49 protein-coding genes and 2 tRNA genes (1 of these 51 running past the window's edge) are annotated in these 57671 nt (G+C 68.5%); 12 read left to right on the forward strand and 39 right to left on the reverse strand.

Annotation, left to right across the window (positions count from 1 at the left end):
* A partial coding sequence (locus AOK08_RS48895; RefSeq protein WP_422125743.1) for an SLBB domain-containing protein occupies positions 1 to 525 on the reverse strand: 525 nt, incomplete at its 3' end.
* 33 nt (positions 526 to 558) lie between these two features.
* Between AOK08_RS48895 and AOK08_RS48900 the strand changes: the two genes are divergently transcribed.
* Positions 559 to 912, forward strand: a complete 354-nt coding sequence (locus AOK08_RS48900; protein WP_107100964.1) for a hypothetical protein — start codon at positions 559 to 561, stop codon at positions 910 to 912.
* 136 nt (positions 913 to 1048) lie between these two features.
* Here AOK08_RS48900 and AOK08_RS16465 read toward each other — a convergent pair whose 3' ends face one another.
* The 3 genes from AOK08_RS16465 to leuS all read right to left on the reverse strand — a co-directional run bounded on the left by AOK08_RS16465 (position 1049) and on the right by leuS (position 5795).
* Positions 1049 to 1894 (reverse strand): DegV family protein, encoded by an 846-nt coding sequence (locus AOK08_RS16465; RefSeq protein ID WP_055526320.1) that lies wholly within the window; start codon positions 1892 to 1894, stop codon positions 1049 to 1051.
* A gap of 94 nt (positions 1895 to 1988) precedes the next feature.
* Entirely contained in the window at positions 1989 to 2747 is a 759-nt protein-coding gene (locus AOK08_RS16470) for a hypothetical protein (RefSeq protein WP_055526321.1), read from the reverse strand.
* A gap of 168 nt (positions 2748 to 2915) precedes the next feature.
* A complete protein-coding gene (gene leuS / locus AOK08_RS16475; protein ID WP_055526322.1) occupies positions 2916 to 5795 on the reverse strand; it encodes a leucine--tRNA ligase in 2880 nt (959 codons plus the stop codon).
* Between the two features lie 491 nt (positions 5796 to 6286).
* Between leuS and AOK08_RS16480 the strand changes: the two genes are divergently transcribed.
* Positions 6287 to 7573, forward strand: a complete 1287-nt coding sequence (locus AOK08_RS16480; RefSeq protein WP_198539286.1) for a ferric reductase-like transmembrane domain-containing protein — start codon at positions 6287 to 6289, stop codon at positions 7571 to 7573.
* On the forward strand, positions 7570 to 9192 hold the full coding sequence (locus AOK08_RS16485; RefSeq protein WP_055526323.1) for an NADH-quinone oxidoreductase subunit NuoF family protein: 1623 nt from the start codon (positions 7570 to 7572) through the stop codon (positions 9190 to 9192). Before AOK08_RS16480 ends, AOK08_RS16485 begins: the two co-directional genes overlap by 4 nt.
* A 178-nt stretch (positions 9193 to 9370) precedes the next feature.
* On the opposite strand, the gene AOK08_RS16490 is transcribed toward AOK08_RS16485, so the two are convergent.
* The 9 genes from AOK08_RS16490 to AOK08_RS46525 all read right to left on the reverse strand — a co-directional run bounded on the left by AOK08_RS16490 (position 9371) and on the right by AOK08_RS46525 (position 14635).
* Positions 9371 to 9443: transfer RNA gene (locus AOK08_RS16490), tRNA-Ala, on the reverse strand.
* A gap of 97 nt (positions 9444 to 9540) precedes the next feature.
* Positions 9541 to 9774, reverse strand: coding sequence for a hypothetical protein (locus AOK08_RS16495; protein WP_044472114.1), 234 nt, complete (start codon positions 9772 to 9774; stop codon positions 9541 to 9543).
* A 466-nt stretch (positions 9775 to 10240) separates the two neighbouring features.
* Positions 10241 to 10313, reverse strand: a tRNA-Ala gene (locus AOK08_RS16500).
* A 107-nt stretch (positions 10314 to 10420) separates the two neighbouring features.
* Positions 10421 to 11095: a histidine phosphatase family protein gene (locus AOK08_RS16505; protein WP_055526324.1), complete on the reverse strand. Its 675-nt coding sequence runs from the start codon at positions 11093 to 11095 to the stop codon at positions 10421 to 10423.
* Positions 11092 to 11535, reverse strand: a complete 444-nt coding sequence (gene rsfS / locus AOK08_RS16510) for a ribosome silencing factor (RefSeq protein WP_055526325.1) — start codon at positions 11533 to 11535, stop codon at positions 11092 to 11094. The genes AOK08_RS16505 and rsfS overlap by 4 nt, the downstream gene beginning before the upstream one ends.
* 88 nt (positions 11536 to 11623) lie before the next feature.
* Complete coding sequence (locus AOK08_RS16515) at positions 11624 to 13387, reverse strand: LCP family protein (protein ID WP_055526326.1); 1764 nt, start codon at positions 13385 to 13387, stop codon at positions 11624 to 11626.
* A gap of 16 nt (positions 13388 to 13403) precedes the next feature.
* Complete coding sequence (gene nadD / locus AOK08_RS16520; protein ID WP_055526327.1) at positions 13404 to 14111, reverse strand: nicotinate-nucleotide adenylyltransferase; 708 nt, start codon at positions 14109 to 14111, stop codon at positions 13404 to 13406.
* 66 nt (positions 14112 to 14177) lie between these two features.
* The gene (locus AOK08_RS46520) at positions 14178 to 14342 is read right to left on the reverse strand and encodes a hypothetical protein (RefSeq protein ID WP_198539287.1); all 165 of its coding nucleotides are present in this window, start codon (positions 14340 to 14342) and stop codon (positions 14178 to 14180) included.
* A gap of 131 nt (positions 14343 to 14473) precedes the next feature.
* Positions 14474 to 14635, reverse strand: coding sequence for a hypothetical protein (locus AOK08_RS46525; protein WP_198539288.1), 162 nt, complete (start codon positions 14633 to 14635; stop codon positions 14474 to 14476).
* A gap of 100 nt (positions 14636 to 14735) precedes the next feature.
* On the opposite strand from AOK08_RS46525, the gene AOK08_RS16525 reads away from it, so the two are divergent.
* Positions 14736 to 15857 carry a M48 family metallopeptidase gene (locus AOK08_RS16525; RefSeq protein WP_055526328.1) on the forward strand — a complete coding sequence of 374 codons (1122 nt, stop codon included), beginning with the start codon at positions 14736 to 14738 and terminating at the stop codon, positions 15855 to 15857.
* 315 nt (positions 15858 to 16172) lie between these two features.
* Here AOK08_RS16525 and AOK08_RS16530 read toward each other — a convergent pair whose 3' ends face one another.
* The 16 genes from AOK08_RS16530 to AOK08_RS47350 all read right to left on the reverse strand — a co-directional run bounded on the left by AOK08_RS16530 (position 16173) and on the right by AOK08_RS47350 (position 37305).
* Complete coding sequence (locus AOK08_RS16530) at positions 16173 to 17243, reverse strand: SCO2583 family membrane protein (RefSeq protein WP_055526329.1); 1071 nt, start codon at positions 17241 to 17243, stop codon at positions 16173 to 16175.
* Between the two features lie 101 nt (positions 17244 to 17344).
* Entirely contained in the window at positions 17345 to 18004 is a 660-nt protein-coding gene (locus AOK08_RS16535; RefSeq protein ID WP_055526330.1) for an SCO2584 family spore wall biosynthesis protein, read from the reverse strand.
* A 182-nt stretch (positions 18005 to 18186) separates the two neighbouring features.
* Entirely contained in the window at positions 18187 to 19473 is a 1287-nt protein-coding gene (locus AOK08_RS16540) for a glutamate-5-semialdehyde dehydrogenase (protein ID WP_055526331.1), read from the reverse strand.
* Between the two features lie 96 nt (positions 19474 to 19569).
* Positions 19570 to 20043 carry a hypothetical protein gene (locus AOK08_RS16545; protein ID WP_198539289.1) on the reverse strand — a complete coding sequence of 158 codons (474 nt, stop codon included), beginning with the start codon at positions 20041 to 20043 and terminating at the stop codon, positions 19570 to 19572.
* Between the two features lie 214 nt (positions 20044 to 20257).
* Positions 20258 to 21385, reverse strand: coding sequence for a glutamate 5-kinase (gene proB / locus AOK08_RS16550; protein ID WP_055526333.1), 1128 nt, complete (start codon positions 21383 to 21385; stop codon positions 20258 to 20260).
* 117 nt (positions 21386 to 21502) lie between these two features.
* Positions 21503 to 23539 (reverse strand): hypothetical protein, encoded by a 2037-nt coding sequence (locus AOK08_RS16555; protein WP_241826968.1) that lies wholly within the window; start codon positions 23537 to 23539, stop codon positions 21503 to 21505.
* Between the two features lie 176 nt (positions 23540 to 23715).
* The gene (locus AOK08_RS16560) at positions 23716 to 25218 is read right to left on the reverse strand and encodes a bifunctional cytidylyltransferase/SDR family oxidoreductase (RefSeq protein ID WP_055526335.1); all 1503 of its coding nucleotides are present in this window, start codon (positions 25216 to 25218) and stop codon (positions 23716 to 23718) included.
* A gap of 221 nt (positions 25219 to 25439) precedes the next feature.
* The gene (locus AOK08_RS16565) at positions 25440 to 26990 is read right to left on the reverse strand and encodes an alkaline phosphatase D family protein (RefSeq protein WP_055526336.1); all 1551 of its coding nucleotides are present in this window, start codon (positions 26988 to 26990) and stop codon (positions 25440 to 25442) included.
* 230 nt (positions 26991 to 27220) lie between these two features.
* Positions 27221 to 28657, reverse strand: coding sequence for a GTPase ObgE (gene obgE / locus AOK08_RS16570; protein WP_055526337.1), 1437 nt, complete (start codon positions 28655 to 28657; stop codon positions 27221 to 27223).
* A 182-nt stretch (positions 28658 to 28839) separates the two neighbouring features.
* Entirely contained in the window at positions 28840 to 29094 is a 255-nt protein-coding gene (gene rpmA, locus AOK08_RS16575; RefSeq protein ID WP_006374707.1) for a 50S ribosomal protein L27, read from the reverse strand.
* A 16-nt stretch (positions 29095 to 29110) separates the two neighbouring features.
* A complete protein-coding gene (gene rplU / locus AOK08_RS16580; RefSeq protein WP_006374708.1) occupies positions 29111 to 29431 on the reverse strand; it encodes a 50S ribosomal protein L21 in 321 nt (106 codons plus the stop codon).
* A gap of 325 nt (positions 29432 to 29756) precedes the next feature.
* Entirely contained in the window at positions 29757 to 33677 is a 3921-nt protein-coding gene (locus tag AOK08_RS16585) for an Rne/Rng family ribonuclease (RefSeq protein ID WP_055526338.1), read from the reverse strand.
* Positions 33678 to 33942: 265 nt separating this feature from the next.
* A complete protein-coding gene (locus tag AOK08_RS16590; RefSeq protein ID WP_055526339.1) occupies positions 33943 to 34770 on the reverse strand; it encodes a TIGR03936 family radical SAM-associated protein in 828 nt (275 codons plus the stop codon).
* Between the two features lie 47 nt (positions 34771 to 34817).
* Positions 34818 to 35966, reverse strand: coding sequence for a hypothetical protein (locus AOK08_RS16595; RefSeq protein WP_055526340.1), 1149 nt, complete (start codon positions 35964 to 35966; stop codon positions 34818 to 34820).
* Between the two features lie 116 nt (positions 35967 to 36082).
* Positions 36083 to 36325 (reverse strand): hypothetical protein, encoded by a 243-nt coding sequence (locus tag AOK08_RS47345; RefSeq protein ID WP_241826969.1) that lies wholly within the window; start codon positions 36323 to 36325, stop codon positions 36083 to 36085.
* A 362-nt stretch (positions 36326 to 36687) separates the two neighbouring features.
* The gene (locus tag AOK08_RS47350) at positions 36688 to 37305 is read right to left on the reverse strand and encodes a glycosyltransferase (RefSeq protein ID WP_338400139.1); all 618 of its coding nucleotides are present in this window, start codon (positions 37303 to 37305) and stop codon (positions 36688 to 36690) included.
* A 166-nt stretch (positions 37306 to 37471) separates the two neighbouring features.
* Between AOK08_RS47350 and AOK08_RS48430 the strand changes: the two genes are divergently transcribed.
* Entirely contained in the window at positions 37472 to 38353 is an 882-nt protein-coding gene (locus AOK08_RS48430; protein WP_055526341.1) for a collagen-like protein, read from the forward strand.
* A 244-nt stretch (positions 38354 to 38597) separates the two neighbouring features.
* Here AOK08_RS48430 and AOK08_RS16610 read toward each other — a convergent pair whose 3' ends face one another.
* Positions 38598 to 39233 (reverse strand): helix-turn-helix domain-containing protein, encoded by a 636-nt coding sequence (locus AOK08_RS16610; protein ID WP_055526342.1) that lies wholly within the window; start codon positions 39231 to 39233, stop codon positions 38598 to 38600.
* A gap of 171 nt (positions 39234 to 39404) precedes the next feature.
* On the opposite strand from AOK08_RS16610, the gene AOK08_RS16615 reads away from it, so the two are divergent.
* Both AOK08_RS16615 and AOK08_RS16620 read left to right on the forward strand, forming a co-directional pair.
* A complete protein-coding gene (locus AOK08_RS16615) occupies positions 39405 to 40760 on the forward strand; it encodes an MFS transporter (protein ID WP_241826970.1) in 1356 nt (451 codons plus the stop codon).
* Positions 40761 to 40939: 179 nt separating this feature from the next.
* A complete protein-coding gene (locus tag AOK08_RS16620; protein ID WP_055526344.1) occupies positions 40940 to 42553 on the forward strand; it encodes a recombinase family protein in 1614 nt (537 codons plus the stop codon).
* A gap of 220 nt (positions 42554 to 42773) precedes the next feature.
* Here the strand turns inward: AOK08_RS16620 and AOK08_RS16625 are convergent, their stop codons facing one another.
* The 4 genes from AOK08_RS16625 to AOK08_RS16640 form a co-directional block, all read right to left on the reverse strand.
* Entirely contained in the window at positions 42774 to 44135 is a 1362-nt protein-coding gene (locus tag AOK08_RS16625; RefSeq protein ID WP_079054064.1) for a replication initiator, read from the reverse strand.
* A 303-nt stretch (positions 44136 to 44438) separates the two neighbouring features.
* Positions 44439 to 44636 (reverse strand): hypothetical protein, encoded by a 198-nt coding sequence (locus tag AOK08_RS16630; RefSeq protein ID WP_006376424.1) that lies wholly within the window; start codon positions 44634 to 44636, stop codon positions 44439 to 44441.
* A complete protein-coding gene (locus AOK08_RS16635; protein ID WP_055526346.1) occupies positions 44633 to 45937 on the reverse strand; it encodes an FtsK/SpoIIIE domain-containing protein in 1305 nt (434 codons plus the stop codon). Before AOK08_RS16635 ends, AOK08_RS16630 begins: the two co-directional genes overlap by 4 nt.
* Positions 45937 to 46275: an SCO3933 family regulatory protein gene (locus tag AOK08_RS16640; protein WP_055526347.1), complete on the reverse strand. Its 339-nt coding sequence runs from the start codon at positions 46273 to 46275 to the stop codon at positions 45937 to 45939. The genes AOK08_RS16635 and AOK08_RS16640 overlap by 1 nt, the downstream gene beginning before the upstream one ends.
* A gap of 164 nt (positions 46276 to 46439) precedes the next feature.
* Between AOK08_RS16640 and AOK08_RS16645 the strand changes: the two genes are divergently transcribed.
* Entirely contained in the window at positions 46440 to 47219 is a 780-nt protein-coding gene (locus AOK08_RS16645) for a GntR family transcriptional regulator (protein ID WP_055526348.1), read from the forward strand.
* A 407-nt stretch (positions 47220 to 47626) separates the two neighbouring features.
* Here AOK08_RS16645 and AOK08_RS16650 read toward each other — a convergent pair whose 3' ends face one another.
* Together AOK08_RS16650 and AOK08_RS16655 are read right to left on the reverse strand one after the other, a co-directional pair.
* Positions 47627 to 47905, reverse strand: a complete 279-nt coding sequence (locus tag AOK08_RS16650) for a hypothetical protein (protein ID WP_055526349.1) — start codon at positions 47903 to 47905, stop codon at positions 47627 to 47629.
* 328 nt (positions 47906 to 48233) lie between these two features.
* Complete coding sequence (locus AOK08_RS16655; protein WP_055526350.1) at positions 48234 to 48788, reverse strand: ATP-binding protein; 555 nt, start codon at positions 48786 to 48788, stop codon at positions 48234 to 48236.
* Between the two features lie 207 nt (positions 48789 to 48995).
* Here AOK08_RS16655 and AOK08_RS16660 point away from each other — a divergent pair, with 207 nt between their 5' ends.
* The gene (locus AOK08_RS16660; protein ID WP_055526351.1) at positions 48996 to 50369 is read left to right on the forward strand and encodes an NsdA family TPR-like regulatory protein; all 1374 of its coding nucleotides are present in this window, start codon (positions 48996 to 48998) and stop codon (positions 50367 to 50369) included.
* Positions 50370 to 50375: 6 nt separating this feature from the next.
* On the opposite strand, the gene AOK08_RS16665 is transcribed toward AOK08_RS16660, so the two are convergent.
* Complete coding sequence (locus AOK08_RS16665) at positions 50376 to 51290, reverse strand: phosphotransferase enzyme family protein (protein ID WP_055526352.1); 915 nt, start codon at positions 51288 to 51290, stop codon at positions 50376 to 50378.
* Between the two features lie 127 nt (positions 51291 to 51417).
* Here AOK08_RS16665 and AOK08_RS45780 point away from each other — a divergent pair, with 127 nt between their 5' ends.
* The gene (locus tag AOK08_RS45780; protein ID WP_157876700.1) at positions 51418 to 52749 is read left to right on the forward strand and encodes a hypothetical protein; all 1332 of its coding nucleotides are present in this window, start codon (positions 51418 to 51420) and stop codon (positions 52747 to 52749) included.
* 8 nt (positions 52750 to 52757) lie between these two features.
* The gene (locus AOK08_RS43230) at positions 52758 to 54395 is read left to right on the forward strand and encodes an ATP-binding protein (protein WP_079054065.1); all 1638 of its coding nucleotides are present in this window, start codon (positions 52758 to 52760) and stop codon (positions 54393 to 54395) included.
* Between the two features lie 100 nt (positions 54396 to 54495).
* Here AOK08_RS43230 and AOK08_RS16670 read toward each other — a convergent pair whose 3' ends face one another.
* Positions 54496 to 55056 (reverse strand): hypothetical protein, encoded by a 561-nt coding sequence (locus AOK08_RS16670; RefSeq protein WP_157876701.1) that lies wholly within the window; start codon positions 55054 to 55056, stop codon positions 54496 to 54498.
* 264 nt (positions 55057 to 55320) lie between these two features.
* Here AOK08_RS16670 and AOK08_RS16675 point away from each other — a divergent pair, with 264 nt between their 5' ends.
* Positions 55321 to 55953, forward strand: coding sequence for an Imm21 family immunity protein (locus AOK08_RS16675; protein ID WP_241826971.1), 633 nt, complete (start codon positions 55321 to 55323; stop codon positions 55951 to 55953).
* A gap of 237 nt (positions 55954 to 56190) precedes the next feature.
* On the opposite strand, the gene AOK08_RS16685 is transcribed toward AOK08_RS16675, so the two are convergent.
* Positions 56191 to 57671 carry the 3' portion of a TIGR03960 family B12-binding radical SAM protein gene (locus tag AOK08_RS16685; RefSeq protein WP_055526355.1) on the reverse strand. The gene runs 472 nt beyond the window's last position, so the window shows 1481 of its 1953 coding nt (coding positions 473–1953); its start codon lies beyond the right edge, outside the window — the gene reads right to left on this strand; the stop codon is at positions 56191 to 56193.

A 57671-nucleotide genomic window follows, 5' to 3' on the forward strand; every position in this document is an offset into this window, starting at 1 on the left:
GCCCGTTCCCCCGCCACTCGCGCCCGCCACACCTGCCACGACCGCCCCCGGCAGGGGCACAGCCCCGCCGACCACCACCTGTTCACCGTCCACGAGGAACCGCGCGCGGTTGAGCCCGTCGGTCTTCGTACCGGGACGCACCCCGCCGGCGGCCCGCAAGGCGTCGGCGACCCTGGATCCGGCGGGCAGCCGATGAACCCCCGGCTCCCGCACCTTGCCGCTGACGTCCACCACGATCCTGGGCCCGGCCGTTCCCGTACCGCTCCGGGGACCGGCGGCGACGCCACCCGTCCGTGCCACCCCGAACGGAGCCGCCGCCCGCACCACCTCCGGCGCCCGAACCGGCTGCACACGCCCGGCCCAGAAGTGCTGTACGGCGAGCGCCCCGGCGGCGACCAGCACCACCGTGAGCGCCACCACGCTCCGCCGTTCCAGACCGCACCGCACCTGCAACCACAGGGGCATCCGCTCCCGCACCGCGAGCCCGGCCCGCTCCCGCCAATCCCCGGCGGCCCGACCGCCCACGACACCGACACCGACACCTCTGCCGGCAACAGCATGGACATCGGCATCGGCATCGGCATCGGCAACGGCAACGGCAGGCGCGATGACCGTGTCCCCGTCGCCGCCCGAACCGCCCCCACCGGAAACCCCACGCCCTACCGCCGCCCCGGGAAACCGACGGCCCTCCGCCACCCCCGCGTCCCGCTCACCGCCTCCGGGCGGACCGTTCCCCGACTCCCGTCGTTCCACTACCTGTTCGCCGAAGAGCACCTCCGCCCGTCGGCGGATCTCGTCGGCCGACGCCTGATGCTGACGGGCCCGGCCGCGAGGACGGCGATGTCCGTGACGGACACGGCCGTCGGACATCGGGCCGCGCCCCGGGCCGCTGGTCGGAGTGGTCGCGTGTGAACGTGATCGAAGTGCCATGCGCCGATGATGGGGCAATCCACCACACCCGCGATGATCTTGCTCAATTCCGGTGGAAAACCATCTGGTTGTGGATAACTCCCTCACCCACACGAGTAAGGGAGCACCACGGAACCCCTCACCGAGGCGACACGACCACGCCCAGCAACCCAGGCCCCGTATGCGCCCCGATCACCGCCCCGATCTCGCTCACATGCAGCTCGGCCAGCCCAGGCACCCGTTCCCGCAACCGGTCCGCGAGGGCCGCCGCCCGGTCGGGGGCGGCCAGATGGTGAACGGCGATGTCGACCTGCGCCAGGCCCGTCTGCTCGACGACGATCTCCTCCAGGCGGGCGATGGCCTTGGACGCCGTCCGTACCTTCTCCCGCATCTCGATGCGACCGCCGTCGAGCTGCAGCAGCGGCTTCACGGCCAGGGCGGAGCCGAACAGGGCCTGCGCGGCGCCGATCCGGCCGCCACGGCGCAGATAGTCGAGGGTGTCGACGTAGAAGTAGGCGAACGTGCCCGCGGCCCGCTTCTCCGCGGCGGCGACGGCCTCGTCCACCGTGCCGCCCGCTTCCGCCGCCTCGGCCGCGGCCAGTGCGCAGAACCCGAGGGCCATCGCCACCATGCCGGTGTCCACCACCCGTACGGGCACCGGCGCCTCACGGGCCGCCAGGACCGCCGCGTCGTACGTGCCCGAGAACTCGGCCGAGAGGTGCAGCGAGACGATGCCGGTGGCACCGGACTCGGCCACCTTGCGGTAGGTCTCCGCGAAGAGCTGGGGGCTGGGGCGCGAGGTGGTGACCGGCCGGCGCTTCTGGAGTGCCTGGGCCAGGGAGCGGGCCGAGATCTCGGTGCCCTCTTCGAGGGCCTGGTCACCGAGGACAACGGTCAGCGGCACCGCGATGATGCCGTGACGCTCCATCGTCCGCGGCGGCAGGTAGGCCGTTGAATCGGTGACGATCGCGACATGGCGGGACATGAGCTGGAGGTTACCTGCCGTAGCCCCGCGGCGGCAGCCCGCCCCCTTTCACCTGCGACGGGACCGGAGCCGGCCCGCCCGGTCACTCACCCGTTCAAGTCGTGCTCTCGGGACGGGGTTTCTTCTGCCAGGGGTGGACGGGCTGCCGCACCGGCGGGGTGATGGCCGGCCGGGCCGGTTCGGCACCCGGGCGTGCGGCGGGGTTGTCCGGCCACGTCTGCTGCGCGCCACCGCCGCCTGCGGCCGGGGCCTCCGGCCACGACGGCGGAGCGGGAGCAGCAGAGGGAGAGGCAGTGGGCGTGGGCTCCCCGGTCGTCCAGTGCCGCAGGGCGCCCGCCTCGATGTCTATCTGGGTCCTGAGGGCGTCCAGGTCGTCGCCCGCGAAGCGGTTGGCCCGGTCCCGGGCCGCCCAGCGCAGCGAGTCGGACGCCTGGGTGATGTGGCCGGTGCGCTCACGCAGGTCGGGCAGCCGTGAGGCGAGCTTCGCCCGGTCGGGCTCGGACTCCAGCCGCTTGAGTTCGGCGTCCAGCTCGTAGCCGTGCGTACTGAGCCGCTGGAAGAGGCCGAGGGACTCCCTGAGGGACTCGTCCTCGCCCACGCCCGCGTGCAGCGCGTCCTGCGTGGCACGCATGGACGTGCGCAGCTTGAGTCTGAGCTGGGCCAGTTCACCGGCCGGGCCGAGCTGGGTGTAGGTCTTGGCGCGCAGCGTGGTGTCCTCGACCGTGCGGCGGGCCTGCGAGATGGTCCGGTCCACGCCTCTCTTGGCCGCGCCGACCGCCTTCACCGTCGCGTACACGCCCAGCACGACGAACAGCAGGAAGAGCAGGGCGACAACTGCGGCAGCGGCTTCCACGGCGCTCCTCCTCGAACCGGTCGCGGCTTTCGGGCCGCTCTTCAAAGGTAAACGCAAAGGGCAGGCCCGGAGTTCCAAAAGAACCCCGAACCTGCCCGTAGGGGACTACCCGGAGCCGCCCGGCAGACCGCCCGCCGGACCGCCGTCGGACAGCCCGCCCCTGCGCCGCTACGCCGTGACGATGTTGACCAGCTTCGGCGCCCGCACGATCACCTTGCGGATCGCGGCGCCGTCCAGCGCCTCCACGACCTTGTCGTCACCCAGTGCCACCTTCTCCAGCTCCGCGTCGGAGATCGACGGCGAGACCTCCAGGCGGGCCTTGACCTTGCCCTTGATCTGCACGACGCAGGTCACGCTCTCGTCCACGACGTACGCGGGGTCGGCGACCGGGAAGTCCTGGTGGACGACCGAGTCGGAGTGGCCCAGCCTGCGCCACAGCTCCTCGGCGATGTGCGGGGCCAGCGGCGCGACCAGCAGCACCAGGGCCTCGGCGACCGGGCGCGCGACCGGGCCGCCCACCTTGGTCAGGTGGTTGTTCAGCTCGGTGACCTTGGCGATGGCGGTGTTGAACCGCAGGCCCTCCAGGTCCTGGCGGACGCCGTCGATCGCCTTGTGCAGGGCGCGCAGGGTCGCCTCGTCGGGCTCGGTGTCGACAACGGTGACCTCGCCGCTGTTCTCGTCGACGACGTTGCGCCACAGCCGCTGCAGCAGCCGGTACTGGCCCACCACCGCGCGCGTGTCCCACGGCCGCGACACGTCCAGGGGGCCCATCGCCATCTCGTACAGACGCAGCGTGTCCGCCCCGTACTCGGCGCAGATCTCGTCCGGAGTGACCGCGTTCTTCAGGGACTTGCCCATCTTGCCCAGCAGCCGCGAGACCTTCTCGCCCTCGTAGTAGAAGGCGCCGTCACGCTCCTCCACCTCGGCGGCCGGTACGGCGATGCCACGGCTGTCGCGGTACACGAAGGCCTGGATCATGCCCTGGTTGAACAGCTTGTGGAACGGCTCGACCGACGAGACGTGCCCCAGGTCGAACAGGACCTTGGACCAGAAGCGGGCGTACAGCAGGTGCAGCACGGCGTGCTCGGCGCCGCCGACGTACAGGTCGACGCCGCCGTGGGGCTGGCCCTCGCGGGGGCCCATCCAGTACTGCTCGATGGCCGGGTCGACCAGCTTCTCGCTGTTGTGCGGGTCCAGGTAACGCAGCTCGTACCAGCAGGAACCGGCCCAGTTGGGCATGGTGTTGGTCTCGCGGCGGTACTTCTGCGGGCCACGCCCGTCGCCCAGGTCCAGGGTGACGTTGACCCAGTCCGCGTTGCGGGACAGCGGGGTCTCCGGGGAGGTGTCCGCGTCGTCCGCGTCGAAGGTGCGCGGCGAGTAGTCCTCGACCTCGGGCAGTTCCAGGGGCAGCATCGACTCGGGCAGCGAGTGGGCGACGCCGTCCTCGTCGTAGACGATGGGGAAGGGCTCGCCCCAGTAGCGCTGGCGGCTGAACAGCCAGTCGCGCAGCCGGAAGTTGACGGTGCCGCGGCCGATGCCCTTGCGCTCCAGCCACTCGGTGATGCGCGCCTTGGCCTCGGGGACGGCCAGCCCGTCCAGCGAGATGTCATCGTTGGCGGAGTTGATGATCGTCGCGTCGTACGCCCCGAAGGCGCTGTCCCAGGTCGACGTGTCGGTGCCGCGTCCGTCGGTCGGCTCGACGATGCAGTGGATCGGCAGTTCGAAGGCGCGCGCGAACTCGAAGTCGCGCTGGTCGCCCGCCGGTACGGCCATGATCGCGCCGGTGCCGTAGCCCATCAGGACGTAGTCGGCGATGAAGACGGGGATCTGCTCGCCGCCTGCCGGGTTGGTCGCGTACGAGCCGATGAAGACACCGGTCTTGTCCTTGGCCTCGGCCTGCCGCTCGACGTCGGACTTCGAGGCGGCCTGGGCGCGGTAGGCGGCGACGGCCTCTGAGGGCGTGGCGTGGCCGCCCGTCCAGACGTCGTGGGTGCCCTCGGGCCAGGCGGCCGGGATCAGCTTCTCGACCAGCGGGTGCTCGGGCGCCAGGACCATGTAGCTCGCACCGAACAGGGTGTCCGGGCGGGTGGTGAAGACCGTGATGGCCTCGCCGTCCACGGGGAAGTCGACGCGGGCGCCCTCGGAGCGGCCGATCCAGTTGCGCTGCTGCAGCTTGATGGCCTCGGGCCAGTCCAGCGCGTCCAGGTCGTTCAGCAGCCGGTCGGCGTAGGCGGTGATGCGCATGTTCCACTGGCGCAGCTTGGCCTTGAAGACGGGGAAGTTGCCGCGCTCGGAGCGTCCGTCGGCGGTGACCTCCTCGTTCGCCAGTACGGTGCCCAGTCCTGGACACCAGTTGACGGGCGCCTCGGAGGCGTACGCCAGGCGGTACTCGCTCAGGACGTCGGCGCGCTCGGTGGCGGTCAGCTCGTTCCACGCGCGCGCGTGGTCAGCCGGTACGGCGCGCTCGCCGCTCTCGAACTGGGCGATCAGGGCGGCGATCGGGCGGGCCTTGTCCGCCTCCTCGTCGTACCAGGAGTTGAAGATCTGCAGGAAGATCCACTGGGTCCACTTGTAGTAGTCCGGGTCGATCGTGGCGAAGGACCGGCGCCTGTCGTGGCCCAGGCCCAGCCTGCGCAGCTGGACCTTCATGTTCTCGATGTTGGCCTCGGTGGACACCCGGGGGTGCGTGCCGGTCTGCACCGCGTACTGCTCGGCGGGCAGGCCGAAGGCGTCGAAGCCCAGGGTGTGCAGGACGTTGTGGCCGGTCATGCGCTGGAAGCGGGCGGACACGTCGGTCGCGATGTAACCCAGCGGATGCCCGACGTGCAGACCCGCACCGGAGGGGTACGGGAACATGTCCATGATGAACTTCTTGGGCTTGGCGGCCAGCTCCGGGTCGCCCGCCAGGTCACCGGTCGGGTTGGGGGCGGCGTACGTGCCCTCGGCGTCCCAGAAGTCCTGCCAGCGTGCCTCGATGTCGGCCGCCATGGCAGCCGTGTAGCGGTGCGGCGCCGCGACCTCGGCGGCAGCGGGGTTCGTCTCGCTCATGGTCCTCAAAGCTCCATCGATCGTCTCTGCCTGCGGCCTGGAAATGAAAAATCCCCTCGCACAGGAGGGGACGCCGCGCCGATGCCGACCACGATTCGGCAGTGGTCGGGACTGATCAGCGCGGCTCGCTAAGCAGAAGGCGTACGGCACGCATGGCGTCAGGGTACCGCAGCCGTCGAGCGCGCCGCGACGGAGTTCCAGGGGCGCGCGGCACCGGGTGCCACACCGGGGAAGTGTCCTGAAAGTCCCCACAGGACCCCCACACAACGCTCTCCGGACGCCCGCGCCCCCCAGGGGGAAACGTGAATCGCCACACATTGAAACCTGAACCAGGTTCAAAAATTACTCCGCGTAACAACCTCTATGGGACATCACGCCAGCCTCAAAACCCTTTGGTAACAGCGCAATAACTCAAACCTCGTACTCCTTGGTATGTCTCGACTTAGAGTTCGACGCGGGACCGCCTTCCCGAACCGCTCGGAGTTGCCCCCATGAACCTTCGTAGTAACAGTTCGCTTCCCCGGACGGGCCGTTCGGCCTCCGGGATAGCGACGGCTGCCATGCTGCTGCTCATACCCGTGGTCGTGCTGGTCGGAGGTGACACGGTCCAGGACTTCCTCAACTTCGGCGCCGGCGTGCTGTCACTGGTCGCCCTCTCCTGCTCGGTGATCTGGGGCCTGGTCGCGACGGACCGGGTCTTCCTGAACACCCGTCAGCGGTTGATCGCCCAGGCCGTGCACCGGACGACCGCCGTCTCCTCGGTCGCCTTCCTGCTGCTGCACATCTCGGTCAAGATCGCGCTCGACCACGCCCCGCTGATCGCCGCGCTGATCCCCTTCAGCCTCGGCGTGACCGGCACCGGAAGCCTCATCGGCTTCGGCTCCGTGGCCGGCCTGCTCATGATCTTCACGGCCGTCACCGGCGCGCTGCGCAGCCAGTTCGCGTCCCCGGCCCCGGTCGCGGCCCGCTGGCGCATCATGCACATGATGGCCTACCCGGCCTGGTGCTTCGCCCTGGTCCACGGCCTGTACGCGGGGCGCCCGGCGAAGCCGATCTTCACCATTCTGTACAGCCTGTGCCTGGTCGCGGTCATGGCGGCCCTGGCCCTGCGCTCGGCGCCCCGCCCGTTCAAGCGCAAGGTGGCCGCCCAGATCATGGCCGTCCTGGGCTCCCAGGAGCGATTCGGCCGCGAGGGCCTGGACGCGAGCCGGGCACGTATCGGGGAGTCGGCGGGCTACGACAGCAAGCCGGCGGGCAGGCCCGCGCGCGGCGACTCCGGGGTTCCCCCGCAGCGCGGCGCGGCCGCCCCGAACCCGCTCTACGACGCTCCGGCCAGCCGCACCATGACCCCCGAACCCTCGCAGGACGGCTTCGCCGCGGCCTACCGCGCCGCGACACCCCCGGCCGGGCAGGACTCGTACATGGGCCAGACCGCGCGGATGGACATCCAGGCCACCGAGGCGATGCCGCGGATCGACGGCAGTACGTCGGGCACCTGGCCGGTCCCGTCCCCGCCGCCCGTCGGCGAGGCGCCCGTCTCGGCGTACGACCCGATGAACGACACGGGATTCAACATCCCGGCCTATGGCAATCCGGGCCCCGCCGCGTACCGCACGAGTGATGTGTACAACACCGGTGAGTCGAATGCCGCCTATGGCACGTACAACGCGAACGACACGTACAACAGCGGTCCCGCCACTGATGTAAACCCCGGTGCTCCTTTCGAGGCACCGGGTTCGGGCGAACCTTGGAACGCGCCTTCCGGAGGCTTTAAGTGAACGAGGCTCTGCCCGACGTCCCCGAAGTCCGCGTGGTCGGGCTTCCCGTGCTCACGTCGGGTTTCGACCTTGTCGAACGACTGGACCTGCCCATGCACCTCAAGGTGCATGGGCCGCTCGAACCCATGGGCGGCGAGCAGCTCGCGCAGCTCGCCGAACGTATTTCGCTGAAGGGCCGCGGCGGCGCGGGCTTCCCGTTCCACAAGAAGCTGCGCTCGGTCGCCGAGACGGCGATCCGCCGCGGTGTGCGGCCGGTCGTCGTCGTCAACGCGAGCGAGGACGAGCCCGCCTGCCGCAAGGACACGGTACTGGTCAACCGTGCCCCGCACCTGATCCTGGACGGCGCCCTGCTGTGTGCGGAAGCCATGGGCGCCCGCACCCTCGTCATCGGGGTGACACGTGAATCCACCCAGCGTTCCATGGAGGCGGCGCTCTCCGAGCGTGGCCTCAACAACGGCCGCAGATCGGCTCTACGCGCGCGCGTGCAGCGCAATCCGATCCGGATGGTCACCGGCGCCGCCGCCTCGCTGATCCGTTCCATCGACGGCGGCCCGGCGATCCCGCCCGGCCGCAAGATCAGCGCCTCGCAGACCGGCGTCGGCGGCGCCCCCACCCTGCTGTCCAACGCCGAGACGTACGCCCAACTGGCGATCGCCGCCCGCATGGGAGCCGAGCGCTACTGCAACACCGGCCTGTACGACGAGCCGGGCACCGTCATGCTCACGGTCTCCGGCGCGGTCGCCCGCCCCATGGTGATCGAGGTGCCGACGGGCGTACCGCTGCGGTACGTCCTCCAGCTCGCCGGCGCCCCGCCGGTCCCGCAGGGTGTGCTGACCGGCGGCTACCACGGCAAGTGGGTCGACGCGGCGACGGTGAACGAGGCGATCGTCTCGCGCAACTCCCTGGACGCGGTGGGCGGCGCGCTCGGCGCCGGCGCGATCCTGCCGATCAGCCAGGAGACCTGCCCGCTGGGCGAATCGCTGCGCGTGGCCCAGTGGCTGGCCGAGGAGAGCGCCGGCCAGTGCGGCCCCTGCTACCTCGGCCTGCCCGCCGCGGCGCGCGGCATGCAGGACATCCTCAACGGCGGTGGCCCGGCCGCCCTGGAGGCCGTCAAGCAGGTCGCCAAGTCCGTGAAACGACGCGGTGCGTGCTCGCACCCGGACGGCTCGGCGATGTTCCTGGAATCGACCATCAAGGCGTTCACGGACGACATCGCGGCCCATGTCCTCGGAAACGGCTGCGGAAGGCCCGTAGAAGGCGTTCTGCCGCTCTTCGAGGGCGGTCAGATGCCTACGGGCATCCCGGGCGGCGGACAGCCGGAGGAGGAGAGCGGCCCCAGCCGCCAGAAGATCTACGTCGACTGGACCCTCTGCCGAGGTCACGGCCTGTGCGCCGACCTCCTCCCGGAGGTCTTCGAACTCGGCGCCGACGGGTTCCCGACCGTCGCCCAGGCGAAGGTGCCCCGGTACGCGGAGGCGAAGGCGCTGCGCGCGGTGCGCCGCTGCCCGGCGCTGGCGCTGCGCATCGAAGAGGACACCAGGGCCTCGGCCCCCGACCGCCTGCCGGTCCTGTCCCAGCGCGGCGGCAGGGGCCGACGCGCCCTCGGCAGCGGTCGCTGAGACACGCGGGAACACAGGAACACGCGAGAACAACCACGGCGGGCCACTCGGATCGATCGAGTGGCCCGCCGTCCGCGTTCCCCGTACGTGTCCCGCGTACGCGTGTCCTGAGTACGCATCCCTGTGCACAACGCCGAAGGCGGGCCATCCTGTTCGGATGACCCGCCTTCGACTTCTGTGGAGCTAAGGAGAATTGAACTCCTGACCTCCTGCATGCCATGCAGGCGCTCTACCAACTGAGCTATAGCCCCTCGCGTTCCGCCGGGTTTCCCTGGCGGCGACGCCAACATTACCGGTCCTCCGGTGCAGCACCAAATCGTTTCCGTCGGGCCCGGCCGGGGTACCGGGTCAGGCCGTGACGAACGAGTAGAACCGCTTGAGGGTGCAGTGCTCCTCGAGGAGCCGTCCGTAGATCGGCTCGCCCTCCAGCTCACGGTAGGTCTCGATCGGGTCGCCCTTTATGATCAGCGCCCGCGCGCATTCCTCGCACCAGTACTGGTAGTCGTGGTTCACCGGCTCCATGTCACGGACGATGGGCGTACCACTGCCGCACCAGTCGCATTTCCTCCTGTGTGCACCCATCGATCAGCTCCAGCTGTGGCCGCAGGCCGTGCACACGTAGGAAACGCCACCGTTGTCACCGAGGACCTGGGCGACATGGCCGGAACCGCAGGAAGGGCAGCTGAGACGGGTTCTCCTGCCCCGTATGACCGCCGCATCAGGGAGGTTACCGACCTCCCTGAGGATGCTCGCAGGCATCGCAACTCCCTCCCGTCGGGCCGCGCCCCCTTCCGGCCGTTTGATTCTGCCACGGACGGACCAATACGGTCAGCGACGCCTTCGTACCAGTCCGGACACGGCACCCACCGCAGCCGTCGCGGCCAGCGCGAACTTGCATCAAAGAAGAGCTTCCGCAGAGGTATACGCCTCCGAGCCCCCAAGTGACTCAGCCGGTGCGGGAAGAGTCTGCCGGAGACGGCGGTCGAACGACGAGAGTCCCGCCCCCGGATGGGGAGCGGGACTCTCGTCACACGATGTTCCTGATCTGTGGAGCTAAGGAGAATTGAACTCCTGACCTCCTGCATGCCATGCAGGCGCTCTACCAACTGAGCTATAGCCCCTCGCGTTCCGCCCTGACCTGCGGGGCGAACAAGAAGAACTTTAGCCTGCGACCAGCCGGAAAGTGAAATCCGGGTTCCGGCCCCTGACGAGGTGCGGGGAGGGGCGCTCAGTCGTCGTCGCCGAGGACCGGTTCGGGCAGCGTGCCGGCGTTGTGCTCAAGGAGGCGCCAGCCGCGGGCGCCCTCGCCGAGGACGGACCAGCAGCAGTTGGAGAGACCGCCGAGGCTCTCCCAGTGGCGGGCCTCCAGGCCGAGCAGGCGCCCGATGGTGGTCCGGATGGTGCCGCCGTGGCTGACCACCACGAGGGTGCCGTCGTCGGGGAGTTTGTCGGCGTGCCGCAGCACCACGGGGGCGGCGCGGTCGGCGACCTCGGTCTCCAGTTCGCCGCCGCCGCGGCGGATCGGCTCACCGCGCTTCCACGCGGCGTACTCCTCGCCGTGGCGGGTGATGATCTCCTCGTGCGTCAGCCCCTGCCAGACGCCCGCGTACGTCTCGCGCAGGCCCTCGTCGTGCGCGACCGTGAGGCCGGTGAGCCCGGCGAGTTCGCGTGCCGTGTGCGCCGCGCGCTGGAGGTCCGAGGCGACGATCGCGTCGGGCTTCAGCGAGGCGAGCAGCCGGGCGGCGCGGCGCGCCTGGCCGACGCCGGTCTCGGTGAGCTCGACGTCGGTGGTGCCCTGGAAGCGCCGCTCCACGTTCCACGCCGTCTGGCCGTGGCGCCACAGGATGAGGCGGCGGCCCGGACCCGGCTTGCGGCGGGTCTGGGCGGACGCGGGGGCGGTCACCGCAGGCCTCCGAAGTCGGCGGTGTCCTCCTCGGCCCGGAGCTTGGCGTGCTCGGCGGCCTTGCCGCGGGTGGCCTTGGCGTCCTCGGGAAGCTCCAGCTCGGGGCAGTCCTTCCAGAGCCGCTCAAGGGCGTAGAAGACGCGCTCCTCGCTGTGCTGGACGTGGACGACGATGTCGACGTAGTCCAGGAGCACCCAGCGGGCCTCGCGGTCGCCCTCGCGGCGGACCGGCTTGGTGCCGAGTTCCTTGCTGAGCCGCTCCTCGATCTCGTCGACGATCGACTTGACCTGGCGGTCGTTGGGTGCGGAGGCCAGCAGGAAGGCGTCCGTGATCGACAGCACGTCGCTGACGTCGTAGGCGATGATGTCGTGCGCGAGCTTGTCGGCAGCCGCCTGCGCGGCGGCGGAGATGAGCTCGATGGAACGGTCAGTGGCGGTCACTACAAGGCTTTCGGTCGGCGGTCAGGAACCCTTGCGGGATACCCAAGGGTCTCACGGACCGCCGACACCGCCCCACGTCATCACCGGATCACGATGTGCCCTTGTAGTCCTTGCCGAGGATCACGGACACGTCGGCGTTCGAGGTGACCGTGCCCTTCTTGACCGCGCTCGTGGGCAGGCCCAGCGTCTTGGCGGCCTGGACGGCGTTCTCCTTGTCGGCGGCGTCGGCGTAGAGGACCTCGGAAGTGGCACTCACGCTGTCGGCCGTACCGCCCTCCAGGAAGGTGAAGCCGCCGTTGAGTAGGACGACGCGGGCCTTCTCGGTGTCGCCCTTGTCGCCGCCGGCGTTCTGGACGGAGACACGGACGGCGGCGCCCTTGTCGGGGCTCTTGGCGGTGCCGCCGAGGACGGCCTTGACGACCGAGGAACCGGCCTGGGCGCTCAGGGTGCCGTCGCCCCGGACGGGCAGCAGCGCGGTCTTGTAGTCGCCGCCCTTGGCCAGGTCGGCGAGCCTGGCGAGGAAGCTGCCGAGGTCCTTGTCGGTCAACGAGGGGTCGAGGATCTGCGCCAGGGTCTGCACGGTGACCGTCGCGGCCTGGCTGTCGGAGGACAGCTTGCGCAGCACCCCCTGGATGACCTGGCCGAACCGCTCCAACTGGGCGTCCGGGGCCTCGCCGGGGGCGAGGTAGGTGGCGTAGGCGACGGCCATCTTGCCGCTGAGGGTCTGCGCCTGGCCCTTCTTCACCAGGGGCGCCGTGCCCTTCTTGGCGGCGTCCGGGTCGGGGACGTCCGTGTTGGTGTCGATGTCGATGTCGCCGACCAGGTCGACGAGGTTCTGCAGATAGGGGGTGTCGAGCCGCCAGGTGCCCTCGATGTCGGTGCCGAGGACGGTGTCGAGCGCGTCGCGTGTCCCGGAGGAGCCGTCGTCGTCGACGGACTTGCCGAGCGTGGTCGTGGTGCCGTCGTCGTCGGTCAGGGCGAGGGAGTTGGGCAGCAGGATGGTGGTGCCCTCTTTGGTGGTGGCGTTGTCGACGAGCAGCACCGTGGACGTGCCGCCCTTCTTGGTGTTGTGCAGGTGGACGACGACGACGTCCCGCTTCTGGGCCCCGCCCGCGGTCACGCCGCCGGTCCGGGTTTCCGCGTCGGACGATCCCGGCAGCATCCCCGCGTACCAGAGCCAGCCGGCCCCGCCCACCGCCACCAGGGCGAGGACGACGGTGAGGGCGATGACGCGGCCCCGGGTGCGGCGCTTGGCCTCCTCGCGGCGCTCGGTGCGGTTCTCGGTGAAGTTGAGCCAGTCGATGACATCCTCGGAGTCACCGGTGGGCTCCTCGACGAAGGCGAACTGCTGGGTGCTGTAGTCGCGTTCACCCTCGCCCTGCGTGCCCTGGCCGCTCGCCTGGGCCTGCGGGACGTCACCCTCGACAGGACCGCCCTGCTGGGGGACGTAGGCGGTCTGTTCGGCCTGCGCGGTCCGTGGCGTCGGTACGGCGTGCGCGGTCTGCTCGGCGACCCTGGGCTGCGGCCCGCCGGGCGCCGCCTGCCCGTAGGGGTCGTACCCGGTGGCCGGGTTCCCGGTGCCGTACGGGTCGTACGACGGGGTGGGCTGCTGCTGTCCGGTCGCGTACGGGTCGTAGCCGTACGGGTCGTACCCCTGGGGCTGGGGGGTCTGCTGCCCGTAGGGGTCGTACGGCTGCTGCCCCGGCTGCACGTGGTGCTGCTGCGGTTGCTGCTGCTGGTACCCCTGCTGTGGTGGCGGCACCTGCTGGTACACGGGCCGGCCGTGGTCGTCGTAGCCGACGAGCTCGTACTGCTGGTCGCCGTCGTACCCGGAGTCGTATGGGTCGTTCACCGGTGCCCCTCTCGGCTCACTCGCCGCGGTACAGCTCGCGCTTGTCGATGTAGCGCACCACACCGTCCGGCACCAGATACCAGACCGGGTCGCCCTTGGCTACCCTCGCCCGGCAGTCCGTGGACGAGATGGCAAGGGCGGGCACCTCGACGAGCGAGACACCGCCCTCCGGGAGACCCGGGTCGGTCAGGGTGTGGCCCGGCCGGGTGACCCCGATGAAGTGCGCGAAGGAGAACAGCTCGTCGGCGTCCCGCCAGGTGAGGATCTGGCCGAGCGCGTCGGCGCCCGTGATGAAGAACAGGTCCGTGTCGGGGTTGAGCGCGCGCAGATCGCGCAGGGTGTCCGTGGTGTACGTCGGGCCACCGCGGTCGAGGTCGATGCGGCTGACCGAGAACTGGGGGTTCTCGGCCGTCGCGATGACCGTCATCAGGTAGCGGTCCTCGGCCGGCGACACCTTGCGGTCCGACTTCTGCCACGGCTGCCCGGTCGGCACGAAGACCACCTCGTCGAGGTGGAACTGCGCGGCGACCTCGCTGGCCGCGACGAGGTGTCCGTGGTGGATCGGATCGAATGTGCCGCCCATCACGCCGAGGCGGCGCTTGCCCGGGTTCGACGGGCCGTTGCCGGGCCCGCGCCGGAGCAGCCCCGGGCCGCTGTCCACATCGCGCGCCTCACGGTCGCCGGCGTTGTCCGCCGGGCCGGTAGGCATGTCCTGCTCTCCCATGCGGCAGACCCTACCGGCCCGTCCTGCGGGCATTGGCCACGGCCTCCGGCCCCGGCTGGACCGGAATCAGCGGTCGCGGTTGAAGCGGGTGGTGATCCACAGCAGGAGCAGCAGAATGCAGAGGGCGCCGCCACCTGTGAGGAAGGGGCTGAGGCTCTCGTGGTTGCCGCCGTGCTCCTCGCCCTCGGCTGCGAGGGTGACCAACTGGGCTGCGGTGCTGTGGAAGCTCATCTTCGGCAGGACCTATCCGGTGAGGGCGGGATAAAGACGTCGGCCCATCGTAAGCGTGCCCGCGCGCGGGGATCACGCCGACTCCGCCGTCAGCTCCGGGGAGCGGACGGCGAGGGAACTTCCGGCCCGTCTCAGTCGTCCTTCTGCCTGTACCCCCGCAGCAGGAGCCACGCGGTCAGGATGCAGCCGAAGAACATCACGATCAGCACGACCCGGAGCAGATCGCCGGATCCCTGCTTCTCGGCGGCGCTCGCGGCCTCGTTGATCCAGTTGGTTACGGGGGTGTGGTCCATCGGATCGCTCCTTACGGTGTGCTGCCCCGCCACGGTATCTCCGCCTGGGCCGGGCTCCACCTCGGGGGGCACATAGGGCAATCGACGCATGGGGGAACGCATGTCCGACGACAGCCGCGACAGCAACGGGCACGGGCCGGAGGGGACCAGGGGACACGAGAACGTACCGAGCAGACAGCGCACCCGCTTCCCGGGGATCTCCTCACGGGCGTACGAGCACCCGGCCGACCGCTCCGCGCTGGTCGCCCTGCGCAAGCTCAGCGGGTTCGACACCGTCTTCAAGGCGCTCAGCGGGCTGCTTCCCGAGCGCAGTCTGCGGCTGCTGTTCCTGTCCGACTCCGTGCGTGTCTCGGACCAGCAGTTCGCCCACCTCAACGCCATGCTGCGCGACGCCTGCCACATCCTGGACCTGGAGAAGGTCCCGCCGATGTACGTCAACCAGGACCCGCAGCCCAACGCGATGTGCATCGGCCTGGACGAGCCGATCATCGTCGTGACGACCGGTCTCGTCGAACTGCTCGACGAGGAGGAGATGCGGGCGGTCGTCGGCCACGAGGTCGGACACGCGCTCTCGGGCCACTCCGTCTACCGGACCATACTGCTCTTCCTGACCAACCTGGCGCTCCGCGTCGCCTGGGTCCCGCTCGGCAACATCGCGATCATGGCGATCGTCACCGCCCTGCGCGAGTGGTTCCGCAAGTCCGAGCTGTCCGCCGACCGCGCGGGTCTGCTCGTCGGCCAGGACCTCAAGGCCTCGATGCGCGGCCTGATGAAGATCGCCGGCGGCAACCACCTGCACGAGATGAACGTGGACGCGTTCCTCGCCCAGGCCGAGGAGTACGAGTCGGGGGGCGACCTGCGCGACTCCGTGCTGAAGATCCTCAACGTCCTCCCCCGCACCCACCCCTTCACCACCGTGCGCGCCGCCGAGCTGAAGAAGTGGGCGGAGTCCCGCGACTTCCAGCGGATCATGGATGGCCACTACCCCCGCCGCACCGAGGACAAGGACACCTCGGTCACCGGCTCCTTCCGCGAGTCGGCGGCGAGCTACGCCAACAACGTCAAGAACTCCAAGGACCCGCTGATGAAGCTGGTCACCGACATCGCGGGCGGAGCGGGCGACCTCGGGGGCCGGGTCAGGCGCGGCTTCACCGGGTCCGGCAGCTCCACCCCCGGCGACTCCACCCCGCCCAGGGACCAGCCGCCCCACGACGAGAACTGACGACCACCCCACCGACACAGACACCGGCACCGGCACCGGCACCGGGTACGCTCCCCTGGCCCTGGCACCGCCGCCGGCGGCTTGGCTGCGCCCTGGGCCGCACTCCCGTGGCCCTGGCACCGGGCACCGGCGTACCCGGGCACCCGGGCCCGCCACCAGCCGCGCTTCCGCGCCCCGACCACCGGCCTACGGGCCACCGCGCCACAGGACACCCGGAACCGCACCACGGGCCACCGGCCCACAGGGGACCGCGTAACGGGCAACGGGCCACGCGGCATCGCACCTCGGCCCACCAGCCACCAGCCACCAGCAGGGTCACACCCTCGGCTGCGCCCCCGCCGCCAAGGAGCCGCACAGTGCCGTCGTGCCGCCCGTCGCGTAGGGGTCCGTGCCGGCGGGGCCGCCCGCCTTGGCCGTCTGGCCTGCCAGCAGTGGGCGGAAGTGGTTCGCGGAGTCCTCGGCGCAGGACAGCGGGCCGGCCTGGACGTAGGAGACGACCAGGCGGGCCTGGTGCATCCGCAGGTCGTCGCGGTCGAAGCTGAAGTGCAGCTCGCGCCGGACGGTGAACAGCGACGCCTTCGCCCGCCCACCCGCGCCGGTCGGCCGCAGCGCGTAGACGAAGGTGTGGTCGGCGACGACCTCCAGGGTCGCCGCGTCGGTCTCGGCGGCCCGCAGCGTCCCCCGTACCCGGATCCTGCTGTCGGCGAGCTGGGCGCGGGCCGGGTCGAAGCGCACCAGCCAGCCGGTGGGAGCATGTCTGCCGTCGGCGGCCGGGCGGTCGAAGCTGGCGTCGAACTGGTCGAGCTGGTCCGGATCGAGCAGCACCCGCACGGCCCGGACCTCGCCGCGGGTGAGCACCTCGGGATAGAGCGAGGAGTCGACTATGTAGTCCTTGGCGGTGGTCAGGGCGCTGACCACCTGGCTCTCCGAGAAGTGCGAGGTGCGCCGGGTGGCGGGCAGTGGGATGCCTTCCGCGCCCACGGAGAACTGGGCCGCCGGACTGTGGGCGAACAGCCGTTCGGGGTCGGTCGCGCCGGGCACGGCACCCTGCGGCGCGAGCGGGATGACGGTCATCCGCAGCGGCTCGGGGGGCAGCGCGGCGACGGGGCTCTGGTACGGGTTCCGTACGCCCATGTAGATCGCGGTGCCGAAGGCGAGAGCGATGAGCACGACGAGGACCAGCGCCTGCCGGGGCAGCCCCCGGTTCAGAGGCCGGCGACGGCGTACTGCGGGGGCATGGTCGTCAAGGCGCTCCTGCGCGGAGAACTCCTGGAGCCGGGCAGCGCGGACGAACGATTCGTCGAAGACGACGGATCGGTACTCGTCCTCGCCGCCACCAGGGGCAGCCTCGGGTGTCCCCTCAGGTGGGTCTCCTGGTCCGCCCATACCTTCAGAGTAGGTCTCAGGAAGCCCCGGTAAACGCCCCGCTGCACGACAAGTTCTGACAGGTTCCCACCAGGAATGAACAGGCCACCGGCGGGTTCGGGTCAGGGAGTCCCGGGGATCACCGAGACGGCCGGGTTGGAGTAGTCGGCCGAGGCCGAGGGACTCGCTCCGGCGCCCCGCCCACTGCCCTGCCCACTGTCCTGCCCGCTGCCCTGTCCCGTACGCTGCCTGCCGCCCTGCTCAAGGCCGGTGGAGGCGGGCGGCGGCACCTGTTCCTGGCGGCCGGCGGACGCCCCCTTGTAGACCGCGGTGAACGCCAGCGCGACCATGCCGATGCCCATGACGATGGCGAGCAGCCAGGCGACCGGACGGTGCCAGCGGGAGATCTGCTTGCCGTGCGGGCCCGGAGCGCCGTAGCGGCTCTCCAGGAACTGGGCCCGCTCCTCCAGGTCGTCGAGATCCGGATCGTGGCCGAAATAGGCGGGGTCGTCGGATCCGAAGCCGTCGTCGTAACGGTCGTCGTCGCCTCTGAGGCCTCTGGAGTGCGCCCGGCGGGCCTCGGCCTCGGAGGCCTCCGCTCTCGCCTGCGCGGCAGCCAGGAGGCGCTCGACGGCGGTCGGCTCGTGCACCACGGCCGCCCGTACGAAGGCCTCGTCGAAGACCACGGAGGCGAACTCTTCGTCCGACACCCCGCGGTCGTGGTCGTCGTCGGGCTCCCAGCCGTCAGGGAAGAACGGCGTGCCCCCCACGTCCTCCGGCACGGATCCAGAGTAGACCGGGGGTGTCAATTTGGGCAGACGGTAGAGAAATTCAGCTACCGGATGAGACAGGTTTGCGCGCCACGGACCGCTGCCGCCGGACCCGGACCGCCGGGGGCACAGCGCCGGGCGTACACCTGCCGTCCGCCGGGCGCCCCACCCCGGCGGACTCGTGATCATGCCTCTCAGCGGCGGATATGTCCGTCGCCGGTGACGATGTACTTCGTGCTGGTCAGCTCCGGCAGCCCCATCGGTCCGCGCGCGTGCAGCTTCTGCGTCGAGATGCCGATCTCCGCGCCGAAACCGAACTGCCCCCCATCGGTGAATCTCGTCGAGGCGTTGACGGCGACCGTCGTCGAGTCGACGAGCTGGGTGAAGCGGCGGGCGGCCTGCTGGGAGGTCGTCACGATCGCCTCCGTGTGCCCGGAGGTCCACAGCCGGATGTGCTCGACGGCCTTGTCGAGGGAGTCGACCACGGCGGCCGCGATGTCGTAGGAGAGGTACTCGGTGTCCCAGTCCTCCAGCGTGGCCTCGACCACGGTCGCCTTCGAGTCCTTCGCGTACGCCAGCACCCGCGGGTCCGCGTGCACGGTCACCCCGGCCTCGGCGAGCGCGTCGAGGGCGAGCGGCAGGAACTCGGGGGCGATGTCCTGGTGGACGAGGAGCGTCTCGGCGGAGTTGCAGACGCTGGGCCGCTGGGCCTTGGAGTTGATCAGGATGTCGACGGCCATGTCGAGGTCGGCCTGGGCGTCGACGTAGACGTGGCAGTTGCCGACGCCGGTCTCGATCACGGGGACCGTGGACTCGGTGACGACGGTCTGGATCAGGGAGGCGCCGCCGCGCGGGATCAGTACGTCGACCAGGCCACGGGCGCGCATCAGTTCCCGTACGGAGTCGCGGCCCTCGCCGGGCACGAGCTGCACGGCGTCAGCGGGCAGGCCGGCCCCGCCGACGGCGTCGCGGATCACCCGTACCAGAGCGGTGTTCGACTCGAAGGCGGAGGACGAGCCGCGCAGCAGCACCGCGTTGCCGGACTTCAGGCAGAGGGCGGCGGCGTCGACCGTGACGTTCGGGCGGGCCTCGTAGATGATGCCGACGACGCCCAGCGGGACGCGGACCTGGCGCAGGTCGATGCCGTTGGGCAGGGTGGAGCCGCGCACGACCTCGCCGACCGGGTCGGGCAGCGCCACCACGTCCCGGACGTCGGAGGCGATGGCGCGCACCCGCTCCGGGGTGAGCGTCAGCCGGTCGATGACCGTCCCGCTGGTGCCGGCCTCCCGCGCGCGGGCGATGTCCTTGGCGTTGGCCTCGACGATTTCGCTCGTACGGACCTCCAGCGCGTCCGCGATGGCGAGCAGCGCGTCGTCCTTCTCGGCCCGCGGGAGGGGGGCGAGATCGGCGGCGGCGGCCTTGGCGCGGTAGGCGGCCCGGGTGACCGGGGACATCGAGTCGTACGGCGAAAGCGTGGTCATGGGGGAAGCGTAGTGCGCCGGACGCAGCCGTCCACCGGCTATCCCAAACCCCGAGACAGGCCCTGAGAGCCCATAAAAGGGGCGGCGTGGGCAGGGCTAGAAGGGGTGGACGCCCACCGGGGTCGCCGGGAGTGGGCCGAAGCCCTCGGCGATGCGGTAGTGGTAGGTCTCGCGGTCGATGACCTCCAGGCCGACGATCTCCCAGGGCGGCAACTGCGCGGTCTGGCGGTGCTCGCCCCACAGGCGCAGGGCGACGGCGGCAGCGTCGTGCAGATCGCGTGCCTCCTCCCAGTAGCGGATCTCCGCGTGGTCGTTGGCGTATCTGCTGGTCAGCAGGAAGGGGTGGTCGTGGGCGAGCTGTTCCAGACCGCGCCGGACCTCTTTCAGCGGGGCCTCCGCGCCGGAGACGCTGAGGGTGACATGCCACAGACGGGGCACGTCCTTGGGCTCCTCGTACGTCTCCTCGTAGCGGGCGCCGGCCGCGACGCTCGTCAGGGCGCGTTCCTCGCCCACCTTGCGGGAGGCGGATCCACCGCGGGACGCCGCCGCCCCAGGGCGCACTCGTCTCATGGCGGCCTCCTTTACCCGATGGTCGTGCACCCGATGGTCGTGGCGAATCTCCCTGAAACAGAGAGAAGCAGGTACGCACGCTCCATGGGGCACTTTTGCGGAACGTCCACCTCACGGCGGTCGGATTTGCGGGGCGTTCCCCCTGTTTTCGGCCTTTGCGGTACCGGGGTCAGGGGGAGGGGTCAGGGGTGACGAGCCGCAGGCCTCAGGGGTTTCAGGGGTTCAGGACGACCAGGTCGTCCCGGTGCACGACCTCGCGCTCGTACGCGGCGCCCAGTTCGCGGGCCAGTTCACGCGTCGAGCGGCCGATGAGCTGGGGGATCTCCCGGGCGTCGAAGTTGACGAGCCCACGGGCGACGGCCTGCCCCGCGCTGTCGCGCAGCTCGACCGGGTCACCCGCGACGAACTCGCCCTCTACGGCGGCGATCCCGGCCGGCAGCAGCGACTTGCGGCCCTGGACGACCGCGCGCACGGCGCCGTCGTCGAGGGTGAGCGAGCCCTGCGGGGTGGAGGCGTGCTGGAGCCACAGGAGACGGTCGGCGGAGCGTCTGCCGGTGGCGTGGAAGTAGGTGCCCGTGTCCCGGCCCGCGAGGGCGTCGGCGGCGTGGACCGCGCTGGTCAGGACCACCGGGATACCGGCGGCGGCGGCGATCCGGGCGGCCTCGACCTTGGTGACCATGCCGCCGGTGCCGACACCGGCCTTGCCCGCGCTGCCGATGTCGACATGGGCGAGGTCGGCCGGACCGCGCACCTCGGCGATCCGTGCCGTACCGGGTTTGCCGGGGTCGCCGTCGTACACGCCGTCGATGTCGGACAGCAGTACGAGGAGGTCGGCGCGGACGAGGTGGGCGACGAGGGCGGCGAGGCGGTCGTTGTCGCCGAAGCGGATCTCGTCCGTGGCGACGGTGTCGTTCTCGTTGACGACCGGCAGGGCGCCCATCGCGAGGAGCTTGTCGAGGGTGCGCGAGGCGTTGCGGTGATGGGCGCGGCGGCTCATGTCGTCGGAGGTCAGCAGCACCTGGCCGACCCGCAGTCCGTGCCGGGCGCAGGAGGCGGTGTAGCGGGCGACGAGGAGCCCCTGCCCGACGCTGGCGGCGGCCTGCTGACGGGCCAGGTCCTTGGGGCGGCGGCGCAGGCCGAGCGGGGCGAGTCCCGCGGCGATGGCACCGGACGAGACGAGAACGATCTCCTTCTCACCCCCGTCGCGGCTCTTGGCGAGGACGTCGACGAGCGCGTCGACCCGGTCGGCGTCGAGGCCGCCGGCCGCTGTGGTCAGCGACGAGGAACCCACTTTGACGACAATCCTGTGGGCCTCTGCGACGGCCTGCCTTGCCCCTGCCACCTGCGTTCCCGTCCCCTCGGGTCGTCCTGCTTGCGCTGACGGGCAATTTACGCGAACAGGCGCGGGGGTGTGCGTCGGTCCAGTGGGCGGACCGACGCACACCTCCGTCCACCGCTCTCAGGTCCGCGCGCCCGCCGCCTGCCGCTTCTGCCCCTCGTTGCGGGTCTCGGCCTTCGCCGCGAGGTCCGCCGTCGCGGTGTTGAACTGCTCGATGGACGGCGGCTCGTCGGGCCCGAGCAGATACCGCTTGAGCTCCACCCGCTCACCGGCCAGCGGATCGGCCGCCGGATCGCGCACCGCGTCCAGCAACCGCCCCAGTTCCCCGGCGTCGTTGCCGAGGATCACGGCGGCGCGTACGGCGGTGTTCTGCCGCTTGAACTCCTCCGCGCCGAGCCCCGCCGAGTCCGTCACGGCGTACGGCTTGCCGCTCGCGATGAAGTCGGAGACCACGCTGGAGATGTCGGAGACCATCGCGTCGGACACGTTGAAGCAGTCGTACAGCCGTGGTTCGGCGCCCATGACGACCCGGTGCTCGGCGGCGCCGAACGAACGCCAGTACGCGTCGTTCCACTCCGTGCGCAGCGCCTCGATCTCCGCGTGGCGCTGTACGTCGACGACCCCGTCCCGGGTCGCCTCCGCCTCGTCGCCCTTCTCTCCGGCGGCCCCGGCCAGTTCGGCCAGCCGCGCCTCGACCCGCGCGAGGTCGGCCTTCGCCCGCGTCCGCTCGCCGGGGTCGCCCGGGAAGCGCGGGTCGGCGGCCCGCTCGGCGGCGGCCTTCTCCACCAGCGCGGTGATCCGCTCGTGCGCGGCCCTGGCCTCGCCGCTGCGGGTGCCGGTGAAGGGGTGCGGCTTGTACAGCACACGGACCGGCGGATCGGCCGACACCAGCTCGCGCACGATGTTCTCGCCGGCCAGCAGGATGGAGGTGTTGCCGGGGTCGTCGTCCCAGCCCTCCCAGGTCGGCGCGTAGAGAACGGTCGGGCAGTGTCCGTCGGCGGGTGTTCCCTGCGGCCCCTGGATGGGGGCGAGCTGGGGCCGCCCGACCTCGACGATGTCCTCGTCGCGGACGCCCACGTCGGCGATCGCGTACCGGTCGCGCCCGGCCCGCCCGGCGACCCACACCTCGTCGTAGGCCTTGCTGAACGGGTTCACACTGGCGATCTTGTCGCTGTCGCCGTGCCCGATGAACACGTGCTTCATGGTCGGTACGCGCAGCAGGTGGATGTTCTTGCCGACGTTCGCCGCGTAGAGCGCGACCCGGACCGTGCGCAGGTCCAGGTTCATCAGGTGGATGCCGCCGGGCACACAGATGACGGGGACGGTCGTCGGGGCGAGGTTCTGCAGGATGACGCGTTCCCGCAGGACGATCAGCGGCCGGGTGTCGAGCTGCTCCATCGTCTCCAGCCACATGTTGACCTGGTACGCCGAGTCCTTGGAGCCGGAGAAGTACAGCAGCGTCTGCGGCCGGTACTCCCGCAGCCAGTCGTCGGTCGCCGCGAGCACCGTCTCCGCGACCGGCGGGATGCGGCGGCCCCTGACATAGGGCGCGAGGGCGGCCACGTACAGGAAGGCCAGGCCGAGGGTGAGGCCGACGCCGACCATGCCGAACGCGGGTGAGCCAGTCTCCGTCGTGAGGAGGATGCCGACCAGCGCGGCCAGGTCGAGGTGGAGCATCTTCTCGGTGGAGCGTTCCAGCAGGAAGCGCGGCGGGGCGTCGGGGATGGTGATGCGTGAGGCCAGGTCGACGTTGCGGGTGGCGACCGGCATCCGGCGGCGGTTGCGGATCAGCGTGGTCAGGGCGCTGTGCGGGGCCTGGAATCCGTAGAAGGTGATGAAACAGGCGATCGCCGCGTAGAAGATCGCGCTTCTGGAGAGGTCTACGCGCGCCAGCAGCAACAGCACCAGCAGTTCCCGGACCAGGAACCGGATGGAGACACCGGCCCGCACCTTGCTGAGGCGGTTGACCAGATAGCTGCCCCGGCGGTGCAGATAGTGGTCCGCCAGGTAGGTCACTGCGGCGAAGGCGGCGAAGGCGGGCACGCTCGGGATGAGCGCGGCCAGCATGAGACAGGGGAAGCCCAGCATCATGAGGACCGCCGCGGCCAGTTCGGCCGGGCTGCCCACCCGGGCGACGCGAATAGCAGTGGAAATCAAGGGGAACCTGTATCTGAGAAGTACCCGGGAACGGTCTGGAATTTACTCGAACAACTACGAGAACTGCGACAATCGGCAAACTTTATGGAATTGATGAAATTGATGGATCGGGCGGAATTACAGGAATTATCCGGAGGTCCGCCCGATGGTTTCGCCCATTCTATCCGTCACCGGTTTTATGCCAGGTCGTCGTTCTGCCGGTCGAGGACGCTGGCGAGTGCCTGCTCGAAGCCGGAGGCCCGGCCGGCCACGGCCGTCGGGTCCTGCTGGCGGACGTCGATGACATGCCCGGTCAGTTCGGACAGCAGTACGTCGAGCGAGGTACGGGCCACCGCCTCGGAGGACAGCAGCGAACCCGCGGGCTCCTGGCCGAAGGCCTTCGTCCGCATCGGCGTGGCCGTACGCTCCGGGTTGACGCAGTTGACGCGTACGCCGTCGGCGGCCCATTCGTCCGACAGGGCCTGGGTGAGGTTCACCATCGCGGCCTTGGTGGAGGAGTAGAGGCTGTACTCCGCCCGGCCACGGGTGTAGCTGCTGGAGGTGTAGAGCAGGAGCTGGCCCTTGGTCTCGGCGAGGTACTTGTAGGCCGAACGGGCGATCTGCACCGGGGCGAGATAGTTGACCTTCAGCGCTTCCTCGATGGTCGCGTTGTCGGTCTCGGCGAGTTTGCCGATGCGCAGGACGCCGGCCGTGTTGATGACGTAGTCGATGCGCCCGGTCGCGGAGTACGCCTTGGACAGCGCGTCGTCGACCTCCTCCGGGTTCTCGACATGCGTGCCGGTGGTGGAGCGCCCGAGGGCGTACACCTTGGCGCCGTATCCCTCGGCCAGCTCGGCGATGTCCTTGCCGATGCCGTAGGACCCGCCGAAGACGACGAGTGTCCTGCCGGTGAGCAGCTCGCGGTAGGCCTCCTCGCTCATCTGCTCGGGCGTCGCCGCGGAGGCGAGCTGGAAGAGCTTGTCGGCGATGAAGACGTCGACGGGCTGGGTGACCTTCATGTTGTACTCGTCGCCCGCCACGACATGGATCGGCACGTCCGGCAGATATCTGAGTACGACCGAACAGTCGTCCGTGGCCTGGAAGTTGGGGTCGCCCGCCGCGACCTCGTAGGCCCGCCGGATGGTCGACAGCTTGAACGCCTGGGGCGTCTGCCCCCGGCGCAGCCGCGACCGGTCGGGAATCTCGGTGATGAACTCACCGTCCTCGCCGTGCGTGCGCGTCACGATGATCGTGTCGGCGGAGGGAATGGCGACGTCGACCGCCTGGTACCGCTCCAGGGCGATCACGCAGTCGTCGATGACCCGCTGGGACAGCAGCGGCCGTACGGCGTCGTGGAACAGAACGTTTCGGTCTTCACCCTCGGCCAGGCCCTCCCCGAGGGCTTCGATGGCCCGCTCGGTGGTGTCGTTGCGGGTGGCACCGCCCTCGATGATCCGGACGACCTTCTTGAAACCGGCCTTGGCGACGATCTTCTCGACGTCGGCCACATAGCCGGGCGCCATCAGCACGATGACGTCGTCGATCGAGTCGGCGTGCTCGAAGGTGGTGAGGGTGTGCTCGATGACCGCCTTGCCCGCGATCTTCAGCAACTGCTTCGGGATCGACAGACCCACCCGCTGACCGGTGCCGCCCGCGAGGACGACGGCGGTGGTGCGGGGCTTGTCTTTGCGCTGGGACACTGGCGACCTACCTCGGGGCAACGGAGAACCCTGAAATCGTCCCACCTGCCGTTACCGCAGTGCAAGGTGAGCGCCCGGCGAGGCATATGTGAACAACTGAGGGCGCCCATCGGAATTTCCGTGCGTTGTGAGTAACGGCACAGAATTCCGGGTGAGCGCCCCCGGGGATTCTCCTTCCCCGCTCGGACGGCCCGCTCGGACGGCCCGCTCGGACGGCCCCCTCAGACGGTCCGTACTCCCGGTTTCCCGGAATCGACGCGGAGCGTGGCCAGGGTCCGGGAGGCGGAGGTGGGCCTGGTCACGGTGTCGGCGATGCGGACCTGGGCGTCGATTCCGGCCTGCCGGATGTCGAACAGGTGGTATCCGCGGTGGTTGTCGATGACCTTCCAGTGCGGGTTGTCGGCCTTGAGCGGGTCCATCTGCCGGTGGAAAGCGGCCGAGTTCTGGTCCCCACCGCTGGAGATGGACGTACCGACGAACTCGGCCCCGACCACCGCCGAGCGGGGATCGGCGAAGTCCAGCTTGAGGTCGCTGATCATGGTGACGTGGCGGTCACCGGAAAGGACGACGGGGTTGCTCACATTCGCGAACTCTGCGAGCAGCGCGTTGCGTTCGACCTGGTAGCCGTCCCAGGCGTCGTAGAACCAGGCTTTGCCGTCGCCGAGCTTGACGTCGGTCTCGGCCATCATGATCTGCGAGGCGATGAGGTTCCACCGCGCCTGCGACCCGTGCAGCCCGTCCAGCAGCCACTGCTTCTGCTCGGCACCGAGCATCGTCATCGCCGGGTCCAGGGCGCCGGCCTGGCTGGTGGCCTGGTCGCTGCGGAACTGCCGGGTGTCGAGCATGTTGAGGCGCACGAGCCGCCCGAAGTCGAGCCGCCGGTGCATCCGGATGTGGGGCCCGTTGGGCACGGCCGTGGCGCGTACGGGCATGTGCTCGTAGTAGGCCTGGTAGGCGGCGGTGAGCCGCGCGGCGAACGCCTCGGGGGACTGCTTGTCGGGGTCCTGCGGCAAGTCACCGGCGAAGTCGTTGTCGACCTCGTGGTCGTCGAAGGTGACGACGAAGGGAGCGGCGGCGTGCATCGCCTTGAGGTCCGGATCGGTCTTGTACTGGGCGTACCGGTTGCGGTATTGGACGAGGCTGAACGGCTCGCCGGTGCCCTCGTGTTCGCGAATGCTGGTGATCGGGGACGTCGACTCATAGATGTAGTCGCCCACGAAGACGACGAGATCCGGGTCCTGGGCGCGCATGTCGGCGTACGGGGTGAAGTAGCCGTGCTGCCAGTTCTGGCAGGAGGCGAGCGCGAGCCGCAGTCGGCTGCCGGCGGCGGACGCCGCGGGAGCGGTACGGGTGCGTCCGACCGGCGAGAGCTGCCCGCTGGTCCGGAACCGGTACCAGTAGTGCCGGTCGGGCCTGAGCCCCCGTACGTCGGCGTGCACGCTGTGCCCGTACTCGGGCCGGGCCCAGGCGTAGCCTCGCCGGACCTGCCGCCGGAACCGGGAGTCCTCGGATATCTGCCACTCGACGGCGACAGCCCGCTGAGGCATCCCTCCACCGTGGAGCGGATCGGGGGCGAGCCGCGTCCACAGCACGACGGCGTCGGGCAGGGGGTCCCCGGAGGCGACCCCGAGGCTGAACACCCCGGCGGGCAACGGGCTTTGCGCGGCACGGGCGGTCCCCGCCAGCAGAACCTGCCCGGACGCGGCGGCCCCGACGACGGCGGCACCAGTGGTCAGAAACCGGCGTCTGCCGGGCACAGCACTTCCGCTCATCGTCGAACTCCGTTGTCTGGTAGGCCACTTGGGCCTACGCAAGCTCCCACGGCACGATGAACCGGAGACCCCCCGAGGCCTGAATCAAGGGAAGATCATACTTCCGGCGATGGGACGGCAGACGCGACGAGGGCGGCGGGGGCGAAAAATCGCCCCCGCCGCCCACCTCACACGTCTGGAACCAGCTGAGCTACCTGGAACTGGCCGGAGCCGGCTGGACTTTGCTGGATCTAGAACGGCTCGAAGTCGTCGAACTCCTTCTGCGCCTCGTCCCGCTCAGCCTGCTGATCGCGACGCCGCTGCGCGGCGGGCCGAGGTACGTCAAGGCGGTGGTCCTCACCACGCCGCCCCAGCATCTCCGCGCCGGCCATGACCGTCGGCTCCCAGTCGAACACCACGGCGTTGTCCTCGGGACCGATGGCGACGCCGTCGCCCGCGCGGGCCCCGGCCTTCATCAGCTTGTCCTCGACACCCAGCCGGTTGAGCCGGTCGGCGAGATAACCGACCGCCTCGTCGTTGTTGAAGTCGGTCTGCCGCACCCAGCGTTCGGGCTTCTCGCCGCGCACCCGGTAGAGCCCGTCCTCTTCCTGGACGACGGTGAAGCCCGCGTCGTCGACGGCCTTCGGCCGGATGACGATCCGGGTCGTCTCCTCCTTGGGCTTGGCGGCCCGCGCCTTCGCGACCACCTCGGCGAGCGCGAACGACAGTTCCTTCAGCCCGATATGGGCGACGGCGGACACCTCGTACACCTGGTACCCGCGAGCCTCCAGCTCGGGCCGCACCATCTCGGCGAGATCCAGCCCGTCCGGCACGTCGACCTTGTTGAGGACGACGATCCTGGGCCGGTCCCCCAGCCCCCCGTACTCCTTCAGCTCCTCCTCGATGATGTCGAGGTCGGAGACGGGGTCGCGCTCGGACTCCAGCGTCGCCGTGTCCAGCACATGCACGAGCACACTGCACCGCTCGACGTGCCGCAGGAACTCCAGCCCGAGCCCCTTGCCCTGGCTGGCGCCGGGAATGAGACCGGGCACGTCGGCGATGGTGTAGACGGTCGCGCCGGCGGTCACGACACCCAGGTTGGGCACAAGCGTCGTGAACGGATAGTCGGCGATCTTGGGCTTGGCCGCACTGAGCACGGAGATGAGAGACGACTTACCGGCACTCGGATACCCCACGAGTGCCACGTCGGCGACCGTCTTCAGCTCCAGGACGATGTCCTGGAGCCCCCCGGGCACCCCGAGCAGCGCGAACCCGGGCGCCTTGCGGCGGGCCGAGGACAGCGCGGCGTTGCCGAGCCCGCCGCGCCCGCCCTCTGCGGCGACGTACGAGGTCCCGTGGCCGACGAGGTCGGCGAGCACGTTGCCCTCCTTGTCGAGGACGACGGTCCCGTCCGGCACCGGCAGAACCAGGTCCTGCCCGTCCTTGCCGGACCGGTTGCCGCCCTCGCCGGGCTTGCCGCTGGTGGCCTTGCGGTGCGGGGAGTGGTGGTAGTCGAGCAGCGTGGTGACGGACTGGTCGACGGTGAGGATCACGTCGCCGCCGTGTCCACCGTTGCCGCCGTCGGGCCCGCCCAGCGGCTTGAACTTCTCACGGTGGACGGAGGCACAGCCGTGACCTCCGCTACCCGCGGCGACATGCAGCTCGACGCGGTCCACGAAGGTGGTCATGGGATGTGCCTCCAGTTACGTACGAAAACTCTGTCGACGTGCCTCACGAGCAAGAGCAGGCACGTTCTATGACGCGTTCCAGGACGCTATGGCGCGTCCATGGCGCGTTCTATGAAGAGAACACGCGAAAGGCGGACCCGCTTCCCGATCGGGAAGTGAGGTCCGCCTCGCGAAAGAACCGATCAGGCGACCGGAACGATGTTCACGACCTTGCGCCCACGGTGGGTACCGAACTCCACCGCACCCGCGGCCAGCGCGAACAGCGTGTCGTCCTTGCCACGGCCGACGCTCGCGCCGGGGTGGAAGTGGGTGCCACGCTGGCGGACCAGGATCTCACCGGCGTTGACGACCTGACCGCCGAAGCGCTTCACGCCGAGCCGCTGAGCATTCGAGTCGCGACCGTTCCGAGTGGACGATGCGCCCTTCTTGTGTGCCATGTCTCAGTCCCTACCCTTACTTCGCAGCCGCGGGGATCTCAGTGACCTTGATCGCCGTGTACTGCTGGCGGTGGCCCTGACGACGGCGGTAGCCGGTCTTGTTCTTGTAGCGAAGGATGTCGATCTTGACGCCCTTGTGGTGGTCCACGATCTCGGCCTGGACCTTGATGCCGGCCAGGACCCACGGGTCGCTGGTCACAGCGTCGCCGTCGACAACGAGCAGGGTCGAGAGCTCGACCGTGTCGCCAACCTTGGCAGTGGAAATCTTGTCAACCTCAACGATGTCGCCGACAGCAACCTTGTGCTGGCGACCACCGCTGCGCACGATGGCGTACACGCGGATCTCACTCTCTCGCTCGGGAACGGCACCCCCGCAGTCCAGCCGCCCGCCGGAAGCGAACGGCCTCTCCCGCCGCACCGGACGACCGGTACTCAGGAGGATGCAGGTTTACGGGGATGTGACGCGTCACGGATGAAGCTATGGACACGCCGACGCTCAAGATTACGGGCCCGGCCTGAACGGGTCAAACTGAGCCCGGTTCCCCACACCCACGCCACTCAAACACGGCGGTCCGCCCGGTGATGAACCCGGACGGACCGCCGTACCGCGACTGTGAATCCCCTTGCTGTCCCGGCAGCCGAGGCTGCCGGGAGGTCAGGGATCAGCCTTCCGTGCTCGCCGAGACCGACGCCTGCGCCGACTGCTCGGCAGCGGACGTCGTCTTCTTCGCCGCCGCCGACGTCTTCTTCGCCGTGACCTTCTTGGCGGCCGTCGTCGTCTTCTTGGCGGCCGTCTTCTTCACCGCCGCGGTCTTCTTCGCGGGGGCCTTCTTGGCCGTGGTCGCCTTCTTGGCGGCGGTCTTGCGTGCCGTCTTCTTGGCGGGAACCGCGTCCTCGGCCTCAGCCTCGGCCCCGGTCACCTCGGCAGGCGCCGAAGGCTCGGTGGCCGCCGGGACGACCACGACGGCCGCCTCCTCGGAGGAGGTGGGCGCGGTGGCCTTGCGCACGGCACGTCGCCGCGGCCGGGCCGGAGCCGGGCTGTCGGCCGGCACCTCGGGGGCTTCGACCGGAGCCGGAGCCACGACCGGCTCGGTGACGACCGGCTCCGCGACCGTCTCGGTGACGACCGTCACCACGGTCTCGGCAGCGGCCTCGTCGGCGGCCTTGGGCGAACCGGCCGGAGCCGACGCCTTACGGGTGGCCCGCCGACGCGTACGCCCCTGGGGAGCCGCGTCGTCCAGCACCACGGCCGGAGCCTCGGCGACCGGCGCCTCGACGACCGGGTCCTCGACGGCCACGGGCTCGGCGTGCGCCACGACCTGCTCGACCGTGACCGGAGCAGCGACAGGAGCCGTGACCGGAGCCGTGTCCTCGACCACCGAGGATTCGGCGGCATCGGCGACGTCGGCGACGACGGGCTCGGCCGTACGGGCATCAGTACCGCGCCCGTGGGCCCCACGGGACTCCGCCCTGGGCGCCCCCGCCGGAGCCGAGGCCCGCCTGCTGGCGCGCCGCCTGGAACGGCCGCCGCGGCCGGCCGCGGCCTCCGCCTCGGCCGCGCTGTTGTACAGCTCCTCGTCGGGCTCGAAGACGGGCGCCGACAGCGCGACGGGCGCCGCGACCTCTGCGGCGACCTCGGCCTCGGTCTCCTCGACGACCTCGATCTCGGCGTCGTCGTCGGATCCGTCCAGGAGCACATCGTGCTCGTGGGTGTGGTCGAGTTCGTGCTCGGCACCGCCACGGCCGCGCCTCTTGCGCTTGCCGCCGCCCCCGCTGGAGGTCGGCTGCTCCATGTGCACGATGACACCGCGGCCGTTGCAGTGGACGCAGGTCTCGGAGAACGACTCCAGCAGGCCCTGGCCGACCCGCTTCCGGGTCATCTGGACCAGGCCGAGCGAGGTGACCTCCGCCACCTGGTGCTTCGTACGGTCGCGGCCCAGGCACTCCAGCAGCCGCCGCAGCACGAGATCCCGGTTCGACTCCAGGACCATGTCGATGAAGTCGATGACGACGATGCCGCCCAGGTCGCGCAGCCGGAGCTGGCGCACGATCTCCTCGGCCGCCTCCAGGTTGTTCCTGGTGACCGTCTCCTCCAGGTTGCCGCCCTGGCCGGTGAACTTGCCGGTGTTGACGTCGACGACGATCATCGCCTCGGTCTTGTCGATCACCAGCGAGCCGCCGCTGGGCAGCCACACCTTGCGGTCGAGCGCCTTGGCGAGCTGCTCGTCGATGCGGTACGTCGCGAAGACGTCCACCTCGGAGGTCCACTTCGACAGCCGGTCGGTCAGGTCCGGGGCCACGTGGGCCACGTAACCGTGGATGGTCTGCCAGGCCTCGTCACCGCTGACGATGACCTTGGTGAAGTCCTCGTTGAAGATGTCGCGCACGACGCGGACGGTCATGTCCGGCTCGCCGTACAGCAGAGTCGGCGCGTTCGAGCTGCCGCCGCTCTTCGACTTCTTCTGGATGTCCTCCCACTGCGCCTGGAGCCGCTCGACGTCACGGCGCAGCTCGTCCTCGCTCGCGCCCTCGGCGGCGGTGCGCACGATGACGCCCGCGTCCTCGGGGACGATCTTCTTGAGGATGGTCTTCAGACGCGCGCGCTCGGTGTCGGGCAGCTTGCGGCTGATGCCGGTCATCGACCCCTCGGGGACGTAGACCAGATAGCGGCCCGGGAGCGACACCTGACTGGTCAGGCGCGCGCCCTTGTGGCCGATCGGGTCCTTCGTGACCTGCACGAGCACCGGCTGGCCGGACTTCAGCGCGCTCTCGATGCGCCGCGGCCCGTGGGCCATCCCCAGCGCCTCGAAGTTGACCTCACCGGCGTACAGGACGGCGTTGCGCCCCTTGCCGATGTCGATGAACGCGGCCTCCATGGAGGGCAGCACGTTCTGCACCTTGCCCAGGTACACGTTGCCCACGTACGAGGTCGACTGCTCCTTGTTGACGTAGTGCTCGACGAGCACGTTGTCCTCAAGGACGCCGATCTGCGTGCGGTCGCCGTACTGGCGTACGACCATCACACGTTCGACGGCCTCACGGCGGGCCAGGAACTCGGCCTCGGTGATGATCGGAACGCGTCGGCGGCCCTGCTCACGGCCTTCGCGGCGGCGCTGCTTCTTGGCTTCCAGCCGCGTCGAGCCCTTGATGGACTGGACCTCGTCGCTCGGGTGCTCCTCGCGCTTGGCGCGCGGCTCGCGGACCTTGACGATGGTGCGCTCGGGGTCGCCGTCGGCGAGCACGGGCTCGCTCTCGCCGGACGAGTCACCGGCGCGACGCCTGCGGCGGCGACGGCGGCGGCTGCTGGCGGAACCGGACCCGCCCTGCTCGTCGCGCTCGTCCTCCTCGGCGTCCTCGTCCGCCTGGTCGGCGGTGTCGGCGGCGTCCTCGTCGGCACGCGCGGTCTGCTCGCCCGCGTAGTCGTCGTCACCGGAGTCCGTGTCGGAGTCGGCGGACTCGCCCCGGCGCCTGCGACGGCCGCCGCGGCGACGGCGACGGCGCGAACCGGGGCCCTCTTCCTCACCGTCGTCGTCGGTGTCGGCCTCAGCGGCGGACTCGTAGGCGTCGTCGACACCGTCCGTGTCGTCCGGCTCCTCGGTCACGACGGGTGCGACGGGCGCGGCGGCCACGGGCTCCTCGTCGCCGCCCCGGCGACGGCGGCGACGGCGCGGCGCCTGCTCCTCTACGACGGTCTCGGCGACCGGAGCGGCCTCGACGGCCTCTTCCTCGGCCTCCAGCTCGTCAACGTCGTCGGCCGCCTCCGCGGCGGCGGCAGCGGCGGCGGCCCGCTCGGCCGTCTGGAACATCGGCTCGGTGAAGACGGGCGCCTGGAACACGGCTACCGCGGGACGCGCGGGACGCCGCCCGCCCTCGTTCTCACCGTTCGTGACGGCGGGCGCGGGCGCGGAGAACCCGACAGCGGCCTTACGGGTGACCCGGCGACGACCGCGACGCGGCGCGGCGTCGTCGGTTGCCTCAGGCTCGGTCTCGGGCTCGGCCGCCACCTCGGCGACAGGCGCGGGTGCCTCTTCCACGGGAGCTGCCACGGGGGCGGGAGCCTCCGGAGCGGCGGCGGTCTCGGTCCCGGCGGCGGGCGCGGAGACCCGGCGGGTGGCCCGACGGCGGGTACGCGGAGCGGGCGCGGCCTCCTCCGCGACAGCGGGGGCCTCGACGGCGGGGGCCGCCTGGACGGCCACGCTCTCCTCGTCGCCCTGCTCGCCGCTCTCCTCGGCAGTCGGGGCGGATACGGCGGCAGCGGCGGGCGAACCGGCGGGCGCGGACGCGCGCCGGGTGGCCCGACGGCGGGTACGGGGAGCTGGCGCGGCGGCCTCTTCCTCGGCGTTCCCGGTCTGCTGGTCGGTTTGCTGGTCGGTCTGCACGGCCGTGTCAGCGGTGCTCGCCTCGGCGGCCGGTATGGCCGGTGCCGTGGTCTCGGCCACGGCGGTGGCTCCGGCCCCGGCGACGGGCGGTCCCGCGGGGCGGGACGCCGCGCGGCGCCGACGGCGCGGCGGCAGGGTGTCGCTGGGGGTGTCGTGTGCGGAACCCTCGGCGGGCTCCGAAGTGGTCTCGGTCTGTTCGAGCATGCGGGCGGTTCTCCCGTCAGGCTCCCGGGCGCCGCGCACCTGGTCCGGCTTGGGTGCCGGTGACGTCCGCGGCTCGCGCAGTGCGCGGTGCCGCCGTCCGGGGCGCGGGCGCCGCACGGGAGCTCTCTGTGTCCTGTCTCGCCGGTTCCGTACGCCATGTTGCGTACGGCCTGGCGAAAGTCTTGTGGTAGGTGCGCTGCCCGACCCAGGTGGCTCCCGAGTCCGAGGGCGGCGCTACGACGTTCGTCCCTTCGCGGGACCTTCCTTACGCCGGCGCCTGCGACGCGGCGGCAAGCGGCGTGGCCTTGGAGAGGGCCACCGCTGCCTCGCGGTCGGGCGCGAGCGGGTCGGTCACCGTGCCGGTCTCTTCATCGAACAGCCCCTGCGCCAGCCTGGTCACCCCTGCGGGGACCGGCGGCGCCAGGTCGGCCACGGCGCGAAGACCGGACAGGACGTCGTCGGGTCGAACGGCAGGCGTCACGTGCCGAACAACCAGCCGCAGTATCGCACAGGGCCGGCCGGTAGGCCTATCAGCCGCTGGACTGTGCGTCTCGCCATTTGTCCCGACGCCTGTTTCCTGTGCCTCTGTTTCCTGTGCTGCCTCGACCGTCTCCATGCCCGCGACCGCGGCCCGGGCATCGAAGGTCCTCATGCCGTTCTTGGCGAGGCGCTGGACCTCGACGGTCTCGGCGGCGTTGAAGGCGTCGACGGCGCGGCGCGCGTCCTCGGGCGCCACACCCTCCAGTCGCAGCTCCCATACGGAAGCCGTCAGCCGGTCGGCGAGCCCGGAGGTCCGGGCCTCGACCGCGTCGACGATGTCGAGCCCGGCGGGCAACGACTCGTCGAGCAGCTCACGCAGTTTCTCGGGATCGCGCGCTTCGGTGAGCGCGATCTCCAGGTACTCCGCCTCACTGCCCGTGCCGGTGGCTGCGGCATTGGCGTACGACACCTTCGGATGCGGTGTGAACCCCGCCGAGTAGGCCATCGGCACCTCGGCGCGGCGCAGCGCACGCTCGAAAGCGCGCTGGAAGTCACGGTGGCTGGTGAACCGGAGGCGGCCACGCTTGGTGTAGCGCAGTCGGATGCGCTGCACCGCGGGTGCGGGCGGCGGGCCTTCGGGCTGTCGCTTGCCCAGTGGAGTCAGTCCTTCGTGAGTGCGGTCGTACTGCTACCAAGAGTACGTCCGTCGACGCCTCCTGGTTCCCGCCGGGGCGCCGGGACCGCCTGTGGACGCTCCCGTCCCGACGCCCCGAGGAAGATCCGGCGGATGTCGGCGCGCGCCTGCCGAGCCGTGTCGCGGGCCGTGGCCAGTGCCTGCCGGGTGATCCGTCCCACACCGCGCGCGGCCTCGGCGGCGGGCCGCAGCACGGCGTCCCGTACGAAGTGCCCGACGGGTGTCAGCACGGTCTGGTACACCCAGCGCGAGGGCTCCACGAGGATCAGCCGAAGGAGGGTCCCCAGGAACCGTCCGACGGCGAGCGAGATGTGCCCGGCGATACGCCAGGCATGCCCGAGCGCGGCTCCGACCTCGCGCCCGACGACGACAAGGGCGCGTCCCACGGGCGTCAGAACCCAGCGCCACAGCGCGAGCGCGGGCATCATGACGAGCAGGCAAAGCACCCAGTCGAGCGCGAACCCGATCCCGGTGCCAGCCTTGGCGACAAGCCACGCGACCCCCTGAGCACACAGAGCGAGCGCCCGCCCGACAGGCGTCAGAACCCACACGTACAACCACTGCGCGGGTACGACGACCAGGTACCGGACGAGCCACACGGCAACCTCGTACACCCCGAGCCCGACGGCCGCGACCCCCTTCCCGAGCCCCCTGAGCACCCACAGCGCCCCGTACCCCACAGGCGTCAGCACGCGCGCGTACAGCCACCCGAGCCCACTGCCGACCGCCCGGAACACCCAGGCGATCCCGTGCCCGAGAGGCACCAGCACTTGACGGCCGGCCCAAACCAGCGGAACCACGACGAGCACGTTCCCGAGCCATCCGAGCGCCTTGCCGAGGGGCACGACGACGTATCGCCACAGCCCGACGGACGACCGGACGAGGACAGCGCCCACGACCCACGCGAGCGCCCGCCCGAGCGCCCACCCAAGTGGCCGCAGCACCGCGTCCGTCAGGAGGCGCCAGCCGGCGACCAGGCCGTCCCACGCCAGCCGCACCGGCACGACCAGCACAAGCACCGCGATTCGGACGGGGATGCGAATCGCGACAACGAGACACCCTTCGGCCTGCCGCTCGGGCTGCCGTGCCTCGGCGGCCGGTTTCTCCAGATCCATACCGAGGTAGACGCACCAAACCCCTGTCCGGATGCGGCGTATCCGAAAAGTGATCAGAACGAGGGACAAGGTCCGTAAACCTACGACTTCACGGACCCTTCCACTCTTCTGCTCTTCTACGCCTGGTTCACGCCCGTCGCGGTGGTCCGCTCCCGTCCGTGGCGGCCGTCGGCCGGACCGGGCACCGCGGCAACGGTCTGACCGACCGCGAACTCCCGGTTGAGCACGGTCTGGCGGCGGATCGGCTCGGGCAGGTCCGGCATGGCCAGCAGCGTGTCGCACGCCTCGACCGAGGCGGCGTAGTCGCCCACCCAGTAGACGGTGATGGAGTACTCGAAGAGCAGACCCCAGCAGTACACCCATGCCTTGGTGAACAGCAGGTCGTCCGGTTCCGGGGCACCGACGACATCGCCGAGGAGGGCGTGCGCGGTGCGGTAGCGGCCCGCACGCGCAGGCGGGAGCCAGTTCGTAGCACGCTTCGAGGCGCGTGGGCCGGGTGTCCCACGCGCGGGAGAACGCGTCCATGGCGCCCGGCCAGTCGTCGGCCCGCTCCGCCCTGAGGAGGCCGGACTCCAGCAGCGAGCAGTAGACCTCCTCCGGCCAGCCGCCCATCGCCGCCCGCCGCTCGTACAGGTCGATCGCCTCCTGTACGTGCCCCAGGTCGCGTTCGGTGTTGGCGAGGTAGAAGACGGTGCGTGTGTTGGCGGGGTCGCGTTCGAGTTCACCGCGCAGAAGACGGGCGTCGCGTTCGAACTTGTCGGTCCGGCAGCCGCCGTCGGCGTGGTCCTCGATGACAAGGGCGTCCAGGTTCTCCTGGACGTCGGGCCCGTCCGACTCGTCCGCGCACGGGTACTCGTGGGTGCCCCCTTCGTAGCGCCACGCGCGGTCGCCCCGCATGAGGTGCTTGAAGCGGTGCTGGGTGCCGGGGGTGTCGTACCGCAGCATGTAGGACGTCGCCGTCAGCTGGGGCAGCGGGGTCCTGGCGCATGACGTGGTCGGCGTCGAGGGTGAGGAGGTAGTCGGCCTTGCCACGGGCCCGCTGGATGTTGGCGGTCCGGTTGTGCCCGAAGTCGACCCACGGCTCCTCGTGCAGTTCACCCGGGATGCCGTCGAGCGTCTTGCGGATCAGCTCCTGCGTACCGTCCGTGGAGCCGGTGTCGCTGATGACCCAGTGGTCGATGAGGTGCCGTACGGAGCTGAGGCACCGTTCGATCACCTGCGCTTCGTTCTTGACGATCATGCAGAGGCAGAGGGTCTGCTTTTTCACGGCGCCAATGCGGCATGCGCCGGATACGTCCGTATTCGTACACGCGGGAAGCGTGGCACACAGGCAACCCATCCGAATGTACCGATTAATCCTATGCGTTGATAAACGCACGACTTGCCGCCCGAATTGCGGCTCCGCGCATCGCACTCGGGTAAAGCTCCCCCTCGGGTCCGGGACAGCCCGAACAGTCGAGGCAGGTCAAGGCAATTCAAGGCACGTCGACGCAAGGAGCACACCGATGAGTCCTGAGTACAGGACGCGTTCGCTTCTCGGGCCGCTGGCCCGGGACAGGTTCAAGAAGGCCGGACTGGTGGCCTCACTCGCGCTGGTCCTGGCCGCGAGCGTGGCCGGCCCGGCGACGGCCGCCGCGCGCGCCATGGGCGACCACACCACCCAGGCGAGCCACTACAACGGCGGCGGCAAGGACAAGTGCAAGAAGGACAAGGGCAAGGGTCCGAAGGCCCGCGCCGCCTCGACCGCCCTGGGCGGCAAGGACAAGTGCCAGGGCCCGACGGGTCCGACCGGGCCCAAGGGCGCCACCGGCGCGACGGGCGCGACAGGTGCGACGGGCGCGACGGGCGCGACGGGTCCGACCGGCCCCCAGGGCCGACCGGGCGTGACAGGTCCCATCGGCCCCCAGGGCAACACTGGCCCTCAGGGCAACACCGGTCCCCAAGGCACGACCGGCCCCCAAGGCAACACCGGTCCCCAGGGCAACACCGGCCCTCAGGGCGCGACCGGAACTATCGCACCCTGTTCCGACATCGACGCACAGCAGAGCCAGGGAGCCTACGAGCTGCGCGCCGCGTTGACCAACGGAAAGTACTACGCGGGCATCCGTGACCTCCGCGGGAGCACCCCTGCTCCCCCGTTCCTCTGGACCGACCTCAGCGGCAGGACCAACTACCCCGACAGCGCCGCGACAGGCTTCGCCTGCGGTGCGTCCGTCAATGAGCAGCAGACGAGTGAGCGCATCAAGTTCAACCTCATCACGACCATCGGAACGGTCTACGAGATTCGCTGCGACCAGGTACTGAGCACCGACCCAGCAACCCTGAGCTGCGACGCCGCATGGACGCAGCTTCTGAACACGCCGACCGCGGGCGCTATCAACAGCTAGCCCCGGGCAACGCGGAAAGGGGTGTCCGACAGGTCAACGACCGACCAGTCGGACACCCCTTGCGACGCCCCACAAACGGGATGCCGCCGACACTCAGTGGCTGTGCCCTCTCCCAGCAGGCTGCTTCACCGTCAACGGCAGCAACTGCTTGCCCGTGGAACCGATCTGGACACTGGATATCGGTGTCCACCTGAGGGCACAGCCGTACACCGGAAGCCCGTTCGGTCGCGTTGGTTGTTGCGGGTCATGACGTAGTTGACGGTGAGTCTGGGGCGGTCGGCGGGGCAGGATTGGTCGTGGACGGTCCGGCGCGGACGACGGCCTGGTCTCCTCGTGGACCGAACAGGTGCAGGATCTCCACGGTGTTCGTGTCCGCGGGGCCGAACCAGTGGGGCTCGGTGGTGTCGAACTCGGCCACTTCGCCGGGCCGCAGCGTGAAGTCCTCCGGCCCGAGGATCAGGCGCAGCCGCCCGGCGAGGACGTAGAGCCATTCGTAGCCCTCGTGGGTGACCAGTTCCGGCGGGCGCGGTGCCAGTACCTGCTTGAAGACCTGGACCCGTCCCGGATACTGCGTCAGGGGTACGAGGACGCTGCCGCGTTCCTTGTGCACGGGCCGGAGGTGCACCCGGGGGTCGCCGCTGGCCGGTGCCGCCACCAGTTGGTCGAGTGCGATGTGGTGCGCTCGTGCCAGCGGGATGAGCAGGTCCAGAGTCGGGCGCCGCTTGCCCGACTCCACCCGGGACAGTGTGCTGACGGTGATCCCTGTGGTGGCCGCGAGTGCTTCGAGCGTGAGTCCCCGGTCCTGGCGCAGCCTGCGCAACCGGGGCCCGATGGCGTCGAGGATCTGCTCCAGCTCCGCGTCCTTGGACCCTGTGTTCATGGGCCCAGTTTTGCAGTGTTCGCAAAATTGCTGGGCTGTGGCTGTCGTCCCCTCCGATCCTTGCCGGGCAGTGTTCCCGGACGTGAGAGGTGGACCTTGACCGCGACGACTCACCCTGTTCAGCCAGTTGAACCCGTTCAACCCGCTCAACCTGTTCAGACCGTGCTGAGTGTGCGCAGGCGCTGGACGGTGCTGGCCGTCTGCTGCCTGAGCATGTTCCTGGTGGGGCTGGACACCACCATCGTCAATGTGGGTCTGCCGACCATCGGGCGCGGCCTGGACGTCGACACGCGCGGTCTCGAATGGATCGTGGACGCCTACACTCTCGTCCTGGCCAGTCTCCTGATCTCCTCCGGCGCGCTGGCGGACCGTTTCGGACGCCGCCGGGTGTTCCAGTGCGGGCTGGCCCTGTTCGGCGCGGCCTCACTGCTGTGCGCGCTCGCCCCGTCGGCGGGCGTACTCGTCGCGGCCCGCGCGCTGCAGGGTGTCGGCGCCTCGATGCTCAGCCCGGTGGCGCTGGCGATCGTGGTGAACGCGATGCCGGACCCGAAGGAACGGGCGCAGGCGATCGGCGTCTGGGCGTCGGTGTTCGGGCTGAGCATGGCCGCCGGTCCCGTGACGGGCGGCGCGCTGCTCGCGGGGCTCGACTGGCGTGCGCTGTTCTGGATCAACGCACCGGTCATCGCGTCAGCTCTCCTCCTCAGCGCGGTGTTCGTGCCGGAGTCCCGGGCGCAGCGGGCGCGGCGGCTCGACCTGCCCGGCCAGGTCCTGCTGACCATGGTTCTCGCGGTCGTGGTCGGCGTCCTGATCGAAGGGCCGCACATCGGCTGGACGTCACCCGCGGCACTGGCGGGATACGCGTCGGCTGCCGCGGCGACAGCCGGATTCGTATGGGTCGAGTCCCGCCGCCGCGAGCCACTGATGGATCTGCGGCTCTTCCGGAGCCCGGGCTTCGGCGGCGCGGTCGTGGGCGCGGCGGCGGTCTTCGTCGCCCTGAACATGACGCTGCTGCTGAACACGCTCTACCTACAGCACACCCGGGGCTGGACGCCGCTGGCCGCAGGCGCGGCGACCTTGCCCCTGGCCCTCGGAGCGACGGTCTGCGCCCCTTGGTCCGGCCGCATGGTCGGCCGCACGGGACCGCGCCGACCGCTCCTCGTCGCCAGCGGTTTCATCACAGCCGGCGGACTCTGCATGGTCCGGCTCACCCCGCACACGAGCGTGCTCCTGCTCCTGGCCGCCTACGCGCTCATAGGCATCGGGTTCGGCTTCGCCAACGCCCCGATCACCAATACGGCGGTCAACGGACTGCCCCCGGCCCGAGCCGGCGTGACCGGGGCAATCACCTCCACGGCCCGCCAACTCGGCTCCGCCCTGGGCATCGCCCTCGCAGGCGCCCTGATCACGACCGCCACCCCAACGGAACTCGCACAAGCGTCCCGCCCGGGCTGGATCATGGTCGCCGGCTGTGGGGCGCTGCTCTTCCTCATCGCCCACATGTCAGGGCCGAAGGCCTCGCACGGCTAGACAGCCATACCCGGCATCAGCGCCACCAGCCCCGCACGTCAGTGCACATGCCCACTAGCCGCAGCATCCTTCTTCACGGTGAGCGGCAGCAGCTTCTTCCCCGTGGGCCCGATCTGAATGCTGGTGTCCATCTGCGGCCATATGGACACAGGGTTAAAACCATCTCTACCCTTCCTGACATGGGCAGATACTCACGCAACCGAAGCGCAGCCGAGCAGAAGGCGTACGACGTCGAGGCAGAGTGGACCGCCGCCGACCTGGCCTTACTTGACGAGTTGAAGAGGTCTGAGGCGTTACTGCCTGACGACGCTCCCAGAGCGCTCTTATCCGTCCGGCTCTCCGTCCTGACAGACGACACCACCTCACCGGTACGCCAGGAACTCGACCTCCGCAGGCTGGCAAGGGAGAAGGGATGCCGGGTCGTCGGCGTCGCCAGCGATCTGAACGTCAGCGCGACGAAGGTTCCCCCCTGGAAGCGCAAGCAGCTCGGCGACTGGCTCAACAACCGCGCGCCCGAGTTCGACGTCCTCATGTTCTGGAAGCTCGACCGGTTCGTCCGTCGGCTCTCGGACCTGGCCACCATGATCGACTGGTCGCTGAAGTACGAGAAGAACCTGATCTCCAAGAACGACAGCATCGATCTGACCACCACGGCCGGGAAGATCATGGTCACCATCGTCGGTGGCATCGCGGAGATCGAGGCGGCGAACACCAGCACCCGGGTGGCAAGCCTCTGGGACTACGCAAAGACCCAGGAAGACTGGCTGATCGGCAAACCGGCCTACGGCTACATGACGTCCGTGGACGAGAACGGGAAGATCACCCTCGTTCACGACCCCATCGCACACCGCGCTTTGCACTGGGCGCGCAGGATGGCGATCCGTGGAGTGTCCGCCCGCCGCATGGTCATGGTCCTCGTTCGATCCGGACTGTGCGGCCCCAGCCTCACCGTGTCGACTCTGCTGCGCAGGCTCAGGAATCCCGCGCTCCTGGGCTACCGCGTCGAGGAGTTGAAGAACGGCGGGCAACGTCGGTCGAAGTTGCTCCTCGGCAATGACGGCAAGCCGATCAGAGTCGCCGAAGCCGTCTTCACCGAGGACGAGTTCGACAGCCTCGGTGCAGCACTCGACAAGCGCATGAAGAATCAGCCGCCCCGCCAGCAGGGCGGAGCCACCAAGTTCCTCGGTGTACTCATCTGCGCCGACTGCGACAGCAACATGATCGTCCAGGTGAACAGGAACAACTTCGGGGTGTACGAGTATCTCCGTTGCCAGAAGTGCAAAAGCGGCGGACGCGGCGCACCCCACCCCATGGCCGTCTACGAACGGCTTGTCGCCGACGTCCTCTCGATCCTCGGAGAGGAGCCGGTACAGACGCGGGAGTACGCCAAGGGGGCCGAGGCTCGCAAGGAAACCGAGCGGCTGGAAGGGTCCATCGCCTACTACATGCGCGAGTTGGAGCCCGGAGGCCGGTACGCGAAGACGCGGTTCACCAAGGAGCAGGCCGAGAAGACCTTGGACAAGCTGATCGCCGACCTTGAGTCGATCGACCCCGAGACGACCAAGGACCGCTGGGTAAAGGTCCACAACGACAAGACCTTCCGGGACCGCTGGCAGGAGGGCGGCATGGAGGCCATGTCTGCGGACCTGCTTCGGGTCGGCGTGAAGTGCAAGATCACACGAACCAAGGTGAAGGGTGTCCGCGCCCCGCACATCCACATGAAGCTCATGATCCCCAAGGACGTGCGAGACCGGCTGATACTCAAGGAAGACGACTTCGCGAAGGTCTTCTGACACGGCCCAGCCACCACACGACCATGGCCGCCTCCCCAGGATGTACGGGGAGGCGGCCTCTTGTCTCACTCGGACCACAACACCGGATCGAACGGCTCTTCCGTACCGTCCTCGCCTACGATCACGATTTCACTCTCGATCAGACGCGAAGCCCCATCGTCGCCAGACCGGGACACCGGCGGGCGCCGGGACTGCCGAGATTCACGTTCGGGCAGAGGAGTTATCGGCCCCACTCCCCCTCTTGTCTCATCTCCACACCGAGCCTCCGAGACTCGGCAAGGTCGTCGGCGATTCCGGCGGCGATGAGTGCGGCGCCAGGGGTGTGACCGGAGCCGACGTAGCGCCAGGAGGCGTCGGTGGTCGTGTCGGGGATGGTGATGTGGCCGAGGTGGTGGGCGCGTTCGGCGCGGAGGGCCGCGTACGTCGTCGAGTAGGCGCGGGACTTGGTGAGGATGTGTCCTCGGTAGCCGAGGGTGTGGGCCCAGGTGCGGAGGCGGAGCGGCTCGTACTCGGGGAGGCCACCAAGGAGCCAGGCTGTACGCATCAGGGTGCGGACGTGGTCGGACACGTGGGCAGCGTCGATGTCCTGCCAGGAGGTGAGTCGGTAGTCGGTGCCGGCGCCTGTCTCGCTCGCGCCTTTGGTGACGTACTTGGCTACATACGCGGCCACCGCGTCGTCGTCGGCTCCGTCGGCGTCGGCGTGCAGGGGGCGGGCGTCGAGTTGGGTGCCCCAGCGGAGGGCGAGTTCGCCGATGGCGGGGCCGTAGGGGGTGCGGACCAGGACGCGTTGGGCGGATGCGCGTACGGCGTCGGTGAGTTGGTCGGTGGTGCCCCAGAGTGGGGGTTGGTCGTCGGGTCCGGCCGGGCCGTCGAGGCGGACCACCGCGTGCACGTGGACAGCAGCGCGCTTCTGGTATTCGGCGACGCGGGCGAAGGACAGTCGCGCGTGCTGCGAAAAGTGGGACTGGACGAGGCCTGCCGAAGAGGCGAGGTGGCGGCGTACGTCCCGGGTGAAGCGGTCCCACAGGATGCCCGCATGTGCGTGCCAGAGCACGTGGGCGGTGTAGTCGTAGCAGCCGGCGCACAAGGGCTGGCCGACGAGGAGAGCGTCCGGAGCGTGGACGACTCCGCAGCCGACGGGACGACCGTGCGCACAGGTGCCTCCAGCGCGACGAGGGCGGCAAGGGCCCGCCCCGGCACGGTGGACGGGTCCAAAGGAGGGCGCGGTGAGGGTGATGAAGAGGCGGGGGCGGTTGCGGATGGTGGTGGGGATGTTCTTGCCGCCGAGGAGGCCCGCGCGGACAAGGTGGTAGGTGTCGCCCGCGTGGAGTCGGGAGCAGGGGGCGCAGACACTCGCCCGCCGGTTGCGGCAGCGGACGAGGAGTCGTTCGCCGGGTTCGGTGCGGGTGTCGTAGTGGCGGAGGATCTCGCCGGTTACCGCGTCGAGAGTCGTGGTCGACCCGGACAGGTGGACGGGGTGGGCGCAGCCGCCGGTAGCGGTGATCTGCTCCAACCAGCGCGCGAACTGAGGGTGTTGGGCGATACGGAGCGCGTCTCGGTCTGTTTCGGGGAGTTGGCGCAGGCGCGCCGCGCGGTCGAGGACGGCGCGCCTGTCAGCCAGGGTGATGTGTTCCGGGGTGATGGTGGTGACCTTCCGGGGTGAGCCGCCGCAGCGGCACGGATATGGGCGGATGGCGCGGTGTGGGTCATGGGGATCACTCCTGGCGTGGTCGGGCGGGTGGTGGGTTCAGCGGATGGTTCCGGTGCCCCGGCAGACGCGGCAGCGGCGCAGTCGTCCGGTCCAGGTCTTGCGTGCTCCGTCGCCCTTGCAGACGGTGCATCTCACGCGGCGCATAGGCATGGCGTACGTCCCTTCCTGCTTGGTCTAGAAGTGGGAGAAGCCGCTGAGGACCCAGGTGACGAAGCCGTTGATGGTGAGGCTGACGGGGGTCTGTCCGAGGTAGAGGCCGAACAGGGCGATGCAGACCGCTTCCCAGGCGCGGACGTCGCGGGCGCGGACGAGGAGGAAGGTGATGATCCCGAAGACCACGACGAGGGACACGGCGGCACCTGTGCTGATCATTGGGAGTCTCCTTCGAGGGCGGCGAGCGCGCGGGTGACGGTGGGCAGTTCGGGCACCAGGCCCGCGTGCTTACGGGTGACCGCTATGGCCTCTTGGGTGGGGGTGAGGTGGGAGCGGGCGCGGTTCCAGCCGCCATCCGGTCCGGTGCACACGGCCACGCCCTGTTCCTGAGCAGTGATCGACTGAGCGATGGCCACCGCGTCCTTGTTGAGGTCGCCGAGGATCATTTCTGCGGTGCCGGGGTCGTTGACCCGGTGGCAGATGCGTCCGCCGAGTTGTGCGCGCAGTGCGGTGACGCCGGGGCCGAGGTCGGAGCCGACGCGTTGCCCGGCGACGACGAGGTGGATGCCGAGGGCTGCGCCGAGCTGGGCGAGGCGGAGCAGGAGGGTGGAGCATTGTTCGGCTTCTGCTTTGCTCTCGCGTCTGCCGTCGGACAGGTACAGTTCCGCGATCTCGTCGACGATCACGACGACGGGTACGGGCCGGAATCTGACGGGCAGTTCCCAGATGGATCGGGCCCCGGCCGTCCGGCAGACGCTCATCCGGTCCTGCATGTCGACCACCAGCGCGGCCAGCACCGCGACCGCCTCACGCCGACTCGTCGCCAGCGCACTGAGCCGCTCAGTAAACAAACCGAGTTCCATGCCGCCCTTGCAGTCGATCCCGACCAGGGCGACGGGCTGCGGGGCGAGTTGGGTGATCAGCCGGGCCAGCAGGGTGGACTTGCCCGACCGGGTGGCCCCGGCGATTAGCCAGTGCGGCACCACCAGGAGATCCATCACCCACGCGCCGCCACTCTCCAACACCCCGATCAGTGCCGAGAGGAGTGCCGGCGGGGCAGCGGCCAGGCCGGGGCGTTGCAGTGGATCGGTGGCCGTTGCCGTCAGCAGCGCCAGCCCCCGTTCCGGTGAGGTGACCCGCACCGCATGGACCTTCCACGCATGCACGAGGGCATCGGCCGCCTTCAAGTAAATGGCCGGGGTCTGGCCCGCGTGCAGCCGCACCATCACGGTCAGCCCGGCACGCGTCGGACGAGGAAACGAGATCTTCGGTGCCACCGGCCGTAGCGGATCGCCCTTGACGACCAGGTCACCGAGGAGCCCGCGCGGCGGACGGCGGGACACGGCGAGGTCGGTGAGCATCGCGATCTTGCGCCAGGTGGACACCACCCGCCATGCAGTGGCCGGGTATCCGGCGAGGTACCAGTGCCAGACCGGGCGGTGACGCCGCAGCAGGTCACCGCCGCCCAGCACCCAGACGAGCACCAACAGAGCGAGGGTGAGAGCGAGGATGCCGGTCATCACGCACCACCGGCCTTTAAGGCGCCGGAGACGGGGGTGATGGCGTCGGCGCGGAAGCTGACGCCGTGCCGGTCGCCCATCGCCCACATGAACGCGGTCAGCCCGGTGACCTTGAGGATCATGCCTTCCTCGATGCCTTTGGGTTCGCCAGTGACGGCGATCTCGATAACGGAGATGCGCCGCCGGTCCTGCCTCACGGTGACGGCGACGGTGTAGACGGGGTTGCCGTCCCGGTCCTTCTTGACCTCCTGTGTCTCCTGGTTGCTGATCTTCGCTTCGGGGGCGATGGCGCACCGCAGTACGCCAAGCCGCCCGGTGTCCACGGGAATGGACTGCATGTCGTTGGCCTCCTTGGCCGATGAGGACGCCTGACATATTCAGACGTCACTTGTCCTTACGAGTGATGACTATGAAGTGCTGTACGGCGAGAGCGCAAGTACTTATGCTGACGAGTGATGTCGCGCGTGCGACGTGACTACGACCTGAACCCGGAGATGCCGCCATGTCGGAGATCCAGCGCCCCGGAGCCCTCTACCAGCAGGTGGCCGCCGCCATCCGGGAAGCCATCCTGTCGGGCGAGTTCGAACCCGACTCCCTGCTTCCGTCCGAGGCCCAGCTCATGGCCCGCTACGGCGTATCCCGCCCCACCGTCCGCAACGCCATCGCGGCCCTGCGAGCGGAAGGCCTGATCGACGTCCGCCACGGCAAAGGCAGCTACGTCCGCACCAGCGGCCGGCCCGCTCTCACCCTCGAACGCCGCATCACCCGCACCGCCGACGGCACGTTCGTGATGCCCAGCGGCGACGTGTGGGACGAGGCCGAGAAGCCAAGTACCTACCGCACCCGCACCACGAAGGACACCGGCCGACTCCTCCAACTCGGCACGGAAGAAGCCCTGTTCGGATGCGATCGTCTCCTGATCGACCCCAGCTCCGGGACGCGCGCCATGCACCGCACGCTGATCCCCTTCACGACCGCCGAAGGCATCGCGGTGCTTGCCGAGGAGCCGTCCACGCGACCGGCGGCGATCTACGGGGTGCTCACCCAGTACGGGCACAAGCTGACGTGGTCCGAGACTGTCCGCGCCCGCATGCCGCTGCCCGACGAGCGGGCCACGCTGCGCCTGCCGGATGCGACCCCGGTCCTGCACCTGGCCCGTGTCACGCACGGCACCGACGGCCGCCCGCTGATCCTCGAAGAGCTGCGCACCGGGGCGGACCGTGCCGAACTCGCCTACCGGATCACCGCCGACAAGCAGCCCACCCGACGCACCCGCGCCTGAGCGCCAACGGCCATCGGTCGAAACAGCCTTCACTTCCTCAAGGGCGCGCCTGCGGCGCGCCGGGGCGCCCGGCCGCCCCGGCCGGGCGTGCGGCGTGGCCGCCGATCCCGTCCGGACGCCAGCCGCCCCACACCGCAGCACGCCAGGGGATTTGAGGCGTCGACCGGCCGTTGCGGGCCGGGGTGTGGCGAGCTGGGGGTCGACGGCCTCCGAGACTTTAGGCAGCCACCATGGGGCGAGCCTCGAAGAACAGGGGGCCGATCGGGCTATTGCGGGCAGCTCCAAGGACTGCCCGATCCGCTGGCGAGCGTAAGGCCCCCTGTTCACTCGCCCCATGGCAGCTCCCGCCCAAAGTCTCTGCGGCCGGCGACGTGCCCACCCGCACCACTCACCAGCGACAGAGCGTTTCATGCCACCGACTCCAGGAGCGCGGCGAGCCTGTTGACGGCGTCCGGCCAGCCCGTCAGCCGAACGACTCCACACCCGCTCTCGTCCACCGAGGCGACCGCGCGCACGGCCGACAGTTCGAACCCGGTACCGAGCAGCGCGCGGTTCAGCCGGTCGGCAGCCTCACGCGCCTCGCGCCAGCCGGCGATGTAGTCGACACCGGGCACCCACAGTCCGGCATCTGCGCCCGCCACATCGTCCAAGCCGTCATGGATCCAGTCCTCACCCGAGTCATTCACGCCTGTTCACCCCAGCCCTGTTGCAGGTAATGGATCGTCAACTCCGTTGATTCCAGGGCTAGAAGCGACGCAACGCGACGGCCCCGGTACCATCAGGCACCGGGGACCGTCGCGTCCCCTCCCGGACCACCCCGATAGCTGCCAGGCGAGGGGGTGGTCCGGTCTCGGTATGAGGTTGTGAAGCGCGGCCCCCCGGGTTGGGAGGGGAGCTCCCGGAATTCCGGGGAGCCGCGCCCCTTGGCCGGAGTGGTCAGACTCCGGCCGTTGACCGGATCGCCGTCCGCTCCCGATCGCGAGGGAGCAGAACGGGGCGGCGACCCGGGGTCGGTCAGGCCGAGTTCTCAGCCCATAGGCGGTCGAGGTCCAGGCGGCACCACACTGTCTTGCCGGCCCTGATCCCCGGCGACCACCACACCGCGTCCGCCAGCCGCTGAACGATCAGCAGCCCCCGTCCCCGGTCCGGCAGCAGCGCTTCGGAGAAACTGCCCGCAAGATCGGGCGAGAAGAACTCACCCGCCGGGAGGTCCGGCGGAGTCGAGTCCTCATCCGACACCCCGATGACCAGCACTTCCGGATACGTCATCAGCGACACATCAATACGCCGCCCAGAACCAGGCAGCGCTAGCCGGTTGTCCGGCACCGCATGATGAACGACGTTGCCAACCAACTCCGACACGACGAGCCGCGCATCATCCACCGCGTGCTCCAGGTGCCAGGTCGTGAGGTACGAGCCGACCATGTCCCGCGCAGCCTTGACGCAGTCCGGCGACTCGGCAAAGAGCGTCAGCGCCCGGAAGTGTCCGTTTGCCGGATCATGAATCGAACGACGCGGAGCACCCACCGCCGCCGTATTCGCTGCGTGTTCGCTCTGCTGTGCTTCCACCGCGTCCCCTCCCGAGCACTGACAGGCCCTGTAGCCCGTCGATCTGTGCCGACCAGTGAACGACGCAGGAAGTGCAGGCGGGAGCGTTCACCAGGGGGTTCACGTGAACACCGGCCAGCGCAAAGGGGGTTCACCAATGAACCCCCCAGGACGAGACTGCTGTGACACGATGGACACTCGCTGTCATTCTCGGGTTGGCAGGGGAGCATGAGCCGAGAGCCGAACGCACAGTTGATCGCCGTCATGGGCGAGGCGCAAGTTTCGAACAAGGGTCTCGCGAAGCGGATACAGGACACCGCTGCCCAGCGAGGAGTGAGTCTCGGGACGACGCACGTCGCCGTGCAGCGATGGCGGGACGGCTCCGGCATCCAGCCGCAGACAGCGGCGATCATGGCGGACGCACTCTCCGCCAAGCTGGGCCGCCGCATCACACCGGGCGATCTCGGTTTCTTCGATCACTCGCGTCCGAGCACCCCGCAGCACATCGGCTACCCCGGCACGGTCCCCGACGTGCTGTCGATGCTGGCAGGACTGGCCGACCAGCGCGCCGAAGCCCCCGCATCCGACCAACTGACGATTGCGGAAGCCGACCTCAACTCCGCTGTCCTGTCATGGATGATCGCGCGCCCCGACGGCATCCAGGCCGACAAGCCCGCCGGCCAGCGCATCGGCATGCGGGACGTACGCGCGATCAGAGACGCCGCCAGCATGTTCATGCAACTCGACTTCAAGTACGGCGGAGGCCACGGCCACAAAGCGCTGCGCCACTACTTCCGCCACGAAGTCCTGCCCCTCCTGGACGCCAGCTACAGCGAAAGGGTGGGCACGGAGTTATTCGGCGCCGCCGCCGAGGTCTCCCAGTTGCTCGCGTGGACCGCGTACGACACCGGAAACCACCGGCTCGCCCACCGCTACCTGACCTCCACACTCCGCCTTTCACAGGTCATCGACGACCGCATGTTCGGCGCCCGCATCCTCGGCAACCTCAGCCACCAGGCCAACTACCTCGGCAACCACGCCCAGGCGATCCGGCTTTCGCGTGCGGCAGTCGAGGGCGCCAAGGGCCGGGCCACACCGCGAGCGATGGCGCTGAACTCGGCGATGGAGGCCCGCGCGCTGTCCAACGCAGGCGACCCGATCGGCGCCGGACGCGCGATGAACGAAGCGGAACGCTACTTCGAACGCGCGGACACCGCCGAAGACCCCGCGTGGCTCGGCTACTTCGACTCCGCGGAACTCATGGGCGAAATCTGTCACTGCTTCCGCGACCTCAGGCTGCGCCGGGAGTCCGTGACAGCAGCGCAACGCGCGGTCGACGACACCGACCCGAAGTACGCCCGCACCCTCGGTTTCTGCCGCATGGTGCTGGCCCAAAGCCACCTCCTGAACGGTGACTTGGAAGCCGCCGTCACAACAGCCAGCCTGGCCGTGGACGGCGGCGACACCCTCCAGTCCAACCGCTTCCAGCGCTACGTGACCGACTTCCAGGCCGAGGTGAGCACCCACGCGACGAACCCGGTCGTGGCCGCCTTCAACAACCAGGTCCGCGACGCACTTGCCCGCCTGGAGGACGACGAGTAGCAGTCCTTACCAGGGCCGCCAGTCCCGAGGCGCATCGTCATTGCGCAGCCCGGCGATGCGCCGGCGATATTCGGCCGCCGTCCCCTCGTCCTCCTGCACGTTCTGCATGAGCCACGTCGTCATACCGAACTCCTGCAGGCCACGCAGCGTCCCGTACCCGTGCCAGTCGTACAGATCCCGCCCGTACGCGGCCACGAAATCGGCGTACTGCTCATCGGTCTGCCACCCAAGACTGTGATGCTCCACCGACGTGACCATCAGATCCCACTCGGGATGATCGAAACAGAAGGCCTCGAAGTCGATCAGGATCACCTTCCCCTGATCGTCCACCATGAGGTTCTGCACGTGGGCATCACCGTGCACCGGACCCTTGGGAGTCTCGAACCGCAACTCGTCGTACCTGTCGCGCAGTTCGTGCCACCGCTTACGCAGGAAGGCCTTGTCATCCTCAGAGACCACGGCCCGGTCCATCCGCAGTTCCTGCTTGTCGAAGGGATCGAACGAAGGCAGCTCAAGACCGTCCGGCACGGTCAGGGAGTGCAGATCCCGCAGGACGCCCCCCAACTCCCCATAGGTCGCCTTCCGATCACCCTCAACGATCAGATGCCAGAACGTCACCGGATGACCGTCCACCAAGAGCGGCTGCTCAAGATCCTCAACGATCCGAGCCGCAGAGAACCCCTCCGTCTCCAGCCACCGCGAGACAGCCACTTCCGTACGCGCCGTCGGCAGCCACTCCTCCCCCCGTGCCACACGCACGATCACCGGAACAGAAGCCAGCCGGAACAACGCGTTCTCTCCGAGCCGGATCAACTCCGCCCCACTGCCATCGAGTCCAGCAGCCTGGCACGCGGCATCTAACACCCGCGCGGCCCCCACAGACGTGAACCCCTCTTCCGACCGAGCAGCGTCAACCGCCATGCCCGTACCAGCTCCCCTAGTCGCGCGATCAACCAGCACACGCCCACGGGCGACCAACCCGGCGCGCGCCAGACACAAAGACGACCGTACCGAGGAGTGACGGGCAAGGACGAGCCCAGGGCCGAGGGTGGTCAACAGCTACAACGCCAAAAAAGGTCAGACACCAGTTGAGGAGCTACGGTCCGAGTCTGACGGGATGTCGGCAAGGCTCTGCAGACAGTCACGATGTCCGATATCCTGTCGCACCTACCTCTTGGGGCACTGCTTCAACTTGGGACTTCGGGAGCCTCTGGATCCGACAGCGGAGCGATTAGAGCGGTACATGACAGAAATTTCCGGACCCCGGGATGGGGGCTATCATGCCCTAAAGGGTTTCGTCTTTCAATTCGATGCATCTCTGCTCAGGATTTACAATGAGCCCGGCAGGGAATTCCAAATTGAAGGCGAGCAGGACCTCAGTGTTGAAGATTTCTTCATTCAAATAAAGCGCCGCAACCAAAAATTTTCACTCGGCGCTATCTCTGACGCCATCAAGCAAATGATCCAGCAGTTTTCCCGGAATCGGGAGAAGAGGTTCCTTCTCTACTGCCACTTCCAGGACAAAACTCCTGGGACTAATCTGACGCTAGATGTCGAGGAACTCAAAAGGATCACCTCAAGAGACGCGGAAGAATTCTCGGAAGATCTAGTAGAAGAATTCTCCAAATGTCTTACCATCCAATTTTCCGTTGACTATAAGGAACAGTTCGAAGATGTCATAAACCTCCTAACAAAAGAGCACTACCTTCATACCAAAGCAGAGGCTGTCGCTTGTCACGCCATCATTCAAAAATATTTGCTCGACCTGGTCGTTAATAATCCGCCCGAAGCTCGCAGGGTTTCAGGGAACCAGCTTCGCGAGGTTGTCGACTCCGCCCGTACATCGATCTTCCATTCTGGATATCAAAATCTCTTCGGTAATGAAAAGTACCTAGGACTTCTCAAGTCCGAGATCACACAGCGTGGAATCAACCTACCGAAGCGGGAGCGTCTATTCGTCGTAGAATGCACGTCGCAACTAAATGCACACGACGCCGTGGATATTGCAGTAGCTGTACGCAATCGATTCCACAGGAAGCATAACGCTTTTTCTCCGTACCTCGTCCTTCGAGGGCTAGATGATCTATCCAACGTTAAGCGCATGCTCATTGACGCAGAAGTTAGAATATTTGACGGCACTTACTTCAATGGCGATAAGTTGCGCTTGAAGGACCTAACGAATCCGAAAATAAACCGTTCTGTCGAGCTAAAGATTTCAGGAGAGGAGAACATACCTGGGATTATAGAAATGATCGACTTTGCCGACATTCATGAATTCTTTTTGTCGTCGCCTTCGCGGCTTATTCCTGACTCTATCGACGCCAGGGTGTATAGGCGATTCATCCAGCGCCCACAGGACGTAGCAAGAGTTCTTAGATAGGAGAAATCATGCCCGGTGCCGAAGTAGTGGCCGTATACCCAAACAAGATTAAGATTTCCGTGCATGAAATTGCAGACTTGGGCCAAGGCGTGCCCGTGGAGGTGGGATCCTATCTACGCATCTATGACAGCAACAAGTCGTCCATTATTGCCATCATCGAGAACTACTCGATTGAGGTACGCGGGCCAGAAACGTCCGATGGGGAAAGGGAAAAAGTATACCTCATCGAAGCCGTCCCTCTCGGTTTTATCGGCGAAGACGGGAATTTCCAGCGCGGAGGCGGAGGCATTGCAATCCCGCCCAAAGAGGTGACAGTAGCAAGCCACGACCAGATTCAGAAAATCTACGATGCGCTCGGAAACGACATTCGAAGATTCCACTTTGCCCAACTATCGCAAGACGTCAAGGTAGCCGTTCCTGTGGACGGCGATAAATTCTTCAACAGACATATCGCTATTGTAGGATCCACGGGTTCCGGTAAGTCTCATGCCATGGCAAGAATTATCCAGTCTGCCACGGAAATCAGAGATCGCGGGCGCGAAGAGTACTCTTTGAACAATTCGCACATCGTGATTTTTGACATTCATTCGGAGTACCTTTCAGCATTTCCTGACGCCAACTATCTCAGTGTGGATTCTTTAGTCCTACCCTATTGGCTCCTCAACTCAGAAGAGCTACAGGATCTTTTTATCGAAAGCGTGGAGGAGCAGTCGCATAATCAAGTCGCGACACTCAAGCGTGGCATCACAGACAATCGAAAAAAACATTACAGGGGTTCGGACGAGAAACGCGATCTAATCCACTACGACTCGCCCCTTTTCTTTGATCTTGGCGAGGTGATTGAGTACATTCAAACCAGGAACGATGAGATGGTGACCGGGTCTAGCGGAAAGCCTGTGAACGGACCACTCAAAGGAAAGCTAGTTAATTTCCTAACCCGCCTGGAAAATAAGTACACAGACAGACGACTTGACTTCCTGCTTGGCGAGAAAGTTAAGAATCTCACGCTGGAGGATGTCCTTCGGCAATTCACCGGTTACCGCAAGGACAGTCCATCGAATGTGACTATTGTTGATCTAAGCGGGGTCCCATTTGAGGTGCTAAGCATTAGCGTCTCCTTGATCTCTCGCCTACTCTTTGATTACGCCTTTTATTACAAGAAGGCTCACGATGAAGGTAGAGCGGAGACACCCATTCTCGTCGTGTACGAGGAGGCTCACAAATATGTACCCCGAAGTGACCTCTCACGCTTCAGTGCTTCGCGTGGCGCCATTGAACGTATTGCTAAAGAGGGACGAAAATACGGAATCACAGCCGCCATTGTGAGCCAGAGACCAGCCGAGATCTCGGAAACTATCTTCTCCCAGTGCAGCAACTTTCTGGCTATGCGCTTGACTAATCCAGAGGATCAGCGTTACGTGCGCAGGCTGATTCCTGATTCACTTGGCCCTCTTACAGATTCCCTTCCCATGCTGCCATCGGGCGAGGCACTTTTGCTGGGGGACGCCGCTGTAATGCCATCTGTAGTGAAGTTGAAAGAGGCAGACCCTGCACCATCTTCGAGTGACGTTTGCTACATGCAGGAGTGGATCCGTCCATGGCACGACGTGCTCTTCGGTCCCCTTCTGGAGGACTGGGAAAAGTGAGCCGTGAGCTCTATGAATAGACTCAACGCGGTCATCAGGATGCGTCCCGCCCCTAAAATCAAGTGCGTCCTAAAAGCAGCGGCACCGCTTCAGGACGGGTTCATATCTGCCGCAGGCACGCCGTGCACTCCGATTGCTGCTGAGCCTCGCCATCAACTACTTCTCCGCAGTACCCGCCGCACGTATCGCATACGAGGACATGTGATTCCTCTCCAATCAAGGAGACCAAGTAGGCCGGGTTCTTGACCACCTCGACGGAGTACGTTGTCGACTCCTTCGGCAATGGCTTGGCTTGCGCCCGCCCGGCAAGCGCCGCCTCCAAGGCCCTCATAAGCTTCTTGTCTACCTTCAGTAGGGCCAGACCCAGTTCTGGCCCCAGACCCGCCGGATCGAAGCGAAGCCAGCCACCGGCAAACAACTTCTTCCGCAGCTCAAGAACCTGCGGCTCCGCCAAACGGTGAGACGTCGCTTTCCCCGAAGCCTCCCCAATCAGGATGAACCGCGATTCGGTAACAGCCACCCAAAAGTTCGGACTGCTGTCCACGAACGTGGGAGTCAGCGTGTTGATGTCCGTCGCCGCGCCAAACGCCCTAACCGTCTCCTCTGCGTAAAGCGTGCGGTCGACTATCGCGCGAGCCATGTATGCATTCATGCCAGACATGCATGCCCTCTTCATCTGTGATGGGTCTGTGCAGGGAGATGCACTCTATCGCTGCAAGTGACCGCCTCGGGAGGTCCTATCGTCCATCGCCAACGCAATGTCCATCCGTCATCGGCTCGGGCGGGCACCCGTCGATCCCCCAAACCCGGATTCCACCGCGCATGATCGCCTCGACGGTCTTACTCACCCGGGCCGCGAGGTTTGGTGACAGCCATTGATCCACTTCAACGAGGCACTGTCAGAGGCGTACGGCAACCTGGCGCCATGAACAGATCGAACGACGCGGCATCCACACGCCGCATGCAGCCGGAGCTCAACTGGGTTGCGTCCATGGGTGGCCCGCTCATCGTCATACCGGTATCGGCGTTGCATGAGTGGAGCGGCTGCACGGAAGCCGGAATGGTCATCGGCGACACCGATGACCCGGACGACTACGACCGCGCGTGCGCGGTAGAAGACCTCGCCGCTGTGATCGACGTGGGCCCAGCCGGCGCGCAAGCCCTTGTGCTGGGCGACGAGCCGGCCACGACCTGCTATCTGCCCGAACGAAGGGCCTTCGTGCGCTGGCTCGCCGCAGACTCCGACGCAGAGCTCCTCGTGGCCTCCGAAAGGCTACTGGACGACCCCACCACCGCGTGGGAGGCAGCGGGAGTATGGGAAACGGACGGCCCGGCGATGCTCATGGACTCCGCCGAGGCCGGAGCGGATCTCGATCGGCCGTACCCCGACCGCCCCGAGCTGCCAGAACAAGCCCCCGTGGCTGTACCGGCAGGCCGCTGGAACGTCCGGGCGGTCCACGTGACCAACGAGTTTCCCTGTGTCGGCGTGGTCCAGCTCACTCCGGAACGAGGCGCCGACGTCTCCGCGTCAACGGCGGACAGCTCACCCCGTCCATAGCCAGTCCTCAGACCCACCAGCCGACAGGCTCCAGGGGCTTCCAGCCCTCAGACCCACTCCACCTCAGAGTGGACGGTCGAAGAGGCCACAGGCGACGGCAGCGGCGTTCTTGGGGTATCCCGCACAACCCCCTGCCGCCTGCTCTGAGCGCCGAGCACCCTCAGGACGGCAGCGGCCTCTTCCTCGCCACCGCCGTCCTCCAGAGCCTCCACGATGCGCCGCAACGCCTCACTCACGTCAGTGCACGTGTCCGCTGGTCGGAGCGTCCTTCTTGACCGTCAGCGGCAGCAACTTCTTACCGGTCGGGCCTACTTGTACCCAAGTATCCATCTGCGGACACACCCCGCAGTCGAAGCACGGCGTCCAGCGGCAGTCCTCGACCTCTGTCTCGTCGAGGGAGTCCTGCCAGTCCTCCCACAGCCAGTCCTTGTCGAGGCCCGAGTCGAGGTGGTCCCACGGCAGGACCTCCTCGTACGTGCGTTCGCGTGTCGTGTACCAGGCGACGTCGACGCCGACGTCGGGCAGTGTCTTCTCCGCGCAGGCCATCCAGCGGTCGTAGGAGAAGTACTCGCGCCAGCCGTCGAACCGTCCGCCGTCCTCGTAGACCGCGCGGATGACCGCGCCGAGGCGGCGGTCGCCGCGGGAGAGGAGGCCCTCGACGATGCCGGGCTTGCCGTCGTGGTAGCGGAAGCCGATCGAGCGGCCGTACTTCTTGTCGCCGCGGATCTTGTCCCGGAGCTTCGTCAGGCGGGCGTCCGTCTCCTCGGCGGAGAGCTGCGGGGCCCACTGGAAGGGGGTGTGCGGCTTGGGCACGAAGCCGCCGATCGAGACCGTGCAGCGGATGTCGTTCTGGCCGGAGACCCTGCGGCCCTCGGCGATCACGTTCATCGCCATGTCGGCGATCTGGAGGACGTCGTCGTCGGTCTCCGTGGGCAGCCCGCACATGAAGTACAGCTTCACCTGGCGCCAGCCGTTGCCGTACGCCGTGGAGACCGTCCGGATCAGGTCCTCTTCCGAGACCATCTTGTTGATGACCTTGCGCATGCGTTCCGAGCCGCCCTCGGGGGCGAACGTCAGGCCCGACCTGCGGCCGTTCCTGGTCAGCTCGTTGGCGAGGTCCACGTTGAAGGCGTCCACGCGGGTGGAGGGGAGCGACAGGCCGATCTTGTCCTCGGTGTAGCGGTCCGCGAGGCCCTTCGCGATGTCGCCGATCTCCGTGTGGTCCGCCGAGGACAGGGAGAGCAGGCCGACCTCCTCGAAGCCCGTCGCCTTCAGGCCCTTCTCCACCATCTCACCGATGCCCGTGATCGAACGCTCCCGCACCGGGCGCGTGATCATGCCGGCCTGGCAGAAGCGGCAGCCACGCGTGCAGCCGCGGAAGATCTCGACCGACATGCGCTCGTGGACGGTCTCCGCGAGCGGGACCAGGGGCTGCTTGGGGTAGGGCCACTCGTCGAGGTCCATGACGGTGTGCTTCGACACCCGCCACGGAACGCCCGACTTGTTGGGTACGACGCGCGCGATACGGCCGTCCGGCAGGTACTCCACGTCGTAGAACGCCGGGATGTACACGCTGCCCGTCTTCGCCAGGCGGAACAGGACCTCCTCGCGTCCACCGGGGCGGCCCTCCGCCTTCCAGGCGCGGATGATCTCCGTCATGTCGAGGACGGCCTGCTCGCCGTCGCCGATGATCACCGCGTCGACGAAGTCCGCGATCG

This window comes from Streptomyces graminilatus (assembly GCF_001418565.1).
GTDB classification, from domain to species: Bacteria; Actinomycetota; Actinomycetes; order Streptomycetales; family Streptomycetaceae; genus Streptomyces; species Streptomyces graminilatus.

Bases quoted from the DNA above. Each gene is read 5' to 3' on its own strand.
- AOK08_RS48900 (WP_107100964.1), top strand. From the start codon at position 559: ATGGACATCGGCATCGGCATCGGCATCGGCAACGGCAACGGCAGGCGC.
- AOK08_RS16465 (WP_055526320.1), bottom strand. From the start codon at position 1,894: ATGTCCCGCCATGTCGCGATCGTCACCGATTCAACGGCCTACCTGCCG.
- leuS (WP_055526322.1), bottom strand. From the start codon at position 5,795: ATGAGCGAGACGAACCCCGCTGCCGCCGAGGTCGCGGCGCCGCACCGC.
- AOK08_RS16480 (WP_198539286.1), top strand. From the start codon at position 6,287: ATGAACCTTCGTAGTAACAGTTCGCTTCCCCGGACGGGCCGTTCGGCC.
- AOK08_RS16495 (WP_044472114.1), bottom strand. From the start codon at position 9,774: ATGGGTGCACACAGGAGGAAATGCGACTGGTGCGGCAGTGGTACGCCC.
- nadD (WP_055526327.1), bottom strand. From the start codon at position 14,111: ATGGGAGAGCAGGACATGCCTACCGGCCCGGCGGACAACGCCGGCGAC.
- AOK08_RS46520 (WP_198539287.1), bottom strand. From the start codon at position 14,342: ATGAGCTTCCACAGCACCGCAGCCCAGTTGGTCACCCTCGCAGCCGAG.
- AOK08_RS46525 (WP_198539288.1), bottom strand. From the start codon at position 14,635: ATGGACCACACCCCCGTAACCAACTGGATCAACGAGGCCGCGAGCGCC.
- AOK08_RS16525 (WP_055526328.1), top strand. From the start codon at position 14,736: ATGTCCGACGACAGCCGCGACAGCAACGGGCACGGGCCGGAGGGGACC.
- AOK08_RS16530 (WP_055526329.1), bottom strand. From the start codon at position 17,243: ATGGGCGGACCAGGAGACCCACCTGAGGGGACACCCGAGGCTGCCCCT.
- AOK08_RS16540 (WP_055526331.1), bottom strand. From the start codon at position 19,473: ATGACCACGCTTTCGCCGTACGACTCGATGTCCCCGGTCACCCGGGCC.
- AOK08_RS16545 (WP_198539289.1), bottom strand. From the start codon at position 20,043: ATGAGACGAGTGCGCCCTGGGGCGGCGGCGTCCCGCGGTGGATCCGCC.
- AOK08_RS16565 (WP_055526336.1), bottom strand. From the start codon at position 26,990: ATGAGCGGAAGTGCTGTGCCCGGCAGACGCCGGTTTCTGACCACTGGT.
- obgE (WP_055526337.1), bottom strand. From the start codon at position 28,657: ATGACCACCTTCGTGGACCGCGTCGAGCTGCATGTCGCCGCGGGTAGC.
- rpmA (WP_006374707.1), bottom strand. From the start codon at position 29,094: ATGGCACACAAGAAGGGCGCATCGTCCACTCGGAACGGTCGCGACTCG.
- AOK08_RS16585 (WP_055526338.1), bottom strand. From the start codon at position 33,677: ATGCTCGAACAGACCGAGACCACTTCGGAGCCCGCCGAGGGTTCCGCA.
- AOK08_RS16595 (WP_055526340.1), bottom strand. From the start codon at position 35,966: ATGGATCTGGAGAAACCGGCCGCCGAGGCACGGCAGCCCGAGCGGCAG.
- AOK08_RS47350 (WP_338400139.1), bottom strand. From the start codon at position 37,305: ATGGGTTGCCTGTGTGCCACGCTTCCCGCGTGTACGAATACGGACGTA.
- AOK08_RS48430 (WP_055526341.1), top strand. From the start codon at position 37,472: ATGAGTCCTGAGTACAGGACGCGTTCGCTTCTCGGGCCGCTGGCCCGG.
- AOK08_RS16610 (WP_055526342.1), bottom strand. From the start codon at position 39,233: ATGAACACAGGGTCCAAGGACGCGGAGCTGGAGCAGATCCTCGACGCC.
- AOK08_RS16620 (WP_055526344.1), top strand. From the start codon at position 40,940: ATGGGCAGATACTCACGCAACCGAAGCGCAGCCGAGCAGAAGGCGTAC.
- AOK08_RS16630 (WP_006376424.1), bottom strand. From the start codon at position 44,636: ATGATCAGCACAGGTGCCGCCGTGTCCCTCGTCGTGGTCTTCGGGATC.
- AOK08_RS16635 (WP_055526346.1), bottom strand. From the start codon at position 45,937: ATGACCGGCATCCTCGCTCTCACCCTCGCTCTGTTGGTGCTCGTCTGG.
- AOK08_RS16640 (WP_055526347.1), bottom strand. From the start codon at position 46,275: ATGCAGTCCATTCCCGTGGACACCGGGCGGCTTGGCGTACTGCGGTGC.
- AOK08_RS16645 (WP_055526348.1), top strand. From the start codon at position 46,440: ATGTCGGAGATCCAGCGCCCCGGAGCCCTCTACCAGCAGGTGGCCGCC.
- AOK08_RS16660 (WP_055526351.1), top strand. From the start codon at position 48,996: ATGAGCCGAGAGCCGAACGCACAGTTGATCGCCGTCATGGGCGAGGCG.
- AOK08_RS16665 (WP_055526352.1), bottom strand. From the start codon at position 51,290: ATGGCGGTTGACGCTGCTCGGTCGGAAGAGGGGTTCACGTCTGTGGGG.
- AOK08_RS43230 (WP_079054065.1), top strand. From the start codon at position 52,758: ATGCCCGGTGCCGAAGTAGTGGCCGTATACCCAAACAAGATTAAGATT.
- AOK08_RS16670 (WP_157876701.1), bottom strand. From the start codon at position 55,056: ATGTCTGGCATGAATGCATACATGGCTCGCGCGATAGTCGACCGCACG.
- AOK08_RS16675 (WP_241826971.1), top strand. From the start codon at position 55,321: ATGAACAGATCGAACGACGCGGCATCCACACGCCGCATGCAGCCGGAG.